Origin of the sequence: Bacteroides sp. ET336 (genome assembly GCF_024733815.1) — a bacterium.
Taxonomy (GTDB): Bacteria; Bacteroidota; Bacteroidia; order Bacteroidales; family Bacteroidaceae; genus Phocaeicola; species Phocaeicola cellulolyticus.
The window spans coordinates 288,358-334,424 of record NZ_JANRHK010000002.1; the positions used below are offsets into that span (position 1 = coordinate 288,358).

Below are 46,067 nucleotides of genomic sequence, written 5' to 3' on the forward strand. Positions count from 1 at the left end.
GCGTCTCTGCTTTCTGTTTTTCCCCATCTGAAAGTGTATGTTTTTCCGTTCTTTGTAACTTTATCGGCAAACCATCTTTCAAGTCCTGCCGGAGTACTGATTGCATTCCATATAATAATTCCTGATGTAGGATTTAAGGGATATTCTATTTTTAGTTTTCTTTTCATGTCTATTGATTATGTTTTTCGTCAATTATGATTTTTTAATTGTTGGCAAATTAAAGTAAATTTTTCGACTATTGGGGTAATTTTTTTTATATTATAAAACATAGTCTCAGAACGTGCGCACGTTCGACCTGAAACGTGCGTTCATTTTAATCAAAACGTGCGCACGTTTTACTTTAAATGTGCGCACGTTTTATATCTGAACATTTTTCGAACTTTTTGAATAAAAAATGAGGTAAAAATTTGTATGTTTCAGAAAAAGGTCATACCTTTGCACCCGCAATCGAGAAACAATGGCGGGATAGCTCAGCTGGTTAGAGCGCATGATTCATAATCATGAGGTCACCGGTTCAATCCCGGTTCCCGCTACAATTTAACGATTTAGCCGTTGGGTGGCTTCCACGCCTGGCGGTTTTTTAATGAATAATGGCGGGATAGCTCAGCTGGTTAGAGCGCATGATTCATAATCATGAGGTCACCGGTTCAATCCCGGTTCCCGCTACAAGACATAACAAATTAATTATCAGGCATTTAAGAATGTATATTTCTTAGATGTCTTTTTTGTTTATATAGCTCCTTGCACAGATTTTGCACAAAAGTTGAGGTAAAATGGTGATAATCAATGAAATCGTAAGAAAAAACTACCTCAAAAATATCTTTCTTTGCTTTTCTTCAATTTACTTTCTCTTTCTTAACGATATGTTATGCACACTGCTTGAAGATGTCCGATGATGAGGCTTACATTATATATATTGTATGAGAACGAATCTTTTTGCACAAAAAATTGCACAAATGGATAATAAGAAAAGGGATAATCTACACACCGGTAGTTATCCCTCCATATCGCAATAAATTTGAATGAGTGGTGCTCTCATCACGATTTTCTTGTTTTTAAGTGCTTTAATATTTCTCCTATTTGACTAATGCCATGACCGGAATTACCTACAATAATGCAATGGGTATCTGACATTTTAGAAAACTCCTTATCGAATAAAAACTTACTTCCTTTTTTGTCTTTTACTTTCTTGTTCATAATAATATTGTTTTTAATGGTTATCTATATATTCCATATTTAGCCGCTATATCAAACAGGCTTTGAGTATTCACTCTATATCTTTTTTCATTTAGTTCTAAGTATTTACTTTCAGTTTCTTCCTGACTATAATCGGGATAAAAACTACTAACTTTCAAAAATAAATCAAGTCCTTTCTCTCCAAACAGATTTTTTATTACAAGACCTATTTTTATCCAATCGTTATAAATTTGAGTTATATCAATCTTCCTTTCAATAACCAGATTCAACAATCTTTCCATTTCTTCGGTTTTACTTAATGGAGTGGTACTTGCAAAATCAAGGTTGGAGGGTTGCAACAATGCTTCTTCAAGAGATAGGTATTGGGGAGTTTCATTTGAAGTTTGTCTGTCGGGACTGTTCTTTGGAATGATTTCCTTTGCTTTCAATGTTGTATTGGATTTTTCCAAAGTATGTGTATATACTTCTGCGTTCCAATTTACATAAGGGTGTTCGTCATACGAATAGAAACGCAACCTGCAAATGTCACTGCAACTTGAATCAATGATAATTCCCATTTCTTTAAACTCCTGTTGCAAAGCATTGAAATGAAGTTTGTGCTTGCCAAAATCATCGTATTGAATAATACAGAACACCCCTTTACCACTTGCAGAAAGTCCACAATACATAACGTATGGCAGTTTAGCCAATCTCGCTTTTAAGACTTCCATATCTGATACTGACGGGTTATCTTTCCCGTCAATATCAATACAGATTAGATTAGAAGGACTTATCATACAGTCTGCTCTACGTTTTGAAAATATTCCGCTTACCGTTATAGCCGGCAATGAATTTTTCAAGTGTTTCCTCTCCTTATCATTTGAGGTATTTCTCAACTTCTCGACTATAGGTGTATATTCATTTTTATGTAACAACCATTCCCAAATATTGACAGTTCTTGTAGGAACTATAATATCCTTACGGCTATACAATGAAACTTTTAAATTCTGTATCATAAATATTTCCTTTTATTAGAGTTTATAATACCTTCTGCTTCTAATTTGCCAACAAGAGTGTTGTCCTCTTTTTCGGTATTCTTGATTTCTTCACAATATACCCATGTAGCATTGTTTGTTGCTTTCCTTTTGATGAAATATCTTAACTGAGTTTCAAGCCTTCTTAAAAACTCCTGTTTACTTACAGCACCATAGCGATTTTCCTCACAGAAAAACTTGTATTCATTATACAACTCTTTTGCGTCTTTATGTTTTGTACTTGAAGGCTGTAGATATTTTTCTGACATAAACAAAGCAACACTGTTACTGTTTCTTTCAAATTCTCTGTTAGCCTTATCTATTTGTGCGGAATATGTGAATCCCTGTCTTCCAGGTTCTAATATCCTTTGCAAACCTTCAAGCACCCAATTGAATACTCCGCTTAGTTCATCTTCTATTATCTCTTTAGCTAAGTTCGGATTCTTTTTCCACTCCGGAATTGTAACTTCAAACATGACAAATAAAAACCTTCTGAAAAACCCGTTTGTCTGTTCCATATCTTTATTTGATATGTAGTTTGTACTGAACAGAAAACGGCAATAATTAGAAACTGTAATAGGCTTTCCGTATGGTGAACGTGCACTTACAGGGTCGTTACTGAATAATTGCTTTACCATTTCCGGGTCACTGTCTTTGCTTCCCATTTCTGAACAGGCATTTAGCAGATAATTTCCCATTTCAGCACGATAATACCCATTTGCTTCACATAATCTGCCCAATGGTATATTACATACGTTCTGTTTTCCAAGTAGAGCTGATATAACATCAATCAAAACTGATTTTCCATTACATCCGCTTCCATAAAGTACCATACATTTTTCCCACCTAAGATGTTTTGCAAAGACATAAGCAATATACTCTGCAATTACCATTCTTGCTTCTTTTTCAGGAACAACATATTCCAGAAATTCAGTAAACTTTTCGGCTTTGGCATTTGGGTTATAATCAAATGGTAACTGATATGTAAGCATATCATCTGGAGAAAATGAACGAATTTCAAAACTTCCATCATTACATACAAAAGTTCCATTTTGCAGATTTATTTTTACTTCTTTCGTTTTTTCCGGAACAGGTGATACAGAGGAAGACAGAAGCTGTTTGAATAAAGCTTCCATAAATCTAACCTTAGTTACCTGGAAATGAGGCAAGCCACTTTTTTCAGCTACAAAAGACAGAAAGTGCTTTACAAAATCATCTTCCATTATTTCCCAATAACATCCATTGTAAAAATACACTTTGCCATTGATTACAGCCAATCCTGAATTTTTCTTTTCAAAAAGGCGAAGTAGATATTCAATGATAATAGATATTTTACATTCTGTTGTAGGGTCTAAATTTTTTAATATCTCCTTAGCATTTTGGGCATTTCCCGTTTTTTCTTCGATATCCTTTCTCAAATTATAGATAAGTTTTCTCTTCTCTTTATCTTTATAAAAAGCAAGCAAGAAATCAATTGTAAAAACAGATTCAAGAACGTCTTTCAACATGAAATACTTATCTATCTGTTTTCTGTATGCCGTAGTATAATATACAAAACTATCTACTGCATTACCTTCTAAAATTTCATCGTTACTTTCAATTTTGCTTAAAAATAAATCATTTCCCATAATTGTATTTTTTAATTGTTGATAAAAATCTTTCTTTATTCAATTTGATTTGAATATTCTCTTCACACCATTTGTCAAGCTCTTGTTGAGTAAAGAACAAGCTGTTTCCTTCTTTATAGACAGGTATGCTATTTGAAGCGGTTAACTTATATAATTTTGACTTGCTTATAGTTAGACCAGTCTTTCTCAAATATTCAAGAGCGGTTTCCGTATTCATATACTTTGGAATTTCCTCCCTTTTTTCTATTTTTGTGCTAAACATACTGATTAGCAAATCTACCTTTTCTGTCAGTTCCATAACGGCTGACGGTAATGTCTCAAAAGTTACTTTATTATTCATATTACTTATATTTGTTGATTATGACAGCAAAGTAAATTGAATGTGAGTGCAGAGTTGTGCAGACTTGTTCTCATCGGTGATATTAACTTATTTTTAACATTTATCATGAAAAGAAGCATATCAGAAGATTTTTGGGATTTAATAAAAGAACTGGATAATTATTTTTTTGATAACTTCGGAGTACACCTATATAACGTTACTCGAGCAAAGAATATAATTGATAACGAGTATGCTCGTAAAAGAAAACATAATACTGAGGAACTGGATGAAAATGGAAAACTTCCTACTATATCAGAACGTACTCTTAGATATTATTGGAAAGAAGAAGGTATAACAAATAAAGAAATAAAAGGAAATCCCCCCAATGAAAGTACATTAGATATAATCTGTATAGCTTTGGGATATGAATGTTGGAGTGACTTTTGTAGGATTCTTAAAAGAGAAGTAATCACAGAAGACACACTATTTAATCCGAAAGACTTTGTAGTAGAGAGAATGAAAAAAGGAGAGACTTATAGAATCGGGTGGTTTCCACGTTATTTTATTGATTTGAAGTACCTTGGAGATTATAAATTCAAGGTTATATCACATTCTTATAATTTAAGAAAGCGACATAGGAAAGGAAATATTTTAACAATCTATGGTTGTGGAATTAGTTATACTCCCCATATTGATGAACTAAAGAATAGTAAAGATACATATGTTGAAGGTTATCCCCTTTATCCGACTATCTTTATCAAAACTAAGCCCGAACAAAACTCAGATATGGAAGACTCTATTTCATTCTTGACATATAGTTAAATATTTAAGAATGAACAAAATGAAGTATTTTTACAACATACTATATTATATTTTAAATAGTTATTCATATAAAAAAACTTTTATATAAAATAGTTCATTTTATTCATTGTGTAAAAATATTTTACTTCAAATTTATTCTTCCATATTTGAACTAAGTTCTTGCTTCCTTATATTGGATATAGGAGAGAGGGAAAGAATTCGATACGTGAGACGAAAACTACCTCATTTAGGATTGAGGATATGTTTCTGTTAATACCAAGAAAAACATCTACCCGGTACGATGATATATGAGAAACAATGATTCTCAGGGATAAGAGGATAAATATTGGTTAGATATTGTTATGTCTTTGATATTCGATAAATTCCTGTTCAAGTGTTCTTGGTGAGAGTTCATAGAAGAAGTTATCATAAGGTGTTTTCTCCGGAATACTAGATATTATCTCAGAAAGAAGATTTTCTTCTTTTATGGGCTGCCGTTTCAAATTATATTTATCAAGTATGTCATTAAAACATAATAACGCTGTTTTTGATTCTTCCCATACCTGTTTTGATTCATAGTAAAAACCACCATAGAAACATGGAAACTCTTCTGGAATATTTTTCCCATAAGGAAAATATGGATTCCATGCTACACCATTATGAACTCTAATCCAGTCGCTTTTCCTATATTGAAATGTATCGTCAAGTCCGGATTGAGTACCTATATAATAATCTCCGATGATTCTTTCTCTGTTTTCTTCTTTGAATCTTCTTAATCCCAATTTTTCACATTCTCTGATAATGTAGCTTATGTCAAAGGAATTCATTGCTCCCATTGGTGTACATATAACTCCATCATTACAGTAAGATTCATTTTCATATTGTTTCGGAAAATATTTCTTTGCTATATGTACAGGAGTTATCAGTTGATAAAATTCTATTTTTATTGCCATAATGATATGTATAAAACAAAAAAATCCTCTCATTGCACGAGCAACAGAAGGATTTCCCTATATTAATGTAATGATTAATTCAATGGGATAAGATTGATGATTTTTTCACCGTTTTCTGAAACTTTATTCTCCACTATTTCATTTGATTCATTTATAGTTCCTACAATGTTTGCACCATCCATGTATCTTATACCGGTAAATGTTATATTTGAACTTTCAGAACTTGTAGAAATACTCTGTATTTCATAGTCTAAAACTTGAAATTCTGAAACTTGATAATCATTCATGCTTAACTTGTTGAAATGTGTATTATCTTGTCTGTACCATGCTTTGTTTGTATAAAAACAACCAGGCTCAAGCTCATACCAATTAAAATCTTGCGGGATTTCTACTTCGCTATATGTTTCTCCGTTAAATTCATACAAACTTCCCCAATTATCACGTAATAGAGCTGTGTTTTTTGCATAGTTGTTAAGAACTTGTTGAATTTCATATCTATCACTTGATGAAGCATAATCGGGTAAATTATAGAACTCGCATATTTTTGTTTCTTTCATTTCATTATTACCAACTGTTTCCCATTTGATAATCTTTTTATCTTTATATGAATAAAGTTCATCTTTAATCATAAAAGGAACATCGGTAATAGGATAAATTCTACCTCCAGGACATTTTACTTTATAGTTTTTATCATCAGTATTATCATTCCAATACATGATAAAGCCATCACCTGTTACATCGAAGTTAGTGAATTCCTGTCCTTCTGGTAACATTGATTGCATAGTAAAATCTGAAATGTTAAGTTTGTAAATCTGATTATATGAGAAATTACCTGATGTAAAGTAAATATTACCTTTATTATCTTGTTGTGATTTTAAAGTTCCTTCGTATATATCAATCAGAATTTCTTTCGGCCATCTGTATAGTTTTTCTGTTTCCACATCAACTATAGACATATATTCTGTACTATGATAATCGAGGTTTATTACTAAATCATTTTCTACAGGATTATAAAATAAGTCCAGAACTTCTTGTGCGACTGGATTTACAAGAATGACTTTATCACTAAGTTTTACGACTTTACTAATGTTGATATTATTGTCCTGACCGTCTTCTCCTTTTATTGAAAGTTTTATTTCGTTTCCTGACAAATCAAGTTTGTAATAAGTATCTCCAGTTTCAGCTCTTGTTCTTCCTGTAGCTGTTTTCTGATAAATCATTTTTGCATCACTGACATTAAGACTTGTCAGATATTTATATCCATCTTCATAATTGACAGGTCCAGAATTACCGGGACTATCATTTTTACATGCAGTCATAAAAGCTACCGCACCAAGCATTAATAAAAAATTTTTCATATACCAGTATTTATTCCGTTCTTCCCAGCCCACAAAAGAAGAAGTTTATAAATAAAGAAAGCGTGAGGGGTGTTAACTCATTTTACGGAAAAGGCTCTGGTAAAACCCTTGAACTAAAACAAGCAACAGTCTCCCCACGCCATATACGGATATGACGCGAGAGATGTTTACTCATTCTCGTTCGTTAATAGTTTACCAGACTTTATTCCGGAGAATCAGTTAAACACTTTCGTGTACCTTAAATTTCTAACATGTCTGTCATGTTTTGCATGACGATACAAAATTATGAAAAATAAGGCACATTACAAATGTTTCATCTCATAAAGAGACTGTTGCGGTTACAGATTTAGTCAATCATCCTCATTAAGAAATTCATCCACAAAAGATTCACATTCTTGATACTCTTTAAGCAATCTTTCTGTAAGTTCTTCGTTTGATTTGAAACGTTCATCAATTTCTTCAAGTGTCTTGTCGAACTTTGCAAGTATTGCATCATATTCAGGATTACATTCTTCTTCGCTGTCTTCATCAGGTTTTATAGTGTCAAGGATTTCTTCTGTTACAAAGGTGAATTTTTCATTTTCTATATTCTCATCAATAGGATTTTCCTGTACTGTTTCTTCTTGAACACATAAATCTACGTTTTGAGGATTGATTTCTTTTTTGCTTGACTTCCTTCTGGATTTAGTGGCTTTGGTTTTCACTTCTTGTTCATTCTGATTCTTTTTCTTCTGTGTCATAAGTCTTTTATATTTGATGTTTATAATTTCATTAGTCATTGAATCATCAGACATTACATATATCCTCTTTTTTTCCAAAATATAAACGATTTCCAAATTTTAACATGACTTTAACTGTTCAAGATATGTTTCAATCCCTCGTACCAGTAATTTAACAATGAAAAGGCCCGATTCCTCTGCAATCAGGAGTATCGGGCTGAACATCAAAATATGGCTCGTATAGAGCTTATATATGCCTTTAAAAGCTCAATAGGCTTGCATTTTTGGCTCTGTATTCAGATTCCAAATCTGCAAGGTATATCTCTGTTGTTGTAACACTGCTATGTCCCAACATTGGTGATATTATTGAAATTGGAACACCTTCATTTCTTAATACAGTTGCATAGGTATGTCTTGCAACGTAGGTTGTTATCTTTCCCAAATTTAGTTTCTCACCTATCATTTTCATTCTTTTATTTATCAGTTTTGTGAGATTCTTCTTTTTCTTCTCATGTTCCCACGCACTGTCACCAGGTTTTAAAAACGGGAAAATATAGATACTTTTTTTAGGGTCATTTCCCCATTTATTGATTATTGAATACATTTCAGGTGTTATCGCTGCATAGATTCGTTTTACATCACGTGTCCTGTCTTTTGTCTTCTTTCTGATAAATGATATTTCACCGTTTTGAATATCTGAGAATTTAAGACTTATCAAGTCAGCTACATTCAGTCCATTGCAGAAGTAAATAAACAGCCATAAATCACGATAAAATTCAGTAGTCATACTTCCATCACTATACTCTGCAATGGCTTTAAGCTGTTTTTTGTTGAGTGCTTTCTTTTTTCCTGAACCTTCTTTAATCTGGTATTTGCCCCTGCCGAAAGGATAATCTGATTCTCTGATAACTCCCACCTGTTTAGCTATATTCATAGTGGCACGAATGTTTCTCATGTTCATTGCTACAGTTGTCTGATTTGCTGTTTTCAATATGAATTTCTCAAGACCGTTTAGCCATTCAACTGTTACTTCCTTTATAGGAACATCGTGTTTCATGTAACGTTTGAGCAGAGAAAGAGTTCCTTTATAAAACGCGGAAGTTCCAAATTTTTCTTCATTCTCAAGCTCTTTAATTTTTGCGGAAATCATTTCATTCAAAGTTCCCCCAATATTTTTTCCAAGCATGTTATTTAGATTGCTGAATGAGAAAGTTCCACGTTCTACAAGAATATTAACATTCTTTGAAATTCTGTTAAACTCTTTATGGATTATATCCTGTATTTCAATATTCTTTTTCGACTTACTTTCAAGAACCTCTTCAAGCTCTTCTTTAGTGCTCATACAGATTCCTGTTGGATAATACTTTGGTTTTCCTTGAAAATAGACTTTTATTTTTACAGGATAAGTTCCTTTTTTGTTTACCGTTCGTGTATCAAGAAATACAGATACAACAACTCCGTTTATTACTGATTTAGTCATATTTTAATAGTTTAATTGTAAGCGGAATTGCTTACCTGCTATATATCCTCTATTTTTGGAAAATATAAGTTGAATGGAGTGTTGAAAGATTTTGAAAGCTATTTTCAAACTGCTTTAACGCATCGTTTTAGAACTCTCATTAAATTAAGAATATTATTTCTACTGAAATTCAGTAGAATATTTTGTATTTCAAAATATAATATATATATTTGTACAAACTCAATTGATTATGAGAATCATAGCAAGAAGTAAAATCGTTGAATACTATACAGAACACCCTGATGCAGAAACTGCACTTGAGGACTGGTTCCAGAAAGTGAAAAAAGCAGAGTGGACATGTTTTTCTGATATAAAGAAGATGTTCAACAGCGTTGACAGTGTAGGGAACCAGCATTATGTGTTCAATATAAGAGGAAACAACCATCGTTTGATTGTGGTTGTTAAGTTTACAATAAAAACGGTACTGATTAGATTTATAGGTACTCACGCGGAATATGATTTGATAGATGCAAAAAATATATAGTATGGCAAAGATTCAGAATGAAACAGCTTATAGGGCAGCAATGGAAAGAATTGAAGAACTTCTGCCTTTGACTGACGACAATACACCGCTTACTGACAAGAACTTGATAGAGCTTGATTTATTGTCTGAACTTGTATCGGAGTATGAAGATGAACATTATCCGATAAAGTCTCCTTCATTGATAGATGTTATAAAGTTGCGTATGTATGAAATGGGACTTAATCAGGCGAAACTTTCAGAACTTCTTGGGGTTAGCCCATCACGTGTCAGCGACTATTTGACCGGCCGTTGCGAGCCTACTTTGAAGGTTGCCCGTGATATTAGTAAAAAGCTCAACATTGATGCAAATATAGTGCTTGGAGTATAGAAGAAAATAACACAAAACACCCTTTTGCACAAGAATTGCACAAGTAGAGGGGAAAATAGAAGAAATAATATGATTATGGATGAAAATAAATATTATATTCGCTCTCGAAAATACGTGTAATGTGCTATATAATAGCATTATAAGAAATAGAAAGAAAACGTGTTATATGCGTTTCATAATCATGAGGTCACCGGTTCAATCCCGGTTCCCGCTACTGTAAGGCATTTAAGAATACAATTTCTTAGATGTCTTTTTTGTTTATATACTATCATTTTATATACTTCTATTGAATTTCGGTAGAATGTTTTGTATTTCAAAATATAATATATATTTTTGTACAAACTCAATTGGTTATGAGAATCATAGCAAGAAGTAAAATCGTTGAATACTATACAGAACACCCTGATGCAGAAACTGCACTTGAGGACTGGTTCCAGAAAGTGAGAAAAGCAGAGTGGACATGCTTTTCTGATATAAAGAAGATGTTTAACAGCGTTGACAGTGTAGGTAACCAGCATTATGTATTCAATATAAGAGGAAACAATCATCGCTTGATAGTGCTTGTTAAGTTTACAATAAAAACGGTACTGATTAGATTTATAGGTACTCATGCGGAATATGATTTGATAGATGCAAAAAATATATAGTATGGCAAAGATTCAGAATGAAACAGCTTATAGGGCAGCAATGGAAAGAATAGAAGAACTTCTGCCTTTGACTGATGAGAATACACCACTTACTGACAAGAACTTGATAGAGCTTGATTTATTGTCTGAACTTGTATCGGAGTATGAAGATGAACATTACCCGATAAAGTCTCCTTCATTGATAGATGTTATAAAGTTGCGTATGTATGAAATGGGACTTAATCAGGCGAAACTTTCAGAGCTTCTTGGAGTTAGCCCATCACGTGTCAGCGACTATTTGACCGGTCGTTGCGAACCGACTTTGAAGGTTGCTCGTGATATTAGTAAAAAGCTCAATATTGATGCAAATATAGTGCTTGGGGTATAGAATAAACAGGAAAATAATGTGTGATATTCGTTTTATAATATAATAATGAGTTCACCGGTTCAATCTCGGTTTCCGCTACAATAAAAAAGACATTTAAGAATTTCTTAAATGTCTTTTTTATTGTGTTAGTAAACGAAACTGCTTCCACCCAGGAATTCTCTCAATAATGATGTAGGAGGGAGTTCAGTATCTTGTATTGATACAAAATAGCTTAGGAAGTGCAGCAGGCGGTGTGCTTCTGAGTATTCCGGACATTTGTTCGGTACTTTTCTTAGTATAGGTTCAATGTGATCCTTGATTACTGCAAGTTCGAAAAGCAATGCGGAATTGAACATGGCATCTGCATTTTCCTGATATGGGAAAATCCATTTCTCCTCGCCGGCACGGACACTAGGCCAACGGGCTATTGTCGATTCAGCAGAACTTCCACGATATTTTGAGTCACGGATTATTCTGCGTAGTAATCTGTTGTCTGTTGTTGGAATGTAATTATGTTTGTCAAGCAGAATTGTTGTAAGTGCTGATACATATATCTTATATTTGTTTTCAGCTGGAATATTTGGTGTAAGTTCAGGATTAAGGGCATGTATTCCCTCAAGTATCAGGATCATGTTATCCTCTAATCTGAATTTTATACCGCTGCTCTCTCTCATTCCACTTGAGAAATTGAATTTAGGCAGTTCCACTTCTCCTCCCTCAAGTAATGTGTCCAGTTGTTTTTTGAAGAAAGGAAGATCCACGGCGTATAGTGATTCGAAATCGTGGTTACCGTTTTCGTCAAGTGGAGTATTGTCTCTGTTTACAAAATAGTCATCAAGAGATATAGGATATGGTTTCAGTCCGTTTGTCATGAGTTGGATACTCAATCGTTTGCTGAACGTTGTTTTCCCTGATGATGAAGGTCCTGATATAAGTATTATCTTTACTCTGTTATCGCCTACCTGTCTTGCGGCTATTTCGTCTGCAATCTTTACAATTTTTCTTTCCTGGAGAGCTTCCGAAACGTTTATAAGATCGATGGCATGTCCTTCATTGCATGCTATGTTGAAATCGCCTACAGTGCTTATTCCAAGAATCTCATTCCATCTGTGATGCTCCTGGAAAACTTCCAGCATTTTTTCCTGTTTTATGAGTTCTTCTATTTTCTCAGGATTGTTTTTATTTGGTATCTGCAGCAACAGTCCGTCGTAATACTTTACGATATCGAATTTCTTTATGTATCCGGTGCTAGGCACAAGGCTGCTGTAGTAACAGTCCAGTGTATCTCCAAGTCTATAGTAGAATGAATACAGTTTTCCGGATGTTGACAGGAGTTTTACTTTGTCTGTCATGCCTCTTTCCTGGAAAATCTTTATCACATCTTCCGTTCTTTGTTCATAGCGTGTGATGGGTAAATCCTCGTTGATAATTTCCTGCATTCTTTTCTTGATGCGTGAAACATCGTCAAGTCCGATGGTTCTGTCAATGTGTAATTTGCAGAAGTATCCCTTCGAAACAGGGTGTTCCAGGGATATTGTTCCGCATGGATAAAGGTCGTCAACGGCTTTTACTAGTATGAAACATAACGAACGTACGTATGTTCTCATGCCTGACGCGCTTGTTATGTCGAGGAATTCAACGTCCTTGTTGTAATATACCCGGAAATTTAGATTTTCTACCTTGTTATTTACCTTTGCGCTTACCGGTCCGTATGGCATATTCAAGCCAAGTTCCCTATAAATGTCTATAAGAGATGTCCCTTCTGGAAATTCTCTTGTTTCTTTGTTATTTTTGCAATATATTTGTAACATAATTGTAACATGTATTACTAATTGGATGAACTGGCAGTCAATTTACTCAATTATATCCAGATTGCCTATATCTAGCCTAAATAATAACAGATGGAATATTCTTTTTATGATTTTTTAAAGTTGCTAGGCTCTTTGGCTTTGTTCCTTTACGGAATGAAGATTATGAGCGAAGGTTTGCAGAAATTTGCAGGTGACCGCTTGCGAAGTATTTTAACGGCGATGACAACCAATCGTGTAACAGGAGTCCTGACTGGTATGCTTATCACAGCATTGATACAGTCTTCTTCGGCTACTACGGTGATGGTTGTCAGTTTTGTTAATGCCGGTCTTCTTGAACTGGCCCAGTCTATAGGTGTTATCATGGGTGCGAATATCGGTACTACGGTTACTGCATGGATAATATCTGCGTTAGGATTTAAAGTAGATATATCCGCTTTTTCACTTCCTCTGCTGGCATTCGGTATTCCTTTGCTGTTTTCTCAGAAAAGTTCTCGCAAGTCGGTTGGTGAATTTATTTTCGGATTTGCATTTTTGTTTATGGGGCTCAATCTCTTAAAAACAAATGCGCCGGATTTGAGTCATAATCCTGATATGCTGGCTTTTGTGCAGAATTATACTGATATGGGCTTCATTTCTGTACTGTTGTTTGTTCTGATAGGTACCATACTTACAATGATAGTTCAGGCTTCGGCTGCAACAATGGCTATAACATTGATTATGTGTGCCAACGGATGGATTAGTTTCGAACTTGGAGCGGCTTTGGTGCTTGGCGAAAATATAGGTACTACAATAACTGCAAATCTGGCTGCTTTGACTGCAAATACGCAGGCCAGGAGAGCGGCTATGGCACATTTGATGTTTAATATATTCGGTGTTGTCTGGGTGTTGATATTGTTCAGACCGTTCCTTTCAATGGTGGAATGGATAGTATCCGATTTTATGAATGTGTCTGAGGCAGGAGGGGTGGCCGTTTCATTCAAACTATCGGCATTCCATACTTGTTTTAATATATGTAACGTGCTCATACTTATATGGTTTGTTAATTTTATAGAGAAAACTGTTTGTTGGATTATTCCTCAAAAGGAGCAGGAAGAAGAATATCGTTTGCAGTTCATTTCCGGAGGTATGTTATCCACAGCCGAATTGTCTATTCTTCAGGCTAGAAAAGAAATCAATCTTTTTGCAGAACGTATTCAGCGTATGTTCGGTATGGTACGCGACTTGTTGCATGTCAAAAATGAATCGGAATTCAACAAACTGTTCAGCCGAATAGAGAAATACGAAAATATCAGCGATAATATGGAGCTGGAGATTGCAAAATATCTTAATCAGGTATCCGAAGGAAGATTGAGTTCCGAAAGTAAGGTGCAGATAATGGGTATGCTCCGTGAAGTTACGGAAATAGAAAGTATTGGTGACAGCTGTTACAATATTGCACGTACCATTAACCGCAAAAATCGTGGCAATGATGACTTTACCGGTGCACAGTATGACCATATACATCAGATGATGAATCTTACTGATCAGGCTTTGTCGCAGATGATAAAACTGGTTGAAGATACACACCACACAGTGGATGTTAATTGCTCATTCAATCTGGAAAATGAGATAAACAATTATAGAAACAGATTGAAGGGTCAGAATGTGGTTGACGTTAATAATAAAGAGTATGATTATCAGATGGGTGTTCATTACATGGATATTATAGCCGAGTGTGAAAAGCTGGGTGACTATGTTGTGAATGTTGTTGAGGCACACACTGACATCAAGGAAAAGAAAGCATGATGTTGCTTGAGATATGATATAAAAAAATCCGGTAGATAAATTCTACCGGATTTTTTTATGCTATTGATTGATGATTATTTCTCAATGCTGATAAGTTCAACTTCGAAAATCAAAGTAGAGAAAGGTTTGATTTTACCAGCTTCACGAGAACCGTAACCGAGTTCCTGTGGAATATAAAGTTCCCATTTAGAACCTACAGGCATCATGGTAAGAGCTTCTGTCCAACCCTTGATAACCTGGTCAGCACGGAATGTAGTAGGCTCTTTACGTTCGTATGAGCTGTCGAATTCTGTACCGTCGATCATTGTACCTTTGTAGTGAACTTTCACGCGAGAAGTTTTAGTAGGGATTTCACCTTTACCTTCTTTTATGATTCTGTACTGAAGTCCGCTTTCAGTAACCTTGATACCATCTTTGCTCTTGTTGTTGGCAAGGAATTCTTCGTTTTCCTTCTTGTATTCGCCATATTTAGCTTCAAGAGCTTTAGTCTTGATTTCTTCTGATTTTGTACGTACATACATAGAAGCTGAGTCAGGAGCAACAAGGCTGTTTTCTTCTACAGCAGCAATGAAACCTGCCAGGAAGTTTTCTTTGCTCATTGTTGTAGTAGAATCGCCTGCAAACAGCTGGTTGTTGATTGCTTCGTACATATCACCACTTACCTGCTGGCCAATCTGCATACCTGCCATATATGCTTTTTCTTTGTCAGAAGTATTTTTCATACCTTCTTTGATACCTTTGATGAAGTCTGCCATATATGTAGTATCAACACCAAGACGACCAACTACATAATCTTTTAAACCTTGAGAATTGCTTACTCCCACCATGTATGAAAGTGTGTCGATGTCACTTTTCATGTTTGCTTTAGGAGTACCGCTTTGACCGCATGAAGCAAGTCCGGCTGCAGCAGCCAATACCATTAAAGCTGTACTTTTTTTCATTTTGACTTTTTAATTTTTTAGATATTAATATTCTGTTGTTTTTTTACCCGTTAAAGAACTTCAAGAAGTTCTACTTCGAAAATCAGTGTACTGTGTGGAGGAATCATTTCGCCTGCACCGTGTGCACCGTAACCCAGTTCTGATGGAATGTAAAGTTTCCATTTTGAACCTTCTGACATAAGCTGCAATGCTTCTACCCATCCTTGAATAACCTGATTTACACCGAATACAGCCGGCTCACCGCGCTTGATAGAACTGTCGAACAGTGTACCGTCGATAAGTGTACCTTCGTAATGGCAACGTACTCTATCAGTAGCTTTTGGCTTTTTGCCGTTTCCTTCTTTGATTACTTCGTACTGTAATCCGCTTGGCAATGTAACGATGTTTTCTTTCTTCTTGTTTTCTTCAAGGAAGGCCTTGCCTTTTTCTATATTTTCAGAATTTACTTTTTCTTCAAGTTCAGTGAAAAACTTGTTTACTATTTCGCGGGCTTCATCGTGAGTAATAGCTGTTTTGTTCCCCTCGAGCACGTCTTTTATTGCCTGTGCGAAATCTTCTACCTGAATGTTGCGGGCACCCATGCTCCACAAGTTTTGGCCTATCCCCAGACCAATGGCATAACTGAATTTATCCATGAATTTTGTTATATATTATTATAATAATTTATTCGGATGGCAAAGGTATCTTTTTTCTTTGAAACAGAGGAACTTTGAGTGATAATTTTTCTTATTTTTGTGGTGACAACATATAAAAAGTACAGATAAACATGAAAAAAATAGTTGTATTGACAGGCGCGGGTATGAGTGCCGAGAGTGGAATAAGTACTTTCAGAGATTCTGGTGGACTATGGGAAAAGTATCCGGTAGAGCAAGTGGCTACTCCTGAAGGATATGCCGCAAATCCTAAACTGGTAATAGATTTTTATAATGACAGACGCAAGCAGTTGTTGGAAGTGGAACCTAATTTAGGACATAAAATTCTGGCTGAGTTGGAAAAAGATTTTGACATAACTGTTGTAACTCAAAACGTTGACAATCTGCATGAACGTGCAGGAAGCACAAACGTCATTCATTTGCACGGAGAACTTACAAAAGTAACATCAAGCCGTGAGCCAAACAATCCTAAATATATAAAGGAACTTGCTCCTGAAAACTTCGAAGTTAAAATCGGTGATTTGGCCGATGACGGTTCTCAGTTACGACCGTTCATTGTATGGTTCGGCGAGTCTGTCCCTATGATAGAAACAGCTATAGACTATGTGGAAAAAGCGGATATTTTTGTCATAATAGGAACATCGATGAATGTATATCCGGCTGCCGGATTGCTCAATTATGTAAATCCTTCCGTTCCTGTTTGTCTGATAGATCCTAATCCGGTGAATATAACATCGGGGCGTAAGATACACGTAATATCTAAAGGTGCTTCTGCCGGAATGGAAGAATTAAGAAAAATATTGCTAAATAAATTATGACGTGAACATTTTTATAATTACATTTGTTTTGTAATTAGTATTGAAACAATAGACTAACATTTATTTTAAATTAGAAAGCGTTATGAAAAAGTACATTTGCACAGTTTGTGATTGGGTTTATGATCCTGAAACAGGTGATCCAGATAACGGAATAGCTCCAGGTACAGCATTTGAGGATATTCCAGAAGATTGGGTTTGTCCTGTATGCGGTGTTGGTAAAGAAGATTTTCAGGTAGTAGAAGATTAAAACTTATAATCCAACAAAATATTTATCTCCATTCCGGAACTTTTCCGTTATGGAGATTTTTTTTGTTAACTTCCAATCTTTTCTTAACTTTACAGCCGTAAAATAATAACTATATTGAAGAAGTTTATAAATATATTGTTTCTTTTCTTATGGGGAAGTTTTTTCTTCATAACTACTTCTTGTACTCCTGCTGTTGATAATAGCCGGCATGAATCTGAAAATATAGCAGAAGAGGAATGCAGGGAGTATTATAATATTCATAAATTTCTTCTGTCTGATTATAACAGCAGACATACGGAAATGCTGGCGGCTGATGTAAGTCAGTTAGGAAGTCTGGCAGTCAACATCCGCGTTATGGTCAAGTTGACGGCAAGGCAGATATACAATACTTCAGTATATTGGGCAAAATACGCGGTCCGGATGATAGCTGAGTATATTCAGCATCAGAGTGTTATAACCGAAAATCTTAACTCTAGCCAATTTCGTATTGGCATGACTGGTAGTCACATCATGTATTTATACCAGCTGTGTCATATTCTTATTTAGTCCTATTTTTGTCTCTTTATTCATTGTTATGGGATGGTTTGTATCATCCTAAAGGAAGGTTTGTGCCTTACCGAAATTCATTTTATGTATAATTAATTCATTAGAAAATCAGACAAATAAATTTTATGGACTCAAATTCATTGTTTTCAAATGTACACGATCATGTTTCACGTCGTACAGACATACGTTCAATCATATTTTCAGTTATTTTGATTTTGATAGGTGGAGCAGCTTTTTATGTATCCATTATGGAAGGAAATGAATCATCTTCAATAAGCATGCTTGTTATGACAATAGGTGCCGCATTATTGTTAGTAGGTGTTTTTCGTCTTTTCTGGAAAAGTCATAGCTGGTTTTATACACCCACACAAAGTCGTATAGCCGTAAAAAGTGAATTTTACGAAGCGGCAGATTTCCGTAGTCTGAAGTCTGTATTGGAAAGTAATAACTTTTCTGGAGAAAAAACAGTAAGGAGTGGAAATACTGGAGGAATCAGAATGGATTACATGTATTCAAAAGACCGTAAATTTGCAGCTGTACAGCTGTTTCAATTCTCATCCTATATTTATCAGCCTGTGACAGACGTTTTTTATTATAAGGATATGACTGCTGATGAGTTTATCTGCTGTGCTGAGAAGAAAATGTTCTGATACTTTTCTTAATATCTAAACTTCTTGATTATTATATAGAACTTCCTAAGCGACACAATTGACTGTATCGTCTTGGAAGTTCTTTTATTTTTATGATAATTTATTTTACCTTTTCCATAGCCTGCTCAAGGTCGGCTATAATATCATTTACATTTTCTATACCGACAGAAAGACGTATCAGGTCAGGAGCCACACCGGCTTCAATCAGTTGTTCATCGCTTAACTGACGGTGTGTATGACTTGCCGGATGAAGCACACAAGTACGTGCATCTGCCACGTGTGTTACGATACAGATCATCTTCAGGTTGTCCATGAATTCTATAGCTTCCTCACGGCTGCCGTTCAGTCCGAAAGCAATCACTCCACATGAACCGTTAGGCATATATTTCTGACCCAATTCATAATATTTGCTACTCTTCAGTCCGCAATAGTTAACCCATTTTACCTTAGGGTTGGCTTCAAGCCATTCAGCTATTTTCTGAGCGTTCTCGCAGTGGCGAGGCATACGCAGATGCAGAGTCTCCAATCCCAAATTAAGCAGGAATGCATTTTCCGGTGATTGTATTGAACCCAGGTCACGCATCAGCTGGACTGTAGCCTTTGTGATATATGCCATTTTACCGAATGCTTTTGTATAAACAAGTCCATGGTAAGATTCGTCTGGTTTTGTAAGTCCAGGGAATTTTTCGGCGTTTGCTTCCCAATCGAAGTTACCGCTATCCACTACGGCACCTCCTACACAAGTAGCGTGTCCGTCCATGTATTTTGTTGTAGAGTGAGTGACGATATCAGCTCCCCATTCGAATGGGCGGCAGTTGATAGGAGTAGCAAAAGTATTATCTACAATCAAAGGAACACCATGGCTGTGAGCTATACGTGCAAATTTTTCAATATCCAGAACATTGATACTTGGGTTAGAAATAGTTTCTCCAAACAGACATTTTGTGTTAGGACGGAAAGCCTTTGATATTTCCTCTTCACTGGCGTCAGCATCAACGAAAGTACATTCTATACCGAGTTTTTTCATTGTAACGGCAAAGAGGTTGAATGTTCCACCGTAGATAGTAGAAGAGCATACAAAGTGATCTCCTGCTTCACAGATATTGAATACGGCGTAGAAATTGGCAGCCTGTCCTGAAGAAGTAAGCATAGCACCTACACCACCTTCCAGAGCTGCTATTTTTGAAGCTACAGCATCGTTTGTAGGATTCTGAAGTCTAGTATAGAAATAACCGGACTCTTCCAAATCGAATAAACGTGCCATCTGTTCGCTTGTTTCATATTTGAAAGTTGTTGACTGATATATAGGCAATACTCTCGGTTCACCTTTTTTAGGTTGCCATCCGGCCTGTACGCATAGAGTTTCTCTACTAAGTTTATTTTCCATAATGTTTTATTTTTTATTGAATATTTATTTTATTGACGGCAAAATTACTAATATTTCCGTCAATTAGTGGACGAATGACAAAAAAAAGAATTATATTTGAACATTATAACCTAATAAGAATATTTGTATGGAAGATGAAATCTATTTTAAGCATGTAATACCGGCTCAAATCCGGTTCAGTGATGTTGACCAGTTCGGACACATGAACAATTCTGTGTATTTCTCTTTATATGACCTTGCAAAAACTACCTATTTCAAGGATGTGTTTGGCGATTTGCATGACTGGAATAAATTTGCGGTTGTTGTGGCAAATATAAATGCAGACTTCATGGCTCCGGTGTTTTTTTCCGATGAACTTATTATTGAAACCACAGTAGTTCATTTGGGTAATAAAAGTTTGACATTGCTTCAGCGTGCGGTAAACAAGTCAAGCGGTGTGTTGAAATGTCAATGTCGGACAGTGCTTGTCGGTTATGATGTGACTTCCAAGGAACCTGTTCCAATTCCTATGATTTATAAGAAAGCGATATGTGATTATGAAGGAAAAACTCTTGAGGAGTTGTCAAAGAAATAAAAAAACAAACCGTTATAGTCTGAAGATTATAGCGGTTTGTTTTTTTAATTTCATTTCTTAACCTTCACCTCATACAAATCGTTTCGTCTGTCTTTCAGATTTCTTACACTACCGTAGGTGTGTAGCTCATTCAATAGGTCAAGATCTACATCAGATACGAGAATCATTTCTGTGTTCGGAGTAGCCTCGGCACGTTTGCCGTCGGTAGGGAATGTGAAGTCGCAAGGAGTGAATACCCCTGATTGTGCATACTGTATGTCCATGTTATGTACACGTGGCAGGTTACCTACACTTCCCGCTATTACGACGAAACACTCGTTTTCTATGGCTCTGGCATGAGCGCATACTTTAACTCGGCTATATGCGTTCTGTGTGTCGGTCATGAAAGGAACGAATAGAATCTGCATACCCTGATCTGCCATAATACGCGATAGTTCAGGGAATTCCACATCGTAACATATCAGTACACCGATTTTCGCACAGTCGGTTTCAAATGTCTTGATGGAACGTCCTCCGGTAAGTCCCCAGCTCTTTGTCTCATCCGGAGTGACGTGGATTTTTTCGTACATTTCTGTCGTACCGTCACGTCGGCACAGAAAACCTACATTATACAGTCGTCCGTCCTCTTTTATCTGAGGCATACTTCCTGTGATGATATTGATATTATAGCTGATAGCCAGTTTTATAAAGCGTTCGCGTATTTCGTCGGTATAGGCGGCAAGACCACGTATTGCTTCCGATTCCGCTTCATTGTTGAAATGTGCCATCAATGGGGCGTTGAAGTATTCAGGGAAAAGAATGAAGTCACTCTTGTAGTCGGATACAGCGTCAACAAAGAATTCTACCTGTTCGAACAAATCGTCAAGTGTGTTGTATGAACGCATCTGCCATTGCACCAGTCCTACACGCACTGAAGTCTTTGGACTGATATATTCCTGTGTAGGCGGCTGATAATAGATATTGTCCCATTGCAGCAGACATGCATAGTGTCTTGATTCCTCATCGTTTGGAAGATAGTTACGCATAACCTTGCGTACGTGGAAATCGTTTGATAACTGGAATGTCAGTACAGGGTCATAGATTTCTTTTTGTCTTACCTTGTCTATGTATTCCTTAGGACGCATCTTGTCGGCATATTTGTGATAGTTCGGTATTCTGCCGCCAAACATGATGGCTTTCAGGTTCAGTTCCTCGCACAATTCCTTGCGATATTCGTACATACGTCGTGCCAGTCGCAGTCCTCTGTATTGCGGATGAATGAACACCTCGATACCGTAAAGAATGTTTCCTTTCGGATTGTGAGTGTTGAATGTTTCCTTACCTGTCACCTGAGCGTAAGTGTGGTCGTTCTTTACGTCGTCATAGTTTACTATTATTGACAGGGCGCATCCCACAATCTTTTCATCTACCACTGTAACTATCTGTCCTTCCGGGAAAATCTTTATAAGTTTTTCTATTTGTTTGTGTGTCCAGAAAACGTCGCTTCCGTCGGAGTAAACACGTGTGAACGATTGTGCCAGCTGGTCATAATCTTCGATTTGTAGATTTCTGATCTGTACTTTGTTGATTTTTAGTGAGTCCATTGTTTTATGTTATGATATATCTTTTCCTCAATAATGAAAATATCTCCAATCCCATAATCGGTATTGGAGATATTGTGAAAGTTTTTTTTATTTGTACGATTTCTTATATATTTCCAGAACTTCCTCGTCTGTAAGTGGGCGGACATCGAAGCGGTAGAATCCTCCGGCTATGTCTCTTGCGTTGGTAACCATGTCAGGCAGATCTTCCGGTTTCATGCCCCAGTCGCTAAGCTTCAGGTTGTCCATTCCGCATTCTTTTTTCATCAGAGCAAGTGCTTCTAGGAAGTCGCTCGGTCTGTTACTCTTTTTCTGAGTCATTACTTCCGCCATTTTCATATAGCGTTTCATGCAGTCATTCTTGAATGTCTCGAAATAAGCATCACTCAGTGCGATAAGTCCTGCACCGTGTGGAAGTTCAGGATATTTTGCACTCATGGCATGTTCCAATGCATGTTGCGATACACATCTTGATGTAGCTTCCACCAGTCCTGCTAGAGTGCTACCCCAAGCCACTTTGGCTCTTGCTTTTAGATTGCGTCCGTCTTTTACTGCAACAGGCAGATATTTATAGAGAAGTCTCACGGCTTCCAGTGCATAAAGGTCGCTGATAGGTGTAGCGCAGTTTGCAATAAATCCTTCCGAAGCATGGAAGAAAGCGTCGAATCCCTGATAAGCAGTCAGCTGTGGTGGAACAGAAAGCATCATTTCAGGATCCACTATTGACAGTTTAGGGAAAGTGCATTGACATCCGAAACCTATTTTCTCTGTTTTTTCTGTATTTGTTATTACAGTCCACGGGTCAACCTCTGTACCTGTACCTGCTGTTGTAGGTATGGCAATGACAGGCAATGCACCTTTTACAGGACGTCCTTTACCCGAACCGCTCTGGATGTAATCCCAATAATCGCCATCGTTGCATGCCATTACTGCTATGGCTTTGGCAGAATCAATGGAACTTCCGCCTCCAAGTCCGATAAGCATGTCACATTTCATTTCGCGGCATATGGCTGCCCCTTCCATTACATGGTCTTTTATAGGGTTAGGAAGTATCTTGTCATATACTATTGAATCCACATCGTTTTCTTTAAGCAGTTCTATAACCTTGTCCAAATAACCGTATTTGCGCATTGATGAACCTGCTGAGATAACAATCATGGCTTTCTTTCCTGGAAGTTGCTCAGTGGCAAGATTCTTTATTTCGCCACATCCGAACATCAGTTTGGTAGGAATGTTCAGACTGAAAACTGGATTAGTATTCATAATGTCTATAGTTTTAAAGTTCGTATTTTCAAAATTAAGCAATTCCGTTGATAATAGGTCATGCTAATAGTTAAAAAATACTATTCATTTCATGACTCAGTCTGTCTTTCTGATAATGTCTTTAAAAATCAATACCTTTGCATCCGTATAAAAAATGATAGAAACAATGAAAACCGTAAAAAAGAGTTTTCCTGTAGTTGGAATGAGTTGTGCAGGATGTTCGGCCCGTGTTGACAAGACATTGAACAAGCAACCCGGAATAATAAGCGCATCTGTTAATCTTGCGGCTGCAATGGCTACTGTGGAGTACAATCCTGACGAATGTACTCCGGAACAATTGAAGGAAGCTGTCCGTAAAATAGGCTTCGACCTTATTATTGAAGAAAAGAAAGAGGTGCAGAAAGAAGCGGAGGAAGCACGCAAAAATCATTACAAGATATTGAAGATAAAGACTCTTCTAGCCATACTCCTTGCTCTTCCTGTATCGGTGATAGCAATGTTCTTTCACGATATGCCATATGCCTCACATATAATGGCAGTACTTTCTGCTGTAGTTGTTTTCGGACTGGGAAACGGATTTTTCGTCAATGCCTTCAAACTTCTCACGAAAGGTGGCGCAAATATGGATACACTCGTAGCATTGAGCACCGGTATATCCTTTCTTTTCAGTCTGTTCAATATGTTCTTCCCGGACTATCTTCTACGTCATGGAATAACCCCTCATGTATATTTCGAAGCGGCATCTATGATAGTAGCCTTTATCCTTTTGGGACGTACATTGGAGGATAGGGCAAAGGGAAATACAGCCGAAGCGATAAAGAAACTTATGGGACTCCAGCCTAAAAAGGTGACAGTGATGCGGAACGGTACGGAGATGGAGACAGATATTGACATGCTTATGGTTGGTGATACAGTAGTGGTGAAGCCAGGTGAGCGTATAGCAGTAGATGGTACTGTAGTTTTCGGTTCGTCATACGTTGACGAAAGTATGCTGAGCGGAGAACCTGTTGCCGTACTGAAAGAGAAAGGCTCAAAGGTTTATGCCGGAACTATCAACCAGAAGGGAAGTTTCAGATTTTTGGCTGAGAAAGTCGGTAGTGAGACTGTTCTGGCTCAAATTATCAAAATGGTTCAGGATGCTCAGGGAAGCAAGGCGCCCGTCCAGAAACTTGTAGATAAAGTGGCAGGAATATTCGTCCCTATTATCATATCAATAGCTTTACTTTCATTCGTTCTTTGGGTATCTCTGGATTCTGAAAGTGGACTTACCCATGGTTTTCTAGCTGCTGTTACAGTGCTGGTTGTAGCCTGTCCGTGTGCTTTGGGACTTGCCACACCAACAGCCATTATGGTCGGTATAGGTAAAGGAGCCGAGATGGGAATACTGATTAAGGATGCCGACAGTCTGGAGATAGCCCGCAATGTTGATACTGTAGTTCTTGACAAAACAGGAACTATCACCGAAGGCAAACCGGTGGTTACAGACTGGATGTGGGTAAACGGGACAGATGATGCCAAAAGTATATTGTGCGGACTGGAGAAACACTCAGAACACCCGTTGGCTATGGCTGTTGTTCAAAGTATAGGAACAGAGCCGGCTGAAATTACAGGTTTTGAAAGCATAACAGGTCAGGGAGTAAAAGGTATTAGCGACGGGAAAACATATATTGCAGGAAACAGACGTTTGATTTCATCCTGCGGAATTGTTATACCTTCTGATATGGAAGAAAAAGCATCAACACTTGCCGCGCAGGGTAAGACAGTGATATGGTTTGCCGATAATGAAAAGGTATTGTGCCTGTGTGCCATAACTGACAAGATGAAAGAATCGTCCGCTGCGGCAATATCCAGACTGAAGAGTATGGGTATAAAAGTAGTAATGCTTACCGGAGATGCCGATGCTCCTGCACGTTATATGGCAGGATTGTCGGGAGTGGACGACTATAAGTCGGAAGTCACTCCACAGCAGAAGGCTGAGTTTATCATGACACTCCGTTCTCAGGGAAGTGTAGTGGCAATGGCAGGCGACGGTATAAACGACAGTGCCGCCCTTGCTGAGGCTGATTTGAGTATTGCCATGGGTAAAGGTAGCGATATCGCCATGGATGTTGCAAAGGTGACTATCATTTCATCTAATCTGGAGAAGATTGCAGACACTATAAGCCTTTCGCGTCATACTGTGCGTACTATCCGCCAGAACCTGTTCTGGGCGTTTATATATAATTTAATAGGTGTCCCTGTAGCGGCAGGTGTCCTATATCCTATAAACGGTTTTCTTTTAAATCCGATGATAGCCAGTGCTGCCATGGCGATGAGCAGTGTAAGTGTTGTTACTAACAGTTTGCGATTGAAAAAAGCTGAATTATAACCATTTTTGACCATTAAAAAAACGTGCGCAAGTTTCAGGTAAAACGTGCGTCCATTTCAGGTCGAACGTGCGTCCGTTTTGAATCGAATGTGCGCACGTTTTTTTTGAGGCTTGATTGCATTGATTTTTAGTGTATATTAAATTCCCATCTGACAGTTTCGTTTTAAAGGGAAAATATGAACAGTCAAAGCGAAAATATCGTAGCGATTATCTGAGCGTAACATCCTAACTTTGCGCCGGATAAACAAGAAAAACGATATGAAAAGACTATTACTCAATTTTGCTTTTGCCTGTTCGCTTTTTCCTCTTGGAGCGCAGCAGGTGTTGACGCTGGAAGAATGTCTGCAGATAGGTATTGAGAATAACCTCACACTGCAGTCCAAGCGCAACGAAATTATCAAAGGAAAGCACAGCATTTCGGAGAACCGTTCCAAGCTTCTACCACAAATCAATGCTGTGGCATCATTCAACGACAATTTTAACCCTCCCGTTTCAGTTACCGACGGCTCGGCATACGGTAATCCTTACAACGTGACAAAGACGTTGCAGTATAACGCATCGGCAGGACTGCAACTTCAGATGCCTCTCTACAACCAGACCATCTATACAGCCATGTCGGTTACCAAGATGATGGACGAAATAAACACCCTATCTTACGACAAGGCACGCGAGGATCTGATAATGCAAATCACAAAGATGTATTATCTGGGACAGAGTACAGCCGAGCAGATTTCCATAGTGAAAGAAAACATCACCCGTCTGGAAGAACTGAGGGATATTACCACAGCTTTCTTCGACAATGGTATGGCAATGGAAGTGGATGTGAAGCGTGTAAATATCAATCTTGAAAACCTTCAGGTGCAGTATGATAATGCCGTGGCAATGCTCACACAACAAATCAACATGCTGAAATATGTGATAGACTATCCTGCTGAAACAGACATCACACTCACTCCGGTGGATACTGAAAGCATCATTCCTGTAGAAATGAGCGGTCTGTACGAAGGTCAGCCGGAACTGGAATTGCTTAAGAAACAAAGTACGCTGGCTGAGAAACAGAAGAAAATGATTTCGCAGGGATATATTCCTTCGTTGTCGCTTACCGGAAGTTTCATGTATTCTGCATTCACCGATAAGGCGAAGAACTGGTTTCATGACGGACCGTCAAGCAAATGGTATAACTCATCAGGTATAGGCCTGACATTGAGAGTGCCGATATTCGACGGACTTGACAAACGTTCGAAGATAAGAAAGGCGAAACTTGACATTGAAAATGCAAAACTGTCGTATGACAATGCCTTGAAAAGTTTCAGAACACAGTATTTGAACGCCACTAATGATCTTATGAACAGCCGCCGCAATTTCACCAAGCAGAAAGACAACTACCTGTTGGCAGAGGATGTTTACGAAGTGACTTCCGACCGCTATCGTGAAGGAGTGGCGTCAATGACAGAAGTACTTCAGGACGAAATGCGTATGAGTGAGGCACAGAACAATTATGTGACAGCACATTACAACTACCGCGTGAATAATCTTACGATGCTGAAACTTACAGGAAAACTTGAGACATTATTAAAATAATAGTAAACAAGGTTTCAGTTACAAGTTGTTAGAAGGTTCTCTCCTTGTTAACTTGTCAACTCGTTAACTTGTCACCTATATAAATAACTTCAAATAAAAAACGATATGGAAACAAAAGAACTTGATATAAAGAAAAATACACTTGAGCAACAAGCTGCAAAACTCAGAAAACAACGCCGCCGCCAGATGCTGGCAAGTACATTCGGAATTATAATCCTCCTGATAGGGCTTTATCAGATTGGAGTAATGTTCTTCAGCTACAAGTTGAACGAAACAAGCAATGACGCACAGATAGAACAATACATCTCGCCGGTAAACCTCCGTGCTTCGGGATATATAAAGAAGGTGTATTTCACAGAACATCAGACTGTGAAGAAAGGCGACACACTGATGGTTCTCGACGACCGTGAATACCGTATCCGTGTGATGGAAGCGGAGGCTGCACTGAAAGATGCCATGGCAGGAGCATCAGTTATAGGTCAGACGCTCCAGACCACAAAGGCTTCCGCTTCGGTTTATGAGGCTTCAATCTCCGAAGTGGAAATCCGTCTGGCTAAACTGGACAAAGATCGCAAACGTTACGAAAACCTTCTTCAGAGAAATGCTGCCACACCTATCCAGCTCGAGCAGATAGAGACAGAATATGAGGCGACTAAGAAAAAACTCGTGGCATTGAAACGCCAGCAGGAAGCAGCAATGTCTGGAGTGAACGAAGTATCAACCCGTCGTCAGAACATGGAAGCTGCCATACAGCGCGCACAGGCTGCACTTGAAATGGCAAAACTTAATCTTTCATATACAGTGGTTACAGCACCATGCGACGGACAGTTGGGACGCCGTGCCATAGAGGAAGGACAGTTCATTTCTGCCGGACAGACCATAACCTATATATTGCCTGATACACAGAAATGGGTGATAGCCAACTATAAGGAAACACAGGTGGAAAACCTTCATATAGGTCAGGAGGTTACACTTACGGTAGATGCTATCAGCGACAAGGAATTCAAAGGAAAGATTACAGCCATATCCGGTGCCACAGGTTCAAAATACTCACTCGTTCCAACCGACAATTCAGCCGGAAACTTTGTGAAGATACGTCAGCGTGTTCCTGTAAGAATAGATTTCGAAGGGCTGAGCAAGGAAGACAATGAACGTCTTGCTGCCGGAATGATGGTTATTGTGAAAGCAAAATTATGATTTTAGTTAACAAGGCTTTAGTTACAAGTTGTTAGAAGGTTCTCCATCCGGACGGAACCGACGGTCAGTAAAGCTAAACCTTGTCAACTCGTCAACTTGTCAACTCGTCTCCTAAAAACTATATATATGCAAAGAAATTATCCATTCTATAATTGGGTTCCCAAACCTGTAGGTATCATCCTGCTGATACTGCTTTTCATCCCGATACTGACTGTGGGCGGAGTATATACTGCCAACAGCGGTGAGATGACAAGTGGACTGGGAATCCAGTCGGAACATATCCAGTTCGTAGGGTTCGTCACCTCAATAGGTATGGCAGCTTTCGCTCCATTCTTCTATCAGCTGGTATGTATCCGCCGTGAGAAGATAATGTGCGTGGTGGGTTTCTCACTCTTGTACATCCTCAGTTATGTGTGTGCTGTCACCGACAGTATCTTCCTTCTTGCATTGTGCAGCCTTATCATGGGTTTCCTCCGTATGGTGCTCATGATGGTGAATCTCTTTACCCTGATAAAATACGCTTTCGGAATGGAAGCTACAAGGAATATCACTCCCGGAATGGAACCGACCACGGAAGAAGGTTGGGATGCCCTTGATGCAGAAAAAAGCAAAAGTATGCCTATTATCTACCTCTTCTTCATGATACTCGGGCAGATAGGAACATCGCTCACTGCATGGCTGGCATACGAATATCAGTGGCAGGACGTGTATTACTATATGATGGGAATGACACTTGCAGCCATACTTATTATAATGGTGACAATGCCTTATCATAGCTATAACAGCCGACGTTTCCCTATCAATTTCCGCAAGTTCGGAAGTGTAGCAGTTTTCAGCGCTATGATGACCTGTATAGTCTATGTACTGGTTTACGGTAAGACTCTCGACTGGTATTCCGATCCTACAATAGTCCGTTCCACAGTGCTTGCCGTGGTGTTCGGTGCAGCCTTCTTCTATATGGAATCTTCCGGACGTTCGCCGTATTTCATGATGGAAGTGTTCCGTTTGCGTACCATCAATATGGGTATTGTACTCTTTCTTCTGCTGATGATATTCAACACCAGTTCAATGTTTGTAAATGTCTTCACCGGAGTAGGCATGAAGATTGACAACTGGCAGAACGCCGCCCTAGGCAACTGGAGTATATTGGGATATTTCATAGGAGCGGTGATAGCCATAGTATTGGGTTCAAAAGGAGTGAAATTGAAATACCTTTTCGGAATGGGATTTCTTCTGATAGGAATGTCGGCACTGTTCATGTATTTCGAAGTACAGACAGCAGGACTATATGAGAGGATGAAATATCCGGTGATAATCCGTTCCACAGGGATGATGCTGTTATATTCTCTTGCCGCTGTACATGCCAATCAGCGTATGCCATACAAATATATGTCCACTTGGATTTGTATAATGCTTTCTGTACGTATGATTTTAGGACCATGTATTGGTACTTCACTTTATACCAACGTGCTTCAGCATCGCCAGCAACATTACATCACACGTTTCGCACATGACGTAGATAGGGTAGAAGCACAGAATGCCGCTTCGTACGACCAGACAGTACGAGGAATGCGTTATCAGGGTAAGAGTGAAACCGAAGCAGAGAACATGGCAGCCATATCCACAAAGGGTAAGGTACAGGTTCAGGCTACACTCTCGGCTGTGAAGGAAATGTCCGGCTGGACATTCTACGGATGTATGATTTCAATGCTTTTCGTTCTTGTTTATCCATATCGCAAGAGGAAATTATCGGCTTAGCGTGAATTTTTTCCGCTAAGTCCTGTAATTTTACTAACTTAGCCGTTGTTTAGATACAAGGCTTCAGTTGACAAGTTAATACAAAGGTTTTTATATATGAAAGGAAACCTTGTCAACTCGTAACTGATACCTTGTCAACTAATAAAAGGCTTATGATAAACAGTTCTGAAAGATTAATAAAGCTGGAAGAAAAAATATCCGGTCAGTCTGATGTATGTTCATCGGGCGGACCGGTTTTTGATTTTCCGGAAAGTATGAAAAAGGGATTCGTCAATTTCGGTATAGGTCTGATTGTATGCCATACCGGTAAGTTTGATTTCAATCTTTCCGGTAAATGTTATGCGGCACAAACGGGTGAGACCGTTTTCATCCATGAAGGTTCTTTTTTTCGAATAACCGGTCAGTCTGAAAATCTGGAAATAAGTATCATTATATATAAGGTGTCGCCAATACGTGATGTTCTCGGGAATATGGTTTATTCCGTGCACCTCTACTCCCAGATGTCGCCGGAAACACATTGTGTATGGAATACCGGCGATGAAGATGATGTGGCAGGATATATATCACTCATCGGAACAGAACAGCCGGAACAGGATGACTTTTTCCCTGTTTACGAAAAGCGCCTTCTTTTATTGTCTCTTACATATCGTCTTTGTTCCGTATTTCAGAAGAGATTCCTTTCCGGAAATTCTGTAGGAGCAAGACGTACGGAAATATTTCTCCGTCTCATCCAACTTATCGACCGTTATTTCATGTCAGAACGCGGAGTTGAGTTCTATGCCGACAAACTGTTTCTTTCTCCGAAGTATCTTTCCGGACTTTCGAAAGCCGTCTGTGGATATACAGTTCAGGAATTGGTATTCAAAGCTATAATCCGTAAATCGATGGCAATGCTTGACAGTACGAACAAAACAGTGCAGGAAATATCCGATGAGTTTAATTTCCCTAATCCTTCCAGTTTCGGAACATTCTTCAAGAAGCAGGTAGGGATGTCTCCTCAGAAGTATAGGGAGAGAGGAGGGTAAACTCTTGTTATAATTTTAAATTTTTCATTCATTAAAATATAATACTATGGGATTTCTAAAAAATAATCTAGTTGCAGCTTTAATACTTCAGGCTGTCGTTTCAGGTAATAATCTGTATGCCGATGTTTATCGACAGAATATTAATGAAGGCTGGAAATTCAGACAGGCAAGACTGAATAACTGGTACGATGCCACTGTGCCAGGAGTTGTTCATACCGATTTGATGGACAATGCAATAATAGACGATCCTTTTTTCAGATTGAATGAAAGGGCTGTCCAATGGGTGGATAAGGAAGACTGGATATACGAAACTGTTATTATCGGAGAAGATAAGGTCTTGAACTCATCAAATCAGTGTCTTGTGTTTAAAGGCCTTGACACATACGCCGATGTATATCTAAACGACTCATTGATTCTTAAAGCCGACAATATGTTCAGGGAATGGAGCGTCGATGTAAAAGGAATACTGAAGAAAGGCGACAATAAATTAAGAGTCTATTTCCATTCACCTATAAAAATAGATATGCCAAAATGGGAAGCTCTTCCTTATCAGTTGGAGTCCGGAAATGACCAGTCTGAAAACGGAGGCCTGCTGGACAGAAAAATCGGTATCTTTGCCCGTAAGGCAGGCTATCATTACGGTTGGGACTGGGGGCCACGATTGGTTACTTCTGGTATATGGAGACCTGTTTATCTTGAAGCATGGAATGATGTAAGGATAGAAAACGTACAACTTATCCAGAATAAAGTAAATTCAGTTTCAGCCAGTCTCTCGTCAGTAGTAGAAATTATTTCCGATGATGATGCTTCCGGAGCTGTTGTATCTGTAAAAGCCGACGGGAAGGTGGTATCCCAGAAAAAGGTTGACCTTGTAAAGGGTATGAATAAGGTCACTTTGGATTACACCATAAAGAATCCAAAACTTTGGTGGACAAACGGATTGGGTGATCCGTACTTGTATGATTTTACCACTACAGTGGCAATGAGTGACGGAACTAAGGATTCGGTTGATGATAGAATAGGTATCAGATCATTGAGAGTGGTGGAAGATAAAGATGAGGCCGGAACAACTCTATACTTTGAGCTAAATGGAAAGCCGGTCTTTATGAAAGGTGCTAATTATATTCCTAGTGATAACTTCCTTCCAAGAGTGACTGATGAAAAGTACGAACGTACAATATTGGATGCCAAGAATGCTAATATGAACATGCTTCGTATTTGGGGAGGAGGTATCTATGAAAATGATATCTTCTATGATTTATGCGACGAACACGGTATTCTGGTTTGGCAGGACTTTATGTTTGCCTGCTCGCTATATCCTGGTGATGACGCTTTTATGGAAAATGTACGTCAGGAGGCTATAGATAACGTTCGTCGTTTGAGAAATCATCCATGTATTGCCCTGTGGTGCGGTAACAATGAAAATCTGGATGCATGGTTCGGATGGGGTTGGAAGCGTAAATACGAGGCTATGGGCAATGGATATGCCGACAGGTTATGGAACGATTTCTACAAACTTTATTTTAAGCTTCTTCCTGAAGTTGTAGAAGAGTATGGAAGCGGAACTGGATATAGAGGCTCATCGCCAATGGCTTATCCTGAAGGTAAATCGGACGGAGTGAACGGTGATTCTCATTACTGGGGGGTATGGCATGGAAATCATCCTATATCACAATATAATACAGAGCGCAGCCGTTTCTTTTCTGAATACGGATTCCAGTCGTTCCCTGAATATGAATCAGTGAAGCTTTATGCTCCGGAAAAGAGAGACCATGATATTAATTCGGAAGTAATGATGTCGCATCAGCGCGGCGGTTCATTTGCCAACAACCGTATAAAGGAATATATGCTCAAGAGCTATAATGAACCAAAGGATTTTGAACACTTCCTGTATGTAGGTATGATTCTTCAGGGCGATGCCATAAAGACAGCAATGGAAGCACACCGTAGGGATATGCCTTACTGCATGGGCTCTTTGTTCTGGCAGCACAATGACTGTTGGCCTGTAGCTTCATGGGCAAGCCGTGACTATTATGGACGCTGGAAAGCCCAGCATTATTTTGCAAAGAAAGCATATGATATGATTCTTGTATCTCCTGTAGTTTTAGATGATAAACTTACCGTTCATATCGTATCAGATTATCTGAAAGCAGTAAACGGAACCTTCTCACTTAAGGTGATGGATATGAAAGGCAATGTGGTTTATGATAAGTCAATGTCATTGAAAACTCCTGTAAACGGTTCGGAACTTGTGTTTGAATCTGCAATAAATGATGTATTGGGAGGCAAGTCAAAGAACGATGTGATAATTTATACAGAATTCAAGACTAAAGATAAAACTTATACCAATGTAGCTTATGCAGCCGAACAGAAAGATATGAATTATGAGAAAGCTGATATTTCTTGGAATGCAAAGAAGGCAGAAGGCGGATATGATGTTACTTTGAAATCAGATGTCTTTGCCCGTGGAGTATTCATGTCACTGTCCGGAATAGACAATTTCTTCGAAGATAACTATTTTGACTTGCTACCAGGAAAAGAAGTAACTGTTAATGTTAAGACAGATTTGTCTCTGTCTGTATTCAAGGATCAGTTAAAGGTTATTTCTTTGGTAGACAGTTATAATTAATTCAAAAAACATATAGATATATATTGATTTTAAAATTAGGATGTGCTATTTGTGCATATCCTAATTTTTTTATATTTTTTTCTTTTGATGGTTAATGGTAAAACATTTTTTGTACATTTGTCTGATTAAAAATTTTTAATATTATGGAAGAACTGATTTTGGAAAGACTTAGACAAGGAGATGAAAAGGCGTTCAAACATATATTTGACCGCTATTATACACTCCTATGTCGCTTTGCAAATCAGATATTAAATGATACTTCTTTGGCCGAAGAGATAGTGGATGATGCCATTTTCTATCTTTGGGAACACCGTGCGGATATTGAAATCACACATACTATCCGCGCATATTTGATGAGATCTGTACGCAACCGTTGTCTTAACGAACTGAATTCATTGTCACACCGTACAGAACACAGCTTTTCCACCTATCTCTCTGATGATAATCTGGAATTTCTCGATACACTTTTTGCCGATGAAAATCATCCTTTGGGAACCCTGATAGAACAGGAATTGGAAGAAGAGTTGATGCATTGTATCAATTCATTGCCAGATGAATGTCGTAAAGTTTTCAAGAAAAGCCGTTTTGAACAAAAAAAATATGAAGAAATCGCTAAAGAATTGAATATCTCTGTCAATACGGTTAAATATCACATTAAGAACGCATTAGCATATCTTAATACTCATCTTGCGGAATATCTGAAACTTATTCTGATATATATTTTTATAGAAAAATGAAAAAAAGTTCATTTTTCCACTACCCTATAAATCTATTATTTTGTCTAACCTATAAAGCCACCAATAAAATATATGGAAAGAAAAGAAATACATAAAGAAGAAATAGATAATCTGATATCTATGTATCTTACAGGAAATATAGATACTCAGTCTTTGAAGACTCTTGTTGCCTGGAGTAAGGAGTCGTCAGAGAACAGTCTTTATGTAAGAAACAAGATAGAAATATGGTTTTCATCAGGAGTGGCAGGCGGTATGACTTCTTTCGATAAGGAAAAAGCTTTCGAAAGATTTAAGAACCGCATTGAAAAAGCTACTATAGCAGAAGAACAGAAGCAACGCTTTACAAAATCGCGCAGCTTGAAGATCTTCTATCGTGTGGCAGCAGCAATACTTATTATATTACTTCCACTTGCCGGTTATTGGGGCGGTATGGAAACTGTTAAGAGCGGATTTTCTGATATAGTGGTAGAAGCGCCAATGGGGGCACGTACCAAACTTTACCTTCCTGACGGTACATTGGTTTGGCTTAACGCCGGTTCAAAAATTACCTACTCACAGGGGTTTGGTGTTGATAATAGAGATCTGACTCTTGAAGGAGAAGGTTATTTTGAGGTTAAGAGGAATGAGGAGGTACCATTTGAAATAAGTACAAAAGAATTGGATTTGACAGTTTTGGGTACTAAATTTAATTTCAGAAATTATGAAGATGATGAAGAAGTCGTAGTAAACCTTCTTGAAGGAAAGGTGAAGTTGAGAAATGAGTTGGTTGCTTCTGCAGATGTATATATGTCGCCTAATGAGAAAGTAATTCTTTCTAAAGAAACAGGCCGTATGGTAAAAACCAAGATAAATACATCCAATTCCAATTTATGGACAAAAGATGAGTTGTATTTTGATGAACTATTATTGGAAGATATAGCCAAACAGTTGTCCAGAAGTTTTAATGTAAAAATAGAAGTTGCCGATTCGTTGAAAAATCAACGTTTTTATGGCAGTTTCAGGATTGTAGGCAATTCAATTGAGAAAATATTGGAAACAATATCATCAACTAACAGAATGAAATATAAATACGAAAACAATAGGTATGTAGTATATTGATATTTGGAGAATTATTAACTTTATGTATAACCTAAAAATATTATAGCCTATGACGACATCTACCAGTTAATAAATTTGGGTGTCTGTAAAAAATAAAGGAGAATGCGGCCACATCCTCCTCAATAAAATCAGATACCTTATGAAAGACACCATCAATTATAGATTGCAAATCTAGTAATTCTATACCATTCAGAAAAATAAATTATAAAAGTTTAAATCTAAAACCATTTAATTATGAGATATTTCAGTAAGGCTATGTTAGTAGCCTCGGCAGCGCTTTGCCTAAATTTATCTGCATATTCTCAAGATATTTCACTGAAAATCAATAATGTAACAGTGAAAGAGGCAATGGAGCGCGTAAAGAAGGACACAGGATATTCATTTGTATTTTCATCGAAAGATGTAAATACCAGTAAGCGTATATCGGTATCAGTCAGTGATGCATCAATAGAGGAAGTAATTAAACAGATATTAAAGGGACAACAAGGTCTAGACTATGAAATTCAGGGTAAAAAGATTGTTTTAAGGAAAGCACAGCCGGTGGTTAAACAGGTAAAAAGTGAGGATAATAAAGTAATTGGAAAAATAACCGATAATAACGGAGAACCAATTATTGGAGCAACTATATTAGAGAAAGGAACTACCAATGGTACGGTAAGTGATTTTGATGGAAATTTCTCTTTGAATGTATCACGTAATGGGGAACTTGAAATTTCGTATGTTGGTTACCAGACACAAACCATTAAGGCTACTTCTGGTAAGCTTTTATCTGTTAAAATGAAAGAAGATTCAGAATTACTTGAGGAAGTTGTTGTAGTTGGATACGGTGTACAAAAGAAAGTAAATCTTACTGGTGCAGTATCGTCTATAGATTATGCCTCACAAGTAGATAAGCGACCTATTATTAATGTTGGTACATCACTAGCAGGTATGTCTGCTGGCCTTCAGGTTACTCAAGGATCAGGACGACCGGGTGATGATAATGCTACTATTCGTGTACGCGGTAATACGTCATTGAATTCCAACGCTCCTTTGGTTATTGTTGATGGTATGGAATGTGATTTAGGCTCTTTAAATCCTAATGATATAGCTTCTATTTCTGTATTAAAAGATGCAGGATCAACAGCTATTTATGGATCTCGTGCAGCTAATGGTGTAATACTTGTAACAACAAAAAATGGTTCAGAGGAAAAAACTACGGTAAATTATAGCTTTTCAGGTATAGTTCAGAAGGCATATACTAATATTGAAACTGTAAATGATTATTCAAGATATATGTCACTTGTAAATGAGGCTTGTGATAATATAGGAACAAATAGAATATTTTCTGATTATAATATAGAAAAATGGGCTGAAGCAGCGCAAAATCCTTATGGATTAGCGGATAATGGATTACCGAATTATATGGTGTACCCTAACACCAATTGGTTTGATGAATTATTTTCTACTGGATTCTCACAAGAGCATAATTTGTCTATTTCTGGAGGAAGTAAAAAAGTAAGATATTTAGTGTCTGCTGGATATTTAGATAATAGAGGAGTGATTTCTGCTTATGGTGTTAATTCAGGAATTAAAAAAATGAATTTTCGCGCAAATGTTGAGGCTGATCCTTTCAATTGGCTAAAAGTGGGAACACGTATTTTTGGACAATATAAGGATAAAGGAATGGCTAATATTGACAATGCTTTTAAATATTTATATATTACAACTCCTGGAATATTTGTTGGAGAACCTGATAAATGGGGGATGATAGCTAATGAAGCTGAAGAGTCTATTGGTGCCAATAATATTATGCGTTCTATGTATGGTTCTGATGGTTATGATAAGAATTATAATATAAATGGAACATTTTATGGCGCTATAACTCCATTTAAGGGATTGTCAATTGAAGCTAAAGCAAATATGGTAGCTGGTTTTGGTTATAAATCTAGTTATGGTCGTCCTAATGGTGATTGGAACTATAATACAAATGAGGCTCATTCTACTACTTCTTTGGAAAATGCTAAAATTACAAATTCTACTAATAAATCATTAACAGTAAATACTGAACTGTTGGCTAGATATAATACTGATTTTAATAATTCAGATCATGATTTAGGAATTTTGTTTGGATATACAACAACTCATTATGAGTCAAGTAATTTTAATGTGCAGAAACAAGGAGCAACAGATTGGACTCTTAATGAATTGTCAACTTATGAGTTGTTGATAAATTCTGGAAGCGGTTTTGGTGAGTGGGCTTTACGTTCTTATTTTGGTCGTGCTAATTATGTATTTAAGGACCGTTATTTATTTGAGGCAAATTTGAGAATAGATGGTTCTTCTAGGTTTGCAAAAGAAAGCAGATATGGTTATTTCCCATCATTATCTGCTGGTTGGAGAATTTCTGAAGAGAAATTTATGAAAAAGTTTAGTAATTTGTCCAATTTAAAGATTCGTGCTTCGTGGGGACAAATGGGTAATAATGCTTCTGGAAATTATGATTGGCAGGCTCTTTATTCTCCTGTGAATGTTGTAATTGGAGGTAATCCAGTTAAAGGTATAGCACAAACAACGTTGTCGAATTCATTGCTTCAATGGGAAAGAACAACTACTACAAATTTAGGTATAGATTTTGGATTATGGGGAAATAAATTATCTGGATCATTAGATGTTTATAATAAATATACTGATGGTATTTTGTATAAGCCTTCTTTATATTTAACTATGGGTACTATTGGAGCATCTACTCAGAATTTAGCAGAGATAAGAAATAGAGGAATTGAGTTTAGTTTAACATATAATGATAAAATTGGTGAAGATTTTTCTTTCTCTGTTACAACTAATTGGGGTTTCAATAAAAATAAGGTAATGAAATTTAAGGGAAAATTAGAGGAATATTGGACATATGATAAAGATGGTAATAAGGATCAATATTTTACAAATAAAGGTGAAGTAACACAGGGGGGATTTGGTGGTCTTATTTGTGAAGGCCATGAATTAGGAGAGACTTCAATGAGATTTCCGTACAATGGTACAGGTGCAGGATATTCAGGAGAAGGAACTGTTGATCCTAATGCTGGTCCAAAGGATGGAATGATAAGAACTGAAGCTGATATGGAATGGGTTAAAGCAATGATGGATGCTGGTTATAAATTTAATGGCAAGAATTCAGTTGGTAAAGATAAACTATGGTATGGAGATTTAATTTACCAAGATATAAACGGTGATGGTAATTATGGAGATGGAAATGATTTTGCTTTTACTGGTCATTCAAATATTCCTGCTGTAAATGCTGGACTGAATGCTTCATTTGAATGGAAAGGTATAGACTTTTCTATGTTATGGGTTGCTGCATTAGGTTTTCATTTAAATTGGAATAATGTATGGAACAGATCTATAGCTTCACATGGTCAGGCTTTGGCACTTCATGTAGCCGATGATCATTATTTCTATGATCCAGATAAACCAGATGATCCTAGAACGAATATTAATGGTAAATATCCAAGATATACTTTTGGTACGGGTTATGATAATACAATTACAAGTACCTGGTATGAGTATCGTGGAGATTATTTAAAATTGAAAAATATTCAATTGGGTTATTCATTACCTAAAAGGTATATAAATAAAATTCTTTTGAGTAAACTTCGTTTGTTCGTTTCAATGGATAATATTCTTACAATAACAAATTATCCAGGACAAGATCCTGAAGCTGGTGTTGATATTAAATATCCTTTGATGACTCAAGTTACTTTTGGCCTGCAGGCGTCATTTTAATTAAACTAGGAGGTTATATATGAAAAAATATTTATTAATGGCTACAATTTATTGTAGTGTGTTTAGTTCGTGTGTAGATTTGGACTTAAATCCTCATAATCAAATTTCTAGTGGAACGATGTGGACTTCACCTGATTTAGCCCAAAGAGGTATGAATGGTTTGATGGATGAATTCTATTGTAGGGATTTAGGCAATACGCAGCTTGGGCGTCAAGAATCTGGCTTAAATAGACAAGGGATAGAATCTTTGAGCTTTCAAACAGCTTATTATTCAAATAGTAGTCCTTCAACTTTGTTGACTAATGCAACTAAGGGTGCTAATGATTTTCAAATTAAAAGGGAATGGCAGTTCTGCTATACCATAATTCATGCATGTAATGATGCTATAGCAAATCTTCATAAAGCAGGTTTAGACAAGAATACGCTTGAAAGGTATTATTGTGAGGCTCGTTTTTTGAGAGCATGGTCATATCATCGTCTAAATATGTTGTATCAAGGAGTTCCAGTTTATTTAGAGCCTATATCTAATGCAGAGTGTACAAAAGGACAATCTTCAGCAGAAGAGGTGTGGAACTATGTCTTAGATGATCTGAAGTTTTGTATTGAAAATGAGAATTTCCCAGATAATACATTAAAAGAAAATTATGGTCATCCGTCAAAAGGTGCTGCTTATGCTTTAAGAGGAATGGTTTATATGTGGAAAAAAATGTATTCCGAAGCAGTTAAAGACTTTAATAAAGTGAAAGATTGTGGTTATAGTTTATATCAAGGAAAGTATATAGATCTTTTCACGAAAAAAAATGAAAAAAATCCAGAAATGATCTTTACCGTTCAGTTTGATGCTGAGACTGGATTTTGTGATAATATTGTACATATGGTAGGTGCTCGTGATAATTATGATAGTTGGACTGAGATAAAACCTTCTGTTGATTTTGTTGACTATTATCAAAATAGTGATGGTAGTAAATTTAATTGGGAGGAAGTTCCAGGGTTAGAAGATTGGAATAAACTAACAGTAAAACAGAGGGAGGTTTTCTTCTGTAGAAATGGGCTGGAAACTTTGGATCCTAAATGGAAAAAAGCAGTAATAAATAGAATTGGACAGGATGTATATGATAAGTATTATTTGAATGATGGTAATGAAGAGCGTATTAAAAAAGCATATGATAATAGAGATCCACGCTTGAAACAGACTATTGCAACTCCTTATGAACCAATAGATTGTTATAGACCTAACTATAATAATAATAATGTTCAGAAAGGTAAAGAGCTAAGATGGCCTGCTATTTCTCAAGGTGGTGATGGAGGTGATTTGTGGCTTGACAAGAGAACATCTGCTTTTTATATGTATAAAAAGTATAATGAGTTTGAAAAGGGAGCAATAGTAGACAGAGATCATTGTGAAACAGATTGGCCTTTAATTAGATATACTGATGTATTATTACAATTGGCAGAGGCATTAACAGAGTTGAATGATATTGATGGCGCTATAAATTTGGTAAATCAAGTTCGTAGTCGTGCTAATATGCCATCTTTGACTAATGGAGGTTCTGGACCTAATGGAGTTAATGGTAAGGATGATATGCTTGAAAGGATACGTTATGAGAAAAGGGTAGAATTTCCTGTTGAGGCTATTAATTTCTTTGATGAAATAAGATGGGGTACGTTAAAAGAATCAAAATTTCAAGGAAAGAATGAGAATGGAGGTAAATCTTGGTGGGGTGATATCGTTCAAGAACGTTGGTATTATGAGGATTATATGTGGCCTTGGTCCGCTCCTTTGACTGAAATTCAAAAGAATCCAAATCTTACAAGAAGAGAAGGGTGGGCTTATTAAATTTTATAATAAAACAAAGGCTATAAATAATTTATTTGTAGCCTTTGTTTTATTATAGGACTTTTTAATTGTTTTTTTTATAGTAATATGTATATGAAGGTTTTTAATTTTTTTCTTTTTTTCTTTATAATTTTAAGTATGTCATGTAATGATGATACGTTTAATAATAATGGTGATAAACAGGATATAGATACAGTTAAAATAGTCTCACATCCAAGAATATTGTTAAAAGAAGGGGAAGAGAAAAATATAAAGCAATTAATAAATAATTCTGAAGAATTTAATAATGTACATCAATATATATTGAATTCATCAGATAAAATATTAGATTTAGAGCCTGTAGAGAGAGTTTTGGAAGGTAAAAGGCTTTTAGCGGTTTCTAGGGAAGCATTGAGACGTATTTATTTTTTGTCATATACGTATAGGATGACAGAAGATAAAAAATATGCCGAACGTGCAAAAAAAGAGTTATTGTCTGTATGTAATTTTAAAGATTGGAATCCTCAACATTTTTTGGATATTGCGGAAATGATAACTGGAGTTGCAATCGGATATGATTGGTTATATGATTATTTACCAGGTGAAATAAGAAAAAAAATTAGAAACGCTATAATAGAAAAAGGTATATTACCAGCAAGAAATACAAAGAATAGTTGGTTTTATAATTCAGAATCAAATTGGAACCAATTTTGTAATTCTGGATTAATAATAGGTGCCTTGGCTATTTATGAGGATCAACCGCAAATGGCCCAGGAAACAATAAATAAAAGTTTGGAATCTATTAATAATTATGGAATGAAAGTCTTTGAACCAGATGGAGCCTATCCTGAAGGATATACTTATTGGGGTGGTGGAACTGGTTTCCAAGTAACTATGATAGAGGCTCTTCTAACTGCTTTATCTAATGACTATGGAATGTGTAATAATATTAATTTTATGCATTCACCCTATTTTATGTTACTTATGATGACTCCTACAGGATTTTGTTATAATTATGGAGATTCTGGAACGGGGGTTAATTTAGAGTCTGCAATGTTTTGGTTTGCTTCCAAATTAAAAGATGAATCATTATTATTTCATGAATATTCTCATTTGCTGAATCTGGACAAATATTTGAAAAATGATGTAGATAGATTATTGCCAAATGTGTTGATTCTTTCAAAAAATATAGATCTAAATAATATGTCTAGTCCTAAACGTAATTATTGGATTAGTGAAGGGGTTAAACCTATTTATATATATAGGGGTGGATGGAATAGTAAAGATGATGTTTATTTGGGAATTGTAGGCGGTGCTGCAAATGTTTCACATGGACATATGGATGCAGGATCATTTTTATTTGAGAAAAATCAGGTTAGGTGGGCTCATGAATTAGGGCTTCAATCATATTCAACTCTAGAGAGCAAAGGTGTTGATTTGTGGAATTATTCACAAACAGGGCAGCGTTGGGATGTATTTCGTTTAGGGAATAGAGGACATTCTACTTTAATAATAAATGATGACAAGCCAAATGTAAATGGAGCTCCCCAAATAATTCAGACATTCGAGACAGCAGAAGAAAAAGGTGCAAAATTAGATTTGTCTTCTCTTTTCTCAAATAACTTAAATAAAGCTATTAGAAAAATAATTTTAAATCGTAATAACGACTTAATTGTTATTGATAGTGTCTTAACAAATAGCAAGCATGCAAAAATAAGATGGCAAATGGTTTCTCAAACAGATGCTAGGATTGATGGAAACGGTATAGTATTGTTTAAAAATGGTCATGAAATGTCTTTAACAGTTAATATCACTCCTAAAGTAGATTATAAGTTAATGATTTGGGGAAATAATAAAACAGATACTAATGAATTGCATGATTATGATCAAGATAATCCTGGAACTTGTAGAGTTGGATTTGAAATAGATGAAGCTGCAATTAATACAAATTATGAATTTAAAGTTTTATTGGAAACTATTAAATAATTATGTTTAGATTTATTTTTTTATTTATTTTCGTTTGTTTTGTGAATAATTTATTTCCAATAGAAAGTCATCCTAGACTTTTATTGAAAAGAGACGAAGAAAACAGAATAAAGATGATGATAATTGAGCATGAACAGATGAAAACAGTTCATGATTATATAATAAAATATTCTGATAAAACTATTGGCGAGTCTCCTGTTAATAGGATAAAGCAGGGTAAACGTTTGTTGGCTGTTTCTAGAATTGCATTACAACGAATATATTTTCTATCATATTCTTATAGAATGACAAAAAATATAAAGTATGCAGAGCGTGCAAAACAAGAGTTGCTAGCTGTGTGTAATTTTCAGGATTGGAATCCTTCTCATTATTTAGATGTTGGTGAAATGGCAATGGCTGTAGCAATAGGCTATGATTGGCTTTACGATTACTTATCTGAAAATGTTAAAATGAAGTTAAGAAAAGCGATAGTTGAGAAAGCTTTTAATACTGCAGAGATAGGAGGTTTCTATGATAGAACAAATAATTGGAATCAAGTTTGTAATGCAGGTTTGGTTTTAGCTGCTTTAGCTATATATGAAGAAGAAAAAGAAAAGTCAGATTATATAATAGATAAAGCTGTTAAGACTGTTCCTTTGGCTATGGAGAGTTATTCTCCTGATGGAATATATCCGGAAGGATTCTCTTATTGGGGATATGGAACAGGATTTCAAGTTACTATGTTGGCTGCAATGGAGAGTGCTTTAGGGACAGACTTTGGATTGTCTGACAATTATGGTTTCTTGAAGTCACCTTATTTTATGTTATATATGACTGCTCCATCTGGATGGTGTTATAATTTTTGTGATTCTGGTAGAAAAATTGATTTGAATCAGGCTATGTATTGGTTTGCATCAAAAAACAAAGATACATCATTGCTATGGTATGAATGTTATTATTTGAAAAGATTGAATAAATATACTGGCAATGATATAGATCGTTTATTGCCAAATATTTTAATTTTTTCTAAAGATATTGATTTAGCTAATTTAAAAGAACCAAAAGGAAAATTTTTTTCAGGAAAAGGCATTAAACCAGTATTTATATATAGAAGTGGTTGGTCTAATAAAACCGATTCTTATTTAGGTGTGGTTGCAGGTTCACCATCAATACCACATGGACATATGGATTCCGGATCTTTTGTATATGAAAAAAAAGGTGAAAGGTGGGCTATAGATCTTGGACTTCAATCATATTATACATTGGAAAAAGAAGGTGTTGATTTATGGAATAGCTCACAAAATGGTCAACGTTGGGATGTATTCCGTTTGGGAAATACAGGTCATACTACAATCACTATAAATGGTAAAAAACATTTGGTAACAGGCAATCCTGAATTTATTGAAACTTACCAAAAATCAGATTATAAAGGCGCTAAAATAGATATGACATCGTTGTATGGTGATGATGTAAATAATGTCTTACGAAGTGTATATCTTGATAGAAATGATGATTTAAATATTATTGATGAAATTCAAACAAATGACAATAATGCAGAAATAATGTGGACAATGGTTACATCTGCTCAGGCTAAAATAATAAAGGATAATATAATAGAATTATCTAAAAATGGAAAAAAGATGAGATTTCACGTTGAAGCGCCTATAGATATTAATCTGAAAATATGGGATAATAAACCTGTCCATCATTATGATCAGGATAACCCAGGAACTGTAAGAGTTGGTTTTACGGCTGATTTGTCATCAAATGATATATTTAAATTTAAAGTTACTGTAAAAGAATGATTGTTTAACTATTATATGATATGAATATGCTTTTACAAAGATTATTACTGACAATTATTACTATAGTATCATCTGTTAATGTTTTTTCTCAAGATAATATAGCTTCTCATCCGCGTTTACTATTAAAGGCAGATGAAGAAAAAAAAATAGAAAAAATGATTAATGAGGATGTTAATATGGCTTTAGTACATAATGCGATTATAGATTATTGTAATAAGGCTATAAATGAGCCTCCTGTAGAACATGTTTTACAGGGAAAAAGACTGCTGGCTAAATCTAATTTAGCTTTTCAACGTGTTTTTTATCTTTCATATGCTTATAGATTGACAAATAATGAGAGATATTTGAAAAGAGCAGAAAAAGAATTAATAACTGTATGTAAATTCAAAGATTGGAATCCGCAACATTTTTTAGATGTCGCAGATATGTTAATGGCTGTTTCTATAGGTTACGATTGGCTATATGATGCTCTTTCAAAAGAAACTTTGGATTTGATAGAAAAAGCTATTATAGAGAAAGGCTTTACTCATGCCAAAAACGACAGATATAATGGTTTCTATAAAAGGACGAATAACTGGAATCAGGTATGTAATGCTGGTCTGGTAATGGGAGCATTAGCCATTTATGAAAAAAATCCGAAATTGTCACAGAAAATTATAAAATCATCTGTAGAAAGTGTTCCATTGGCTATGGAAGCATATGGTCCTGACGGTGCATATCAGG

Annotated in this window: 39 protein-coding genes and 2 tRNA genes (1 of these 41 running past the window's edge); 26 read left to right on the forward strand and 15 right to left on the reverse strand. The window is 36.5% G+C overall.

Annotated elements, in window-relative coordinates; translation table 11 throughout:
* Window positions 1-167 carry the 5' portion of an START-like domain-containing protein gene (locus NW213_RS04070; RefSeq protein ID WP_154043309.1) on the reverse strand. It extends 217 nt beyond the left edge of the window, so 167 of the gene's 384 nt are visible here — the first part of the coding sequence; the start codon lies at window positions 165-167; the stop codon falls past the left edge of the window.
* 292 nt (window positions 168-459) lie between these two features.
* Between NW213_RS04070 and NW213_RS04075 the strand changes: the two genes are divergently transcribed.
* Window positions 460-533, forward strand: a tRNA-Met gene (locus NW213_RS04075).
* 59 nt (window positions 534-592) lie between these two features.
* Window positions 593-666 (forward strand) — tRNA-Met (locus NW213_RS04080).
* Between the two features lie 372 nt (window positions 667-1,038).
* Here NW213_RS04080 and NW213_RS04085 read toward each other — a convergent pair.
* The 4 genes from NW213_RS04085 to NW213_RS04100 are packed head-to-tail and all read right to left on the reverse strand — an operon-like array spanning window position 1,039 to window position 4,178.
* Window positions 1,039-1,197: a hypothetical protein gene (locus tag NW213_RS04085; RefSeq protein ID WP_204500092.1), complete on the reverse strand. Its 159-nt coding sequence runs from the start codon at window positions 1,195-1,197 to the stop codon at window positions 1,039-1,041.
* 20 nt (window positions 1,198-1,217) lie between these two features.
* Window positions 1,218-2,192 carry a BT4734/BF3469 family protein gene (locus tag NW213_RS04090; protein ID WP_258321917.1) on the reverse strand — a complete coding sequence of 325 codons (975 nt, stop codon included), beginning with the start codon at window positions 2,190-2,192 and terminating at the stop codon, window positions 1,218-1,220.
* Window positions 2,189-3,838 (reverse strand): phage/plasmid primase, P4 family, encoded by a 1,650-nt coding sequence (locus NW213_RS04095; protein ID WP_258321918.1) that lies wholly within the window; start codon window positions 3,836-3,838, stop codon window positions 2,189-2,191. Before NW213_RS04095 ends, NW213_RS04090 begins: the two co-directional genes overlap by 4 nt.
* Complete coding sequence (locus tag NW213_RS04100; RefSeq protein ID WP_118441104.1) at window positions 3,828-4,178, reverse strand: helix-turn-helix domain-containing protein; 351 nt, start codon at window positions 4,176-4,178, stop codon at window positions 3,828-3,830. Before NW213_RS04100 ends, NW213_RS04095 begins: the two co-directional genes overlap by 11 nt.
* A 105-nt stretch (window positions 4,179-4,283) precedes the next feature.
* On the opposite strand from NW213_RS04100, the gene NW213_RS04105 reads away from it, so the two are divergent.
* The gene (locus NW213_RS04105; protein WP_258321919.1) at window positions 4,284-4,979 is read left to right on the forward strand and encodes a hypothetical protein; all 696 of its coding nucleotides are present in this window, start codon (window positions 4,284-4,286) and stop codon (window positions 4,977-4,979) included.
* 329 nt (window positions 4,980-5,308) lie between these two features.
* Here the strand turns inward: NW213_RS04105 and NW213_RS04110 are convergent, their stop codons facing one another.
* From NW213_RS04110 to NW213_RS04125, 4 genes are all read right to left on the reverse strand, one after another.
* Window positions 5,309-5,911 (reverse strand): hypothetical protein, encoded by a 603-nt coding sequence (locus NW213_RS04110; protein WP_258321920.1) that lies wholly within the window; start codon window positions 5,909-5,911, stop codon window positions 5,309-5,311.
* A 74-nt stretch (window positions 5,912-5,985) separates the two neighbouring features.
* Window positions 5,986-7,302, reverse strand: coding sequence for a hypothetical protein (locus NW213_RS04115; protein WP_258321921.1), 1,317 nt, complete (start codon window positions 7,300-7,302; stop codon window positions 5,986-5,988).
* A gap of 317 nt (window positions 7,303-7,619) precedes the next feature.
* Window positions 7,620-8,009: a hypothetical protein gene (locus tag NW213_RS04120; protein ID WP_258321922.1), complete on the reverse strand. Its 390-nt coding sequence runs from the start codon at window positions 8,007-8,009 to the stop codon at window positions 7,620-7,622.
* A gap of 238 nt (window positions 8,010-8,247) precedes the next feature.
* A complete protein-coding gene (locus tag NW213_RS04125) occupies window positions 8,248-9,468 on the reverse strand; it encodes a site-specific integrase (RefSeq protein ID WP_258321923.1) in 1,221 nt (406 codons plus the stop codon).
* A 229-nt stretch (window positions 9,469-9,697) separates the two neighbouring features.
* Between NW213_RS04125 and NW213_RS04130 the strand changes: the two genes are divergently transcribed.
* The 4 genes from NW213_RS04130 to NW213_RS04145 all read left to right on the forward strand — a co-directional run bounded on the left by NW213_RS04130 (window position 9,698) and on the right by NW213_RS04145 (window position 11,372).
* Window positions 9,698-9,991: a type II toxin-antitoxin system HigB family toxin gene (locus tag NW213_RS04130; RefSeq protein WP_258321924.1), complete on the forward strand. Its 294-nt coding sequence runs from the start codon at window positions 9,698-9,700 to the stop codon at window positions 9,989-9,991.
* A 1-nt stretch (window position 9,992) separates the two neighbouring features.
* Window positions 9,993-10,358 carry a type II toxin-antitoxin system HigA family antitoxin gene (locus NW213_RS04135; protein ID WP_177591173.1) on the forward strand — a complete coding sequence of 122 codons (366 nt, stop codon included), beginning with the start codon at window positions 9,993-9,995 and terminating at the stop codon, window positions 10,356-10,358.
* Window positions 10,359-10,711: 353 nt separating this feature from the next.
* Window positions 10,712-11,005 (forward strand): type II toxin-antitoxin system HigB family toxin, encoded by a 294-nt coding sequence (locus NW213_RS04140; protein WP_235339118.1) that lies wholly within the window; start codon window positions 10,712-10,714, stop codon window positions 11,003-11,005.
* Window position 11,006: 1 nt separating this feature from the next.
* On the forward strand, window positions 11,007-11,372 hold the full coding sequence (locus NW213_RS04145; protein WP_154043311.1) for a type II toxin-antitoxin system HigA family antitoxin: 366 nt from the start codon (window positions 11,007-11,009) through the stop codon (window positions 11,370-11,372).
* Window positions 11,373-11,497: 125 nt separating this feature from the next.
* Here NW213_RS04145 and NW213_RS04150 read toward each other — a convergent pair whose 3' ends face one another.
* Window positions 11,498-13,162, reverse strand: coding sequence for a nucleoside kinase (locus NW213_RS04150; RefSeq protein WP_204394111.1), 1,665 nt, complete (start codon window positions 13,160-13,162; stop codon window positions 11,498-11,500).
* A gap of 90 nt (window positions 13,163-13,252) precedes the next feature.
* Between NW213_RS04150 and NW213_RS04155 the strand changes: the two genes are divergently transcribed.
* On the forward strand, window positions 13,253-14,947 hold the full coding sequence (locus NW213_RS04155) for a Na/Pi cotransporter family protein (protein ID WP_154043313.1): 1,695 nt from the start codon (window positions 13,253-13,255) through the stop codon (window positions 14,945-14,947).
* 74 nt (window positions 14,948-15,021) lie between these two features.
* Here the strand turns inward: NW213_RS04155 and NW213_RS04160 are convergent, their stop codons facing one another.
* Entirely contained in the window at window positions 15,022-15,888 is an 867-nt protein-coding gene (locus NW213_RS04160) for an FKBP-type peptidyl-prolyl cis-trans isomerase (RefSeq protein ID WP_154043314.1), read from the reverse strand.
* 50 nt (window positions 15,889-15,938) lie between these two features.
* Window positions 15,939-16,523, reverse strand: a complete 585-nt coding sequence (locus NW213_RS04165) for an FKBP-type peptidyl-prolyl cis-trans isomerase (RefSeq protein ID WP_204394115.1) — start codon at window positions 16,521-16,523, stop codon at window positions 15,939-15,941.
* A gap of 131 nt (window positions 16,524-16,654) precedes the next feature.
* Here NW213_RS04165 and NW213_RS04170 point away from each other — a divergent pair, with 131 nt between their 5' ends.
* From NW213_RS04170 to NW213_RS04185, 4 genes are all read left to right on the forward strand, one after another.
* Window positions 16,655-17,359, forward strand: coding sequence for an NAD-dependent deacylase (locus NW213_RS04170; RefSeq protein ID WP_258321925.1), 705 nt, complete (start codon window positions 16,655-16,657; stop codon window positions 17,357-17,359).
* A gap of 82 nt (window positions 17,360-17,441) precedes the next feature.
* Window positions 17,442-17,606: a rubredoxin gene (gene rd, locus NW213_RS04175; protein ID WP_154043317.1), complete on the forward strand. Its 165-nt coding sequence runs from the start codon at window positions 17,442-17,444 to the stop codon at window positions 17,604-17,606.
* A 114-nt stretch (window positions 17,607-17,720) separates the two neighbouring features.
* Window positions 17,721-18,152 carry a hypothetical protein gene (locus tag NW213_RS04180; RefSeq protein ID WP_258321926.1) on the forward strand — a complete coding sequence of 144 codons (432 nt, stop codon included), beginning with the start codon at window positions 17,721-17,723 and terminating at the stop codon, window positions 18,150-18,152.
* Between the two features lie 125 nt (window positions 18,153-18,277).
* Window positions 18,278-18,802 (forward strand): hypothetical protein, encoded by a 525-nt coding sequence (locus NW213_RS04185; protein ID WP_154043319.1) that lies wholly within the window; start codon window positions 18,278-18,280, stop codon window positions 18,800-18,802.
* A gap of 100 nt (window positions 18,803-18,902) precedes the next feature.
* Here the strand turns inward: NW213_RS04185 and NW213_RS04190 are convergent, their stop codons facing one another.
* On the reverse strand, window positions 18,903-20,189 hold the full coding sequence (locus tag NW213_RS04190; RefSeq protein ID WP_258321927.1) for an O-acetylhomoserine aminocarboxypropyltransferase/cysteine synthase family protein: 1,287 nt from the start codon (window positions 20,187-20,189) through the stop codon (window positions 18,903-18,905).
* Window positions 20,190-20,316: 127 nt separating this feature from the next.
* Between NW213_RS04190 and NW213_RS04195 the strand changes: the two genes are divergently transcribed.
* Window positions 20,317-20,763: a thioesterase family protein gene (locus tag NW213_RS04195; protein ID WP_204394123.1), complete on the forward strand. Its 447-nt coding sequence runs from the start codon at window positions 20,317-20,319 to the stop codon at window positions 20,761-20,763.
* 50 nt (window positions 20,764-20,813) lie between these two features.
* Here the strand turns inward: NW213_RS04195 and NW213_RS04200 are convergent, their stop codons facing one another.
* Together NW213_RS04200 and NW213_RS04205 are read right to left on the reverse strand one after the other, a co-directional pair.
* Window positions 20,814-22,346, reverse strand: coding sequence for a carbon-nitrogen hydrolase family protein (locus tag NW213_RS04200; RefSeq protein WP_154043322.1), 1,533 nt, complete (start codon window positions 22,344-22,346; stop codon window positions 20,814-20,816).
* A gap of 87 nt (window positions 22,347-22,433) precedes the next feature.
* Window positions 22,434-23,606, reverse strand: coding sequence for an iron-containing alcohol dehydrogenase (locus NW213_RS04205; RefSeq protein ID WP_258321928.1), 1,173 nt, complete (start codon window positions 23,604-23,606; stop codon window positions 22,434-22,436).
* A gap of 157 nt (window positions 23,607-23,763) precedes the next feature.
* Here NW213_RS04205 and NW213_RS04210 point away from each other — a divergent pair, with 157 nt between their 5' ends.
* The 13 genes from NW213_RS04210 to NW213_RS04270 form a co-directional block, all read left to right on the forward strand.
* On the forward strand, window positions 23,764-25,974 hold the full coding sequence (locus NW213_RS04210; RefSeq protein ID WP_375338109.1) for a heavy metal translocating P-type ATPase: 2,211 nt from the start codon (window positions 23,764-23,766) through the stop codon (window positions 25,972-25,974).
* Between the two features lie 258 nt (window positions 25,975-26,232).
* A complete protein-coding gene (locus tag NW213_RS04215) occupies window positions 26,233-27,555 on the forward strand; it encodes a TolC family protein (protein WP_258321930.1) in 1,323 nt (440 codons plus the stop codon).
* 105 nt (window positions 27,556-27,660) lie between these two features.
* On the forward strand, window positions 27,661-28,752 hold the full coding sequence (locus NW213_RS04220; protein ID WP_258321931.1) for an HlyD family secretion protein: 1,092 nt from the start codon (window positions 27,661-27,663) through the stop codon (window positions 28,750-28,752).
* Window positions 28,753-28,878: 126 nt separating this feature from the next.
* A complete protein-coding gene (locus NW213_RS04225) occupies window positions 28,879-30,510 on the forward strand; it encodes an MFS transporter (RefSeq protein WP_258321932.1) in 1,632 nt (543 codons plus the stop codon).
* 152 nt (window positions 30,511-30,662) lie between these two features.
* On the forward strand, window positions 30,663-31,535 hold the full coding sequence (locus NW213_RS04230) for an AraC family transcriptional regulator (protein WP_204393100.1): 873 nt from the start codon (window positions 30,663-30,665) through the stop codon (window positions 31,533-31,535).
* A gap of 46 nt (window positions 31,536-31,581) precedes the next feature.
* Window positions 31,582-34,164 (forward strand): glycoside hydrolase family 2 protein, encoded by a 2,583-nt coding sequence (locus NW213_RS04235; RefSeq protein ID WP_258321933.1) that lies wholly within the window; start codon window positions 31,582-31,584, stop codon window positions 34,162-34,164.
* 143 nt (window positions 34,165-34,307) lie between these two features.
* Window positions 34,308-34,901, forward strand: a complete 594-nt coding sequence (locus tag NW213_RS04240) for an RNA polymerase sigma-70 factor (RefSeq protein ID WP_258321934.1) — start codon at window positions 34,308-34,310, stop codon at window positions 34,899-34,901.
* A gap of 72 nt (window positions 34,902-34,973) precedes the next feature.
* Complete coding sequence (locus NW213_RS04245; RefSeq protein WP_258321935.1) at window positions 34,974-35,999, forward strand: FecR family protein; 1,026 nt, start codon at window positions 34,974-34,976, stop codon at window positions 35,997-35,999.
* A 234-nt stretch (window positions 36,000-36,233) separates the two neighbouring features.
* Window positions 36,234-39,758 (forward strand): TonB-dependent receptor, encoded by a 3,525-nt coding sequence (locus NW213_RS04250; RefSeq protein ID WP_258321936.1) that lies wholly within the window; start codon window positions 36,234-36,236, stop codon window positions 39,756-39,758.
* A gap of 19 nt (window positions 39,759-39,777) precedes the next feature.
* Window positions 39,778-41,595 carry a RagB/SusD family nutrient uptake outer membrane protein gene (locus NW213_RS04255; RefSeq protein WP_204393090.1) on the forward strand — a complete coding sequence of 606 codons (1,818 nt, stop codon included), beginning with the start codon at window positions 39,778-39,780 and terminating at the stop codon, window positions 41,593-41,595.
* Window positions 41,596-41,688: 93 nt separating this feature from the next.
* The gene (locus NW213_RS04260) at window positions 41,689-43,560 is read left to right on the forward strand and encodes a heparinase II/III family protein (protein WP_258321937.1); all 1,872 of its coding nucleotides are present in this window, start codon (window positions 41,689-41,691) and stop codon (window positions 43,558-43,560) included.
* Window positions 43,561-43,562: 2 nt separating this feature from the next.
* Window positions 43,563-45,344: a heparinase II/III family protein gene (locus NW213_RS04265; protein WP_154043336.1), complete on the forward strand. Its 1,782-nt coding sequence runs from the start codon at window positions 43,563-43,565 to the stop codon at window positions 45,342-45,344.
* Window positions 45,345-45,364: 20 nt separating this feature from the next.
* Window positions 45,365-46,067 (forward strand): DUF4962 domain-containing protein (locus NW213_RS04270; RefSeq protein WP_258321938.1); only part of this gene is annotated, 703 nt, incomplete at its 3' end.

Bases quoted from the DNA above. Each gene is read 5' to 3' on its own strand.
- NW213_RS04155 (WP_154043313.1), top strand. From the start codon at position 13,253: ATGGAATATTCTTTTTATGATTTTTTAAAGTTGCTAGGCTCTTTGGCT.
- NW213_RS04090 (WP_258321917.1), bottom strand. From the start codon at position 2,192: ATGATACAGAATTTAAAAGTTTCATTGTATAGCCGTAAGGATATTATA.
- NW213_RS04250 (WP_258321936.1), top strand. From the start codon at position 36,234: ATGAGATATTTCAGTAAGGCTATGTTAGTAGCCTCGGCAGCGCTTTGC.
- NW213_RS04150 (WP_204394111.1), bottom strand. From the start codon at position 13,162: ATGTTACAAATATATTGCAAAAATAACAAAGAAACAAGAGAATTTCCA.
- NW213_RS04190 (WP_258321927.1), bottom strand. From the start codon at position 20,189: ATGGAAAATAAACTTAGTAGAGAAACTCTATGCGTACAGGCCGGATGG.
- NW213_RS04105 (WP_258321919.1), top strand. From the start codon at position 4,284: ATGAAAAGAAGCATATCAGAAGATTTTTGGGATTTAATAAAAGAACTG.
- NW213_RS04130 (WP_258321924.1), top strand. From the start codon at position 9,698: ATGAGAATCATAGCAAGAAGTAAAATCGTTGAATACTATACAGAACAC.
- NW213_RS04245 (WP_258321935.1), top strand. From the start codon at position 34,974: ATGGAAAGAAAAGAAATACATAAAGAAGAAATAGATAATCTGATATCT.
- NW213_RS04095 (WP_258321918.1), bottom strand. From the start codon at position 3,838: ATGGGAAATGATTTATTTTTAAGCAAAATTGAAAGTAACGATGAAATT.
- NW213_RS04125 (WP_258321923.1), bottom strand. From the start codon at position 9,468: ATGACTAAATCAGTAATAAACGGAGTTGTTGTATCTGTATTTCTTGAT.
- NW213_RS04165 (WP_204394115.1), bottom strand. From the start codon at position 16,523: ATGGATAAATTCAGTTATGCCATTGGTCTGGGGATAGGCCAAAACTTG.
- NW213_RS04215 (WP_258321930.1), top strand. From the start codon at position 26,233: ATGAAAAGACTATTACTCAATTTTGCTTTTGCCTGTTCGCTTTTTCCT.
- NW213_RS04265 (WP_154043336.1), top strand. From the start codon at position 43,563: ATGTTTAGATTTATTTTTTTATTTATTTTCGTTTGTTTTGTGAATAAT.
- NW213_RS04100 (WP_118441104.1), bottom strand. From the start codon at position 4,178: ATGAATAATAAAGTAACTTTTGAGACATTACCGTCAGCCGTTATGGAA.
- NW213_RS04260 (WP_258321937.1), top strand. From the start codon at position 41,689: ATGAAGGTTTTTAATTTTTTTCTTTTTTTCTTTATAATTTTAAGTATG.
- NW213_RS04235 (WP_258321933.1), top strand. From the start codon at position 31,582: ATGGGATTTCTAAAAAATAATCTAGTTGCAGCTTTAATACTTCAGGCT.
- NW213_RS04230 (WP_204393100.1), top strand. From the start codon at position 30,663: ATGATAAACAGTTCTGAAAGATTAATAAAGCTGGAAGAAAAAATATCC.
- NW213_RS04220 (WP_258321931.1), top strand. From the start codon at position 27,661: ATGGAAACAAAAGAACTTGATATAAAGAAAAATACACTTGAGCAACAA.
- NW213_RS04195 (WP_204394123.1), top strand. From the start codon at position 20,317: ATGGAAGATGAAATCTATTTTAAGCATGTAATACCGGCTCAAATCCGG.
- NW213_RS04240 (WP_258321934.1), top strand. From the start codon at position 34,308: ATGGAAGAACTGATTTTGGAAAGACTTAGACAAGGAGATGAAAAGGCG.
- NW213_RS04085 (WP_204500092.1), bottom strand. From the start codon at position 1,197: ATGAACAAGAAAGTAAAAGACAAAAAAGGAAGTAAGTTTTTATTCGAT.
- NW213_RS04140 (WP_235339118.1), top strand. From the start codon at position 10,712: ATGAGAATCATAGCAAGAAGTAAAATCGTTGAATACTATACAGAACAC.
- NW213_RS04185 (WP_154043319.1), top strand. From the start codon at position 18,278: ATGGACTCAAATTCATTGTTTTCAAATGTACACGATCATGTTTCACGT.
- NW213_RS04135 (WP_177591173.1), top strand. From the start codon at position 9,993: ATGGCAAAGATTCAGAATGAAACAGCTTATAGGGCAGCAATGGAAAGA.
- NW213_RS04170 (WP_258321925.1), top strand. From the start codon at position 16,655: ATGAAAAAAATAGTTGTATTGACAGGCGCGGGTATGAGTGCCGAGAGT.
- NW213_RS04145 (WP_154043311.1), top strand. From the start codon at position 11,007: ATGGCAAAGATTCAGAATGAAACAGCTTATAGGGCAGCAATGGAAAGA.
- NW213_RS04120 (WP_258321922.1), bottom strand. From the start codon at position 8,009: ATGACACAGAAGAAAAAGAATCAGAATGAACAAGAAGTGAAAACCAAA.
- NW213_RS04110 (WP_258321920.1), bottom strand. From the start codon at position 5,911: ATGGCAATAAAAATAGAATTTTATCAACTGATAACTCCTGTACATATA.
- NW213_RS04200 (WP_154043322.1), bottom strand. From the start codon at position 22,346: ATGGACTCACTAAAAATCAACAAAGTACAGATCAGAAATCTACAAATC.
- NW213_RS04205 (WP_258321928.1), bottom strand. From the start codon at position 23,606: ATGAATACTAATCCAGTTTTCAGTCTGAACATTCCTACCAAACTGATG.
- NW213_RS04225 (WP_258321932.1), top strand. From the start codon at position 28,879: ATGCAAAGAAATTATCCATTCTATAATTGGGTTCCCAAACCTGTAGGT.
- rd (WP_154043317.1), top strand. From the start codon at position 17,442: ATGAAAAAGTACATTTGCACAGTTTGTGATTGGGTTTATGATCCTGAA.
- NW213_RS04160 (WP_154043314.1), bottom strand. From the start codon at position 15,888: ATGAAAAAAAGTACAGCTTTAATGGTATTGGCTGCTGCAGCCGGACTT.
- NW213_RS04255 (WP_204393090.1), top strand. From the start codon at position 39,778: ATGAAAAAATATTTATTAATGGCTACAATTTATTGTAGTGTGTTTAGT.